Raw genomic sequence first — 56,696 nt, forward strand, 5'->3', positions numbered from 1 at the left:
TGACGACCGCCGATGCCTCGAAGAACAGATGCTCGCTCATGCCGCCGTGCGCGAGCATCTGCCAGACGGACAGGGCCCACGCCGCCGACGTGCCGAGCGCGACGAGCAGATCCATGTTGCCGGCGAACGCCCGCAGCGCGCGATAACCGCCTATATAGAAGCGCGCGCCGAAGCCGAATTGCACGACGCTCGCGAGCGCGAGTTGCAGCCACGGATTCAGCGCGAGATTGAACATCGGCGCGAGCAGCGGCACGGTAAAGAGCGCGGCCGCGAACACGGCCGCGAGCTCGGGATCGAACGTTTGCGGCGCGGCGGGGGCGGGCGGCGCTTCGGGAAGGATCGGCGCGGCTTCGTAGCCGGCCTTCGCGATGGCCGCGACGAGCTGATCGTCGGTGACGGCGGCGCTCGCGTGCACCGTCGCCTTCTCGGTCGCGAGATTGACCGCGACGCTCTCGACGCCCGGCACGCGCCCGAGCACTTTTTCGACGCGCGCCACGCAGGACGCGCACGTCATGCCGCTGACCGCGAGTTCCGCGGTGCGGGGATTTTCGGTTGATGCAGTGGACATATTGAAATGCTCCGGTCTGGCCGGGAGCACCCGGATCATTCGACATCGGGCGACTCCCTCACGAAGACCAGTATCGACCTTCCAGCGATGGGAAGGTCAAGAACGGATGCCGGCAATGGGCAAATACATCTGGAAGACGCTTTAAAGGTGGATACTCGCATCCTGAGGCGTCGATGGTACGTGAACTGCTGGCCACGCGTATCGCACGCGTTTGACGCATGCTCCTTGCCTATCGTCAGCGGATAAGTTAAAACCCGAATTTCGAAGATAATGCTCGCGGCGCGCCGCACGGGGCGTCAGGCGGCGATCATCCGCTTGCGAGCGGCCGATTCGCGCCTCGATATGGCTGTGCACTCTGTCGAAAGAAAAACCGGATTCCAATTCGAATGAAGAACACCCGACGCTGGACGTTCCCGCTCAACGCCACCTTCTGGATGAGCGCGAGCCTCGCCGGCATGGCGGTCCTGGCAGGCTGCGCGACCAAAACGCCCGACGAAGCGAAACCGGCCAGCACGGGCTGGGTGAAGAACCAGGTCGCCGACGCCTATACCTTCGGCTTTCCGCTCGTCGCGTCGGACATCGCGCGCGAGCGGGCCAGCGGCAACGCCGGCCAGCCGGGCCAGGCGCCGCTCAATGCGTTCCGCCATGCGAGCGCGCTGCCGCCGGTCGGCGCCGCGGGCTCGCCGAGCGTCGACACGCTCGAATCGACCGCCTGGCTCGATGTGTCCGCCGATCCCGTGATCGTGACGCTGCCCGCCGCGCCGCGCGGCCGCTATCTCGACGCCCGCGCCTTCGACGCGTGGACCAACGCGCTCTATTCCAGCGCCGACACGACGCCGTATCCGAAGATGCAACTGATCGTCTTCGTGCCCGCGGGCTGGACCGGCACGCCGCCGGCCGGCGCGACGCGCGTGGAGACGCGCACGCGTTACGTGTGGCTTTCGGTACGCGTGCGCGTGAACGGTCCGCGCGACGTGCGCGAGGCGCGCAAGCTGCAGACGGCGATGCGCATCGACACGCTGACGCCCGCGAAGGGTTCGGTCGCCGAAACGACGCCGGTCGTCGCCGGCGCGTGGGGCGCGAGCAGCGCGAAGCAGCCCGCGGTGCCGCCGCTGTCCACGGCGCTTTCGAGCGCGACGCCGGGCGCGCAGGCCGAGGCGCTCGACGCGAACGCGTTCTTCGCGCGTCTCGCCCGCTCGCTCGACGACAACCCCGCCGCCACCGACGACACCCACGCGATGAGCAATCTGGCCGACCTGGGCGTGAAGCCGGGCGAGCCGGTGCAGTTCAGGAAGACCGACGCGCCGCTGCTCGATTCGGGCCTGGCCGACGCGCGCGAGCGGCTTGCCACGGTGCCGTCGAACGCGCTCACGAAGAACGGCTGGATCTGGTTCGGCGACAGCGTCGGCATCTACGGCACGGATTACACGCTGCGCGCGTATCTGGCGCGCCGCCAGCAGGCGACCAGCACGAAGGACGGCGAGGTGAAGCCGGTCGCGCGCGTGGACAGCGAGGGTCACGCGCTCAATGGCGCGAACCAGTACGCGCTGCACTTCGCGGCGGATCAACTGCCGCCGGTGCGCGGTTTCTGGACCATCACCGCCTACACGAAGGACGGCGCGCTCGCGGACGAGAAACTGCCGCGCCTGTCGGTTTCGGATCGCGACCGCTTCAAGAAGAATCGCGATGGCTCGATCGACGTGATCGTGTCGGCGAAATCGCCGGGGCGCGCGCATGCGTCGAACTGGCTGCCCGCGCCGGAGGGGGAGTTTCAGCTCTCGATGCGTCTCTACGCGCCGAAACCGCAAGCGAGCGATGGCTCGTGGGCGCCGCCGCCCGTCGAACGGCAATGACGCGGATGCGCGCAGTCATGTGATCGAAATGCAAGGGCCGCGATTTTTTCGCGGCCTTATCGTTTATAAAGCGCGCTTTGGGGAACGTTTGCGCAGCGCGCCGTCGTATACTCGAAGCTCATCTTTCCGGGACGGCGAAGCTCGGGCGGCGCTCATACGGGCGGCTCGTCGCCGCGCATCGAATGTCAAGCATCACCAAGTCTTCTCTTGCCTCTGCCGGTCAGACGCTGCGCGGCGTCGTGCATGCGCGGCGCACGCGGCGCATCTTCATCGGCCTGCTGATCGCGATCATCGTCATCGGCGTACTCGGGTTCTTCGTCGCGCCGCCGGTCATCCGGCATATTGCCGAGCAGCAACTCGCGCAGCAGCTCGACCGGCCCGTCACCATTCGCCGGATTTCGCTCAATCCCTATACGCTCGATTTCGAAGCCGATGGCGTGCATATCGGCGAGTCGCCCGCGAATCTCGCGAAGGCGCCGGGCGCGGCGGCGGCGTCGGCCGATTTCGTCGATGTGTCGCGGCTCGTCGTGCGTACTTCGTGGTCTTCGGTGTTCAAGCTCGCGCCGGTGGTCAACGAACTGAAAATCGATTCGCCGCGCATCAACATCGTGCGCTTCGACGGCGAGCATTTCAATTTCTCCGACCTCATCGCGAAGTTTTCCAAGCCCGCGTCGCCGCCGTCGGAGAAGCCCGCGCGCTTTTCCGTATCGAACATTCGCGTGGAGAACGGCCAGATCACCTTCGATGACAGGCTCCTGAAGGCGAAGCACGTGGTCGACCGCTTCGCGCTCGGGATTCCGTTCATCGCCACGCTGCCTTCCGCGACGGATATTTTCGTGACGCCGCTGCTTCAGGCGCGCATCGACGGCTCGCCACTCATGGTGAAGGGCCGCACGAAGCCGTTCGCGCAGTCGCGCGAGTCCGAGATCGCGCTGACGCTCGACGGCCTCGACGTGCCGCAGATCGCGTCCTACGCGCCGGCTTCGGTGCCGGTCGCGGTGAAGAGCGGCAGGCTCTCGACCGACCTGAACGTCAGCTTCGCGATTTCGGGCGAGACGCCGACCATTCGCATCGAAGGCACGGCCGATCTCGCCGATCTCGCCGTCACCGACAAGCGCGACGCGCCGCTCGTCGCCGCGCGCGCCTTGCACGTGAAGATTGCGAATGCGGAGCCGTTGCGCGATGTCTATCACCTCGACGAAGTGACGCTGTCGAATCCTGACGTGCATCTCGTGCGCGATTCCGCCGGCATTTTGAACGTGCAGAAGCTCGCGGGCCCGCCGCCCACGGTGGAGCAGCAGAAGGCGCAGGAGCAGGCGAAGAAGGAAACGCCGCCGCTCGATCTGGCGATTCGCCATCTCGCCATCGACGGCGGCAGGATCTCACTCGACGACCAGTTGCTCAAGCAGCGCGTGCAGGGCGCACTGACCGGCCTCGCCGTGACGCTCGACGACTTCTCGACGCTCGCCAAGACGCCCGCGAAATACACGCTCAAGACCGCGTTCGATCATGGCGGCGCGCTCGATGCCTCCGGCCAGGTGACGCTTGCCGCCAAAAAGGCGGATGCGACGCTTGCGCTCAATGCCTTCGCGCTGCCGCCGTTGCAGCCGTATCTGGCGAACGTGGTGGCCGCGCGCGTGACGAGCGGCGCGCTCGGCGCGAACCTGCCGGTGTCGGTCGACTGGAGCAAGCCGGAAGGCGGCGTGCAGGTCGGCTCGGGCGAGGTGAAGCTCGACACGCTCACGCTCGTGCCCAACCAAAACGGCATGGCGCCGGTCAAGCTGGCGTCGGCGGTGGCGAAGATCGGCAAGGTCGACGTTTCCGCGCGCAACGCGTCGCTGGAAAGCGTGTCGCTCACCGGCCTCGCGCTCGATGCGACGCGCCGCAAGGACGGCAGCATCGATCTCGCCGCGCTCGCGGGGCCGCACGAAGCCGCGCCGGAGCAGACCGCCACGCACAAGATACAGAAAGCGCAGGCGGCGGGGCCGGCGTGGCGCTATCAGATCGGCCAGATTTCGGTGGACAACGCGGCGGCCAATATCACCGACGAGACGCCCGCGCGTCCCGTCAAGCTGCGCGTCGCGCCGCTCGCGCTCAACGTGAAGCAATTCACCGACGACCTCACGAAACCGCTCGCCGTCGACGGCAAGCTGACGCTGAACGGCCGCGGCACGCTCGCGATCGGCGGCAATGTCACGGCGAGTCCGCTCAAGCTGGCGCTGCATGTGAAGGGCGATCAGGTCGATGTCTCCGCGTTCGAGCCGTATTTCGGCGACAAGCTCAACGTCGACGTGCAGAGCGCCAATCTGAACGCGAACGGCGATGTCGCGATGTCGGGCAGCGGCAAGACGCTCGCGGCGACCTACAAGGGCGATGTGTCCCTCTCCGACGTGCGCATGATCGACAAGCTGACCAACGACCGCTTCGCGGGCTGGAAGCTGCTCGGCCTCTCTAACGTGAAGGTGAATTACGACGAGCGCGGCACCGATGTCGACGCCGCGCGCGTGACCTTCGCGAATTTTTACGGCCGCGTGCTGCTCGATTCGCAGGGCCGGCTGAACCTGAAGGGCGTGGTCGCAAACGACAGCGGCACGACCCAGCCCGTGACGAAGGAGAAGACGAAAACCGCCGCCGCGCCCGAGCCCGCTTCCGCTCCCGCGCAGCCCGCCGAAAAGTCCGGACCGCCCGTCAACATGCGCTTCGGGCAACTCGTGCTGCAGAACGGGCGCGTGACCTACACGGACAACTTCATCAGGCCGAACTACACGGCGAACCTCGTCGCGATCAACGGCACGATCGGCGCGTTCGGCACGCATTCGACGACGCCCGCGCCCGTCGACGTAACCGCGAAGCTCGCGGCGAACGGGCCGGTGTCGATCAAGGGCAGCGTCAATCCGCTGATCGACAAGCCCGCGCTGGATCTCACGGCGAGCGCGCACGGCGTCGAACTGACGAACCTCACGCCGTATTCGTCGAAGTACGCGGGCTATCCGATCACGAAGGGCAAGCTCAACGTCGATCTGCATTACATGCTCGCCGACAACAAGCTGACGGCGAACAATCACTTGTTCATCGATCAGTTGACGTTCGGCGATCATGTCGACAATTCGACGGCGACGAAGCTACCGGTGCGCCTCGCGGTATCGCTGCTGAAGAACTCGCGCGGCGAGATCGACGTGAACATTCCGATTTCCGGGTCGCTGGACAATCCGGAGTTTTCGATTGGCGGGCTCGTGTGGCAGGCCATTCTGAATCTGGTGCAGAAGGCGGTGACCGCGCCGTTTACGCTGCTCGCGCACGCGTTCGGCGGTGGCGGCGGCGAGGATCTCAATTACATCGAGTTCGATGCGGGCTCGGCCACGCTGAACGACGCCGCGCAGAAGAAGCTGGATACGATCGCGAAGGCGCTGGCGGACAAGCAGTCGGTGAAGGTGGACGTGACGGGCCGCGTCGATCCCAAGACCGACGAGCCGGCGTTGCGCGCCGCCTGGGTGGACAGCCAGGTGAAGCGCGCGAAGGTGCGCGACATGTCGAGCAACGGCGAGAACGTGGACTGGAACGCGATCAAGATATCGGATGCGGACTACGACAAGTACCTGACGAAGGTGTACAAGTCGTCGGACTTCAAGAAGCCGACCAATTTCATCGGCATGACGAAGTCGGTCCCCGACGACGACATGAAGGCAGCGCTGACGAAGAACGCGCCGGTCGATGAGGGAACGCTGCGCGATCTGGCGCAGCGCCGCGCGCAGGCGGTGCAGGAGTATTTCGACGGGAAAATCGACAGCAAGCGGATTTTCGTCGTCGCGCCGAAGATGAATGCGGACGACATCAAGGATAAGGGCGCGGGTTCGCGCGTCGAACTGGGATTGAAGTGAGCGGCGTTAGCCGTCTGGACGATCTGTATGAGCAAAGGAATGCAAACTAATATCGGCGATACCGGGAATCAGGAAGAGAACGGGAGTCAGCCGATGGGAACGCCGTATGAGAAGGACGTGGTGGCGTGGGCCAGGGAACAGGCCGCGCTATTGCGTGCAGGGAAGCTTGCGTCCATCGATATCGAGCATATCGCTGAGGAAATCGAGGACGTGGGCAAGAGTGAACAAAGGGAATTTGCGAGCAGGATGGCGGTATTGCTCGCGCATTTGCTGAAGTGGCGGTTTCAACCGGAGCGGCGAACCAATAGCTGGACGAACACCATTTTGACCCAGCGTGCGGCAATCGAGCGACGGCTCAGAAAAACGCCGAGTCTGAAGCCTATGCTCGTCGATGACGACTGGATCGACGATATGTGGGGCGATGCGCGCGAACAGGCGGCGAACGAAACGCGTATCGGTTTCGCCGATTTCCCGGAAACTTGTCCGTGGCCGATGCCGTCGGTGCTGGAGAAAGGTTTTTTACCCGAGTAGCGCTCAACGCACGAGCCGTCCGGTCCGCGCCCCTCAATGCGCCCCCGAAGCCGCTCCGCCACCGCCGCCCTTCGCCACCTTCGTGATCCAGATCAGCGGAATGATCAAAACGAAGATCACCGCCGAGATCAGGAAGATGTCGTTCAGACCCATCATCGCGGCCTGCGAATTGACGGTGAAATTGAACATGCCGCGCGCCTGCGCCTCGCTCACATCGAGCGTCGATTGCGACAGCCCGAGCGACTGCAAAAACGCGGGATTATAAAGATTCGCCTGTTCGGTGAGCCGCTCGTGATGCAGCGCGATGCGGTTATCCCACGCATTGCCCGCCAGCGACGTCCCCACCGCGCCGCAAAACACCCGCGCGAAATTCGACAGACCGGCGGCCGCCGGAATCTTCGACGGCGGCAGCCCGGACAGCACGATCGCGGTCAGCGGCACGAAGAACATCGCCATTGGGATGCCTTGCAGCAATGTCGGCAGCACGAGATGCCAGGTGTCGATTTCGATCACGTACTTCGAGCGCAGCCAGAACACGAACGCGAAGCCGACGAACGCCGCCGTCGCGATGATGCGCGCGTCGCTGCGCGGCAGCACCTTGCCCATGATCGGCGCGAGGATCACCGCGAAGATGCCGAGCGGCGCGGTGACGAGCCCGGCGTCGACGGAGCGGTAGTTCAGATACTGCTGCATCCATTGCGGCAGCAGCACGAGATTGCCGAAGAACACGCCATAGGCGACGGAAATCGCCACCGTGCCGCCGAAGAAGTTGCGCCCGGTGAAAAGTCGTAGATCGACGACCGGATTCGGATCTGTCAGCTCCCACACGACGAAAAACGCGAACGCGATCACGGCGACGATCGCCAGCGCGACGATCAGCGGCGAGGCGAACCAGTCGAGATCGCGGCCCTTGTCGAGCATGATCTGCAGCGACGCGACCCACGAGACGAGCAAAAGCAGGCCGATCACGTCGATGGGCGCCTTGCGCGTCGGCGACTCGCGGTCGCGGTAGATGATCCACGTCACGCCCGCCGCGAAAATGCCCACCGGAATGTTGATGTAGAAGATCCACGACCACGAATAGCTGTCGGTGATCCAGCCGCCGAGCGCTGGGCCGGCGATCGGGCCGACCGTCGCGGTCATCGCCCAGAGGGAGAGCGCCATCGACGACTTTTCTTTCGGATACGAGCCGAGCAGGATCGCCTGCGAGAGCGGAATCAGCGGCCCGGCGACCGCGCCCTGCAGCACGCGCGCGAACAGCAGCACCGGCAGATTCGGCGCGAGGCCGCAAAGCCATGACGACAGCACGAACATCAGGATCGCGCCGACGAACAGGCGCACCTGACCGAGCCGCTGCGTGAGCCAGCCGGTCAGCGGAATCGACACCGCATTCGACGCCGCGAACACGGTGATGACCCACGTGCCTTCGTTCACCGACACGCCGAGATTGCCGGAGATCGTCGGAATCGCGACATTCGCGATCGAAGAATCCAGCACGTTCATGAAGGTCGCGAGCGCGACTGCGAAGGTGGCGAGGACGAGCTTGCCGCCTTCGAGCGGCGGTGGCGGCGGTGGCGATGCGGCGGCGGGGCTGGACGTCGTCGGCGTGCTCATGCGGTTTCCGGGCTGGCGGCCGCCGAGGCGCAACTCGCGCGCAGCGGCCTGAGAAGGTCAAGCCGCTAGTGTGCCTGCGCTTAAAAAAGGCTGCTTGACCGGGCCGCGCGCCCCTTCACCGCACTCTCACTTCGACGAAATATCGATATTCCCCAGATATTTCTTCGCGTACTTGTCGATCGTTCCGTCCGCCTTGACCTTCTCGATCGCCGCGTTGAGCTTCGCCTTCAGCGCATCGTCGCCCTTGCGCACGCCATAGGCGATGCCGCTGCCGAGAATCTTGTCATCCCGCACCGGCGCGCCGACGAACGCGTATCCCTCGCCGTCCGGTTTCGACAGGAAGCCGCTTTGTCCGGCGGGAGCGAGCACGAGCGTGGCGTCGAGACGGCCCGACTTCAGATCCGTATAAACCTGGTTCTGGTCCTGATACGGCACGACCTTCACGCCTTCGTTTTCCCAGTGCGCCTTGGCGAAGGTCTCCTGAATCGAGCCCTGCAGCACGCCGACGCTCTTGCCCTTGAGCGACGCCGGCGTCGGCTCCAGACCGCTGCCCTTCTTCGCGATGAGCTGCGTCGGCACGCGATACACGACCGTTGTGAAATCGATCGCCTGACGACGCTGGTCGGTCGCGTTCATCGCCGAGTTGATCGCGTCGAACTTGCGGCCCTGCAACGCGGGGATCAGGCCGTCGAACGAGGTTTCGACCCATTTGCACTGCATCTTCGCGGCGGCGCACACCGCGTTGCCGACGTCGATATCGAGCCCTTGCAGCTCGCCCGTGGACGACTTCGATTCGAACGGCGGATACTGCGCCTCCAGACCGAAGCGCAGCGTGTCGGCGGCGAGCGCGGCGCCGCTCGCGAAGGTGCACGCGAAGAACAATGCGCCGGCAATATGTTTGAGTTTCATCGGGTTGGTCTCCAGAAAAGTCGTCAGATCGAGCAAAGGCGGCGCGCGCCTTCGATGAGCGTGTCGTCGTCCTTCGCGAACGAAAGACGGATCAGGCGGTTGTCGGTGCCGTCGGTGTAGAACGCCGACAGCGGAATCGTCGCGACGCGCGCCTCGCGAATCAGGCGCAGCACGAAATCGCTGTCGGATTCGCTCGAAATCGCGTCATAGCGCGCCAGCATGAAGAAGCTGCCCGCGCTCGGCAGCAATTCGAAGCGCGAGCCCTTCAGGGATTCGGCGAGCAGATCGCGCTTGTGCTGATAGAGCGGCCCGAGATTCAGGTAGCTCGATTCGTCCGCGAGCGCCTCGGCGAAGGCCATCTGCATCGGCGTGTCGGCGGAAAAGGTCATGAACTGGTGGATCTTGCGGATCTCGGCCGTCAGCGCGGCGGGCGCCAGACAGTAGCCGACGCGCCAGCCCGTCACATGAAACGATTTACCGAACGACGACACGATCACGCTGCGCTCCGCCAGTTCCGGATAGCGCGCCATGCCGTGATGCGGCGCCCCGTCGAAGACGACGTGCTCATAGACTTCGTCCGACAACACGATGATCTTCGTGTCGCGCGTGAGCGCCGTGAGCCGCGCGATATCTTCGTCCGTGAACGCGCTGCCGCTCGGATTGTGCGGCGAGTTGACGATGATCATGCGGGTTTTCGGCGTGACCGCCGCCGCCACTTCGTCCCAGTCGATACGGAAATCCACCGGCGATAGCTTGATCGCGACGGGTTTCGCGCCCTGAAGCTGCACGATCGGCGCGTAGCTGTCGAACGACGGCTCGAAGTAGATCACTTCGTCGCCGGGATGCACGAGCGCGCTGATGGTCGCGTAAAGACCTTCGCTCGCGCTCGCGACCACGGTGATTTCCGTGCCCGGATCGTATTGCGCGCCGTAGAGCTTGTGCGTCTTGACGGCGATCGCCTCGCGCAGCGCCAGCACGCCCGACATCGGCGAATACTGGTTATGTCCTGCCCGCATGGCTCGCTCGACGCCTTCGATCAGCTTCGGATCGCACGCGAAGTTCGGCGCGCCCTGCGAGAGATTCAGCGCGCGGTGTTCATCGGCGAGCTGGCCGATGACGGTGAAGATGGTCGTGCCGACGTTCGGCAGCTTGGACTCGGGAATGCAGGCGCTTTGCACGGCGGGTGTCTCCGGATGGCGGTTCGACGATGACTGCCGTCGATTCAACCGCAGCAATAAAGCGCGGACAATCGAAACTTTGTCATACTAGTCATGCTTGCAGATCATGGCTAGATGCCAAAAACCCGATGAAACCGCTTCCTTCCCTCGACGTGCTCAAGACCTTTCTGGTCGTCGCTCAAAAGCTGAACTTCACGCGCGCCGCCGAGGTGCTGAACGTGACGCAGGGCGCGGTCAGCCGCCAGATCGCGGGGCTCGAGGACCATCTCGGTTACGCGCTGTTCGTGCGGCAGGCGCGCGGACTTGCGCTGACGCACCACGGCGCAATCCTGGTTGCGCCCTTGCAGCAGGCTTTCGCCCACATCGACGATGCGCTTGCGAAAGGCGGCGCGCAATCCGGCATTTTGCGCGTGAAGTGTCCGACCTGCGCGATGCGCTGGGTGTTGCCGCGCGTCATCCGGCTGCAGAACGAGCGGCCTGAGCTGGTGGTGGAGGTGACGGCGTCGGTGTCGCATGGCGTCGAGTTCAACGCGGAGCAGTTCGATGCGGCCATCGTCTTCGAAAGCGCGCCGTCGCTGAAAGGCGTCACGGCGCATCATCTGTTCGACGAAGTCCTGACGCCGGTATGCGCGCCCGAATTGTGGAAGCCGAAGAAGAACGCCGCGCCGACCCCGGACGATCTCGCCGGCAAGACCTTGCTGCATCCCACGCGCGACCGCCGGGACTGGTTGCTGTGGCTCGGCGCTTACGGCTACGCGGGACTGCCGTCGACCAAGGCGCAGCATTTCGACACGCTCGATCTGGCGATTTCCTCGGCGATGCAAGGTCTGGGCGTGACCATCGGCGACGTCTCGCTGATCGAGGAAGACCTGCGCGCGAAGCGCGTGATCGCGCCGTTCCCGCTGTGCGTGCCGAGCGGCGCGGCGTACTACCTCGTCTATCCGGAGCGGCCCGCGCCGTCGCCCGCGCTGCAGCAGTTCGCGCAATGGCTCGGCGAGGAAGCCGCGAAAACGCGCGAAATGCTTCAGGCCCGCGCGGCGCACGCCGCGCAGGCCTGAACTTTCCTTACATGCCGTGCTTGGTGACGACGGATTCCCACTGCCCGTTCTTCACCTGATACAGCGTCGATGACGCGTTCTTCAGCGCGCCGTTGCTGTCGAACGCGATCGGTCCGGTGATGCCTTCGAACTTGTTCGTCTTCAGCACCGCGCGATACACGTTCGGATCGATGGAATTGGCCTTCTGCATCGCGTGGATGGCGGCCCACGCGGCGTCGTAGCCGAACGGCGCGTACGACAGGATCGCCACGCCGAAGCGCTTCTGGAACTTGTCGCTGAACGCGCGGCCTTCGGGCAGCTTGTCGAGCGGGCTGCCGTATTCCCACGCCTGCGCGCCGTCGGCGGCGTCGCCGGCGAGTTTCAGGAAGTCGGCGTCCATTACGCCGCCGCCGCCCACGAACTGCGCATTCATGCCGAGCTGCTTCATGCGTTTGACCACCGCCGCGGCCTGCCGGTCGAGCCCGCCGAAGAAGATCAGGTCGGCGTTGGTCGCCTTGATGCGCGTGAGCTGCGCGCTGAAATCGACGGTCTGGTTGTCGCTGTATTCGCGCGTGACGATCGTGCCGCCCTTCGCCTTCACGGCCTTCTCGAACTCGTCAGCTTCGCCCTGGCCGAAGGCCGTGCGGTCGTCGATGATCGCGATGCGCTTCGCCTTCGTCGTCGTCACCGCGTAGACGCCGGCGTTGCCCGCGTTCTGCGCGTCGCTCGAAATCACCGTGAACATGTTTTCGAGACCGCGCGTCGTGATGGTCGGATTGGTCGCCGCGGGGTCGATCGTCGGAATGCCGGCGTTGTTGTAGATCGGCGAGGCGGGCAGGGTCGTGCCCGAATTGAAGTGTCCGACGACGACCACGACGCCGTCGTCGACGAGCTTCTGCGCCGCCTGCACGCCGACGCGCGGATCGGCCTGATCGTCTTCCGCGCGAATCTCGAACTTCGCCGTCTTGCCGCCGATCGTGATCTTCTTCGCGTTGGCTTCGTCGAGCGCGAGCTGCACGCCGTTCTGGAGGTCCTTCCCGTAACCCGCGTTCGCGCCCGTGAGCGGCGCGGCGAAACCGACCTTGACCGGCAATTCGTCGGCGCTCGCTGCGTATGGCACGGCGCCCAGGGTAGCCGTGGCGCACGCCACGAGCCATGCCAACGGTTTGGTACGGATGTCCATGGATTCCTCTCCTTTTTGGTTTGGCGATCGGTTTTGGCGATCGAACGAAACGTAACCGGTTCAGTGCCGCAAGACGGGTTCGCCCTCAACGATCCGAACATTCGGACGATGAAGACCGCCGCTTCGCGCGCAGCGCGGCATGCACCGGATAAGCGCAAATTTAGGGAGCCAATTTCGACGCGTCTTGGTGTTTAGTCGCGCCCCGGATGCGGATTTCGGCATAGCCCCGACCGACTCCGAGCGCACGCCCGAAGCGGCTCCGCGCGTTTCGTCCGCACGCCGCGCGCGACGATTCCCGAGCATTCCCGCAGCGCGCCTATCGGATCGATTGAATTTGCCCGGCTTGACAAAGTGCATATGCACTCATATTCTGCGACCCATGAGCACAAACTCTTCTCCTCTCGACTGCAACTGTTTCGCGATCCGTCAGGCCGCGCGTTACGTGTCGCAGATGTATGAGCGTCACCTGAATGTCGTCGGCATCACGTCGGCGCAGTTCACGATCATCGCGGCGATCGGACGCAAGCCCGGTGTGCAGATGGCCGAACTCGCCGAATCGATGGTCATGGACCGCACCACGCTCGTGCGCGCGTTGAAGCCGCTGCAACGCGACGGCGTCGTCGAGGCGGCGCAGGAGTCGGCGAGTTCGCGCGCGGTCGGTTTGCGGCTCACGGCTGCCGGCCGCGACACGCTCGCCAGGGCGTCCGCTCAATGGAAGGCGGCGCAGGCCGAGTTCGAAGCGAAGTTCGGCGAAAAGCGCGCGAAGGCATTGCGCCAATCGCTGTTCGAACTGACGACGATGGAGTGAGTGGCGCATAGCAGGCCCGCGTCGTGAACCGACCTCGCGGGCTTTTTTTCGAAATTAAAAGTGCATATGCACTGTCATTGAAAATCGCTTTAGGAGCACATGATGCAGGTCAAAGGAAAAGTGGTACTCGTCACCGGCGCGAATCGCGGTCTGGGCAAGCAATTCGTCAAATCCCTGCTGGAAGCGGGCGCGTCGAAGGTGTACGCCGCCGCGCGCGACCCGAAGAGCGTCGATATCCCGGGCGCGCAAGCGATCCGGCTCGATGTGACCAACGCCGCCGATATCGCCGAAGCCGCCGTCGCGTATCCCGACGTGCAGGTGCTCGTCAACAACGCGGGCGCGACGACGCGCGGCCTGCTGACCGATCCGGAATCGACGCAGGGTATCCGCGATCTGCTCGAAATCAACACCTTCGGCCCGGTTGCGCTGACACAGGCGTTCGCGCCCGTGCTGAAGAAGAACGGCGGCGGCGCGGTGATCAACATCCTGTCCGTGCTCAGCTGGGTCTCGTTGCCGGCGGGCGGCGCGTACCACGTCTCGAAGGCGGCGGCGTGGGCGGCGACCAATGCGTTGCGCGAGGAACTGCGCGAGCAGGGCACGCTGGTCGTGGCGGCACATCCGGGCTATATCGACACCGACATGACCGCGCAGGTCACCGCGCCGAAATCGACGCCGGAGCATGTGGTGAACGAAGTGCTCGCCGCAGTGGAGAAAGGTCAGGAAGAAGTGCTCGTCGATGACACCGGTCGCGCCGTCAAGCAGTCGCTCTCCACGGAGGCGCCGATCTATCTGAGCGGCATTCCGCGCTAAAGCCCGGGTCTTGCGCATCGTCGGCCGCTCGTCTTCGGAACGGGCGGCCCTTCCGTGTTCTTTTCAAAAGGCGGACCGCGCCTTACTTCTTCGTCGCCTTCTGCATTTCATCGAATCCCGCCGCGGCCGCCTGCACGTCGGGCGGAAAGTCGTCCATCTCCTGCACCTGCCGCACTTCGATGACTTCATTGCCCGACGCCGGACAGCGCTTCGCCCATTCGATCGCTTCCTCGCGCGACTTCACCTGGATCATCCAGTAACCGCCGAGCACTTCCTTGGCTTCGGCGAACGGGCCGTCGGTGACGCGCGGCTTGCCGCCTTCGAAGCTGACGCGCGCGCCCATCGACGGCGGGTGCAGCCCGTCGAGCGCGAGCAGCACGCCCGCTTTCTGCAGTTCCTCGTTGTACTTCATCATCGCGGCGACGGCCTCGGCGCTCGGCATCGCGCCCGGTTCCGCGCTTTCGTAGCCGCGCGGGATCATCAGCATCATGAATCGCATGTGGATCGCTCCTTGAAATCGGTATAAGGTGTCGAGCGATATCGGCCCGCTCACACCTCACGACGAGCAACATCGCACGAGATCGACACATGCGCGCGAATTTCGCCCTTAGGCGTTTATCCCTAGTCAATTGCAGTTGCCTTCGCGGCTCGTACGATCAAATAATGTAATCCATTACATCTCGATCGCCCCGAGCGACGCCGCGCGATGTCAGATACGGTTCGTCCACGTGAGGAAGTATCGATTGCCGACGTCGCCGAGCGCGCGGGCGTGTCCGTGGCGACCGTGTCGCGCGTGCTCAACGGGCATACGAACGTTCGCGAAGTCACGCGCGAGAAGGTCCTTCAGGCGGTCGCATCGAGCGGCTATCGCATCAACGAGCTGGCGCGCAATCTGCGCACGGCGGAAAGCCGCCTGCTGCTCACCATGGTTCCCGACTTCGGCAATCCGTTCTACGCGGCGATCGTGCGCGGCATCGACACCGTTGCCCGACAGAACGGCTATTTCATGCTGTTGTGCGATACCGGCGCCGACCCGCTGCGTGAACGAAGCTATTTCGATCTGCTGCGCGGCCGTCGCGCGGACGGCGCGATCTGCCTCGATCCCGCCGCCGTGCAGAAGGCGCTCGCCGAAGAAGCATCGACGTTGCCGTGGGTCGCGTGCTGCGAGTTCGATCCGGCGGCGGGCGTGCCTTACGTCGGCATCGACAATCATCTCGCCGCGGGCGATGTCGTGCGTTATCTCGTCGCCAAAGGGCATCGACGAATCGCGCTGATCAATTCGGGGCAGGGCTATCTGTACGGACGCCAGCGGCTCGCGGGTTATCGCGATGCGTTGAGCGATGCCGGCCTTCATGCGAATCCTGCCTGGCAGATCGAGCTCGACAGTCTCGATTACGAAGCGGGCGCGCGCGCGACGGCGCAACTCATTGCACTGGGCGATGTACGGCCCAGCGCGATCTTCGCCGTCTCCGACACACTGGCGATCGGCGTGATGAACGGCGTTCGCAACGCGGGCTTGCGCGTGCCGGAGGATGTCGCCGTGGTCGGCTTCGACGATATCGCCGTGGCCGCGCACGTCGATCCGCCCTTGACCACCGTCTTGCAGCCGATGCAACGGCTCGGCGAAACCGCCGCCGAGTTGCTGCTGAAGCGCCTGCGCGATCCACGCGTTGAAGTGCCGGGCGTGCTGCTGCCGCATCGGCTTATCGAGCGAAGGAGCGCGTGACGATGAGCCTCGCCGTGCGCTTTCAGGGAATCGAAAAACAGTTCGGGCCGGTGCGTGTGCTGCACGGCGTCAGCTTCGATCTCGCGCCGGGGCGCATCTATGGACTGCTCGGCGAGAACGGCGCGGGCAAATCAACCTTGATGAAGATTCTCGCGGGCTACGAGCGCGCGAACGCGGGCGAGCTTTTCATCGACGAAAGGGAACGGACGTTTTCAAGCTCGCGCGATGCCGAGCATGCAGGCATCGTGCTGATACACCAGGAGCTGAATCTCGCGGATCATTTAAGCATCACGCAGAACATGTTCCTCGGGCACGAGATCAGGAAAGGCATGTTTCTCGACGAACCCGCGATGCGTGAGGCCGCGCGCGCGCGTCTGACCGAAGTCGGCCTGCACACGAATCCGGATACACGCGTGCGCGATCTGATCGTCGCGGAGAAGCAGCTCGTCGAGATCGCGAAGGCGATGTTGCGCGACGCGCGTCTGCTCATCATGGACGAGCCGACCGCGACGCTCACGCCATCGGAGACGCAGCGCCTCTTCGGTCTGATGGCGCGTCTGAAAGAGGCGGGCACGACTATCGTCTATATCTCGCACAAGCTCGACGAAGTGGAGCGCGTGACCGACGAAGTGATCGTGATGCGCGACGGCCGCTTTGTCGCGCGCGCGCCGACCGACGAAGTGACGCGCCAGCAGATGGCGAATCTGATGGTCGGCCGCGAAGTCTCCGACATGTTTCCCGACAAGCCACATCTGACCGACGACGCGCCGGTCGCGTTCAAGGTGGATGGCGCATCGGTGCCCGGCTGGGCCGAAGGCATCAGTTTCTCGGTGCGCAAAGGCGAAGTGTTCGGCTTCGCGGGACTTGTCGGCGCGGGGCGTACGGAGTTGTTCGAAGCGCTGGTCGGCTTGCGCGCGCTGAGCGCGGGGCGAATCGAAATCGAAGGCGGGCAGGTGCGGATGAAGAATCCGCGCGACGCGATGCGTCACGGCCTCACGTATTTGAGCGAAGACCGCAAGGGTCGCGGCTTGCATGTGGACATGGCGCTGAAGGACAACCTCACGATGATGACGCTGGAACGCTACGCGCATCCGCTCATCGACTTGCGCGCGGAACGCAGTGCGCTGAACGTCGCGGTGAAGGACTTCGGAATCCGCACGGGCAATCCGTCGATCCGCGCGCGCATGCTGTCGGGCGGAAATCAGCAGAAGCTCGCCTTAGCCAAGTTCCTGCATCCCGATCCGCGCGTGATCGTGCTCGACGAGCCCACGCGCGGCGTCGACGTGGGCGCGAAACGCGACATCTATTTTCTGATTCACCGTCTGGCCGCGGAAGGCCGCGCGGTGATCGTGATTTCCTCCGAACTGATCGAGCTGATCGGGCTGTGCCATCGCGTGGCGGTGATGCGCGCGGGCGAACTCGTCGCGACACTCGGCATGGATCATCTGACCGAAGAGAGGTTGATCGCGCATGCGACCGGCACACACTGAAGACATCGAAAACGAGAGCCGGCTTTCCACCGTCGCGCGCTTTCTGTTCGGCGTCGGGCCGCTGATCGGGTTGATCGCGCTGTGCATCGGCGGCACGCTTCTCAACGGCGATTTCGCCACCGTCGACAACGCGATGAACGTGCTCACGCGCACCTCGTTCATTGGCATCATCGCGGTGGGGATGACCTTCGTGATCATCTCGGGCGGCATCGATCTTTCGGTCGGCTCGATGGCGGCGCTCATCGCGGGCAGCATGATCTACATGATGAACCCGCTGCTGCAGGGCTTTCGTGGGCATGCGCTGCCGCCGCTTCTTATCATCGCGATGGGCATCGTGGTCGCGTTGCTGCTCGGCGCGCTGTTCGGCTTCGCGCATGGCGTGCTCGTGACGAAGGGCCGCATCGAGCCGTTCATCGTCACGCTGGGCACGCTCGGCATCTTTCGCGCACTGCTCACATGGCTCGCGGACGGCGGCGCGCTCACGCTCGACAACTCGCTCGCCGATCTCTACGGCCCCGTGTACTACGCGAGCGTGCTGCATGTGCCGGTGCCGATCTGGGTGTTTCTGATCGTCGCGGCGGGCGGTGCGCTGGTGCTCAATCGCACGGTGTATGGGCGGCACGTGCAGGCGATCGGCTCGAACGAACAGGTCGCGCGTTATGCGGGCATTCGCGTGGATCGCGTGAAGATCGTTACGTACGTGCTGCTCGGCTTGTGCGTCGCGGTCGCGACGATTCTGTATGTGCCGCGTTTAGGCTCGGCGACGCCGACCACCGGTCTTTTGTGGGAACTCGAAGCGATCGCGTCGGTCGTGGTCGGCGGCACGGCGTTGAAGGGCGGCGAAGGACGCGTGATCGGCACGGTCATCGGCGCGATTCTGCTTTCGGTCATCAACAACATTCTGAATCTCACGAGCATCATCAGCGTGTATCTGAACGCGGCGGTGCAGGGCGCCGTGATCATTCTCGTGGCGTTTTTGCAGCGCGGTCGTCGTTAGCCCAATCCCTCATAAGACTGGAGACATCGTCATGAAGAAAATGCTTCGCGCGCTCGGCGCGCTGACACTCGCGGCGAGCGCGTTCGCCGCCGCGTCGTCGTCCGCATCTGCCGCCGACAAGGTGATTCTCGGCGTCGCGATTCCGACCGCGGATCACGGCTTCACGGGCGGCATCGTGTGGTGGGCGAACGAGGCGAAGAAGGAACTGGAGAAGGCGCATCCCGATCTCAAGGTGATCGTGAAGACCGCGGGCAGCGCGCCCGAGCAGGCGAACCAGTTGCAGGATCTCGTGACCGTCAACAAGATCAACGCGCTCGTGATCTTCCCGCAGGAATCGGCGTCGCTCACGCAGCCGGTCGCGCAAGTGCACAAGAAGGGCGTGTATGTGACGGTGGTCGATCGCGGCCTGACCGACACCAGCGCGCAGGACGCCTACGTGGCCGGCGACAACACCGCGTTCGGCAAGATTCCCGCCGAATATCTCGCGAAGGCGTTGAACGGCAAGGGCGATATCGTCGCGCTGCGCGGCATTCCGACGACGCTCGACAACGAGCGCTGGACCGCGTTCGAAGGCGTGATGAAGCAGCATCCCGACATCAAGATTCTCGATGCGAAGTACGCCAACTGGAATCGCGACGACGCCTTCAAGGTGATGCAGGACTATCTGACGCGCTTCAAGCATATCGATGCAGTCTGGGCCGCCGACGACGACATGATGATCGGCGTGCTGAAGGCGATCGATCAGGCGAAGCGCACGGACATCAAGATCGTGTTCGGCGGCGCGGGCTCGAAGGAAGCGGTGAAGCGCATCATGGACAACGACCCGCGCGTGCCGGCGGATGTGTCGTACTCGCCGAAGTTCATCTACGACGCGATCAAGCTGACCGCCGAAGCGCGCCTGAAGGGCGACAAGCTGCCGCCGACGACGATCATCCCGTCGGTGCTCATCACCAAGGAAAACGCCAAGCAGTTCTATTTCCCGAACTCGCCGTTCTGAGTGCATGGCCGGTCAACGTGTTGACCGGCGCTTCCATAGAGGCGAAAGATGAAGACCATCAAGGGCCCGGCGATCTTTCTCGCGCAGTTCATGGGCGATGAGGCGCCGTTCGATTCATTGGAAAACCTCGCGACGTGGGCGGGTTCGCTGGGCTACAAGGGCATTCAGGTGCCCGCCGATCCGCGCCTGATCGATCTCGAGAAGGCCGCATCGAGCAATGCGTACTGCGATGACATCCGCCGCACCGTCGATGACGCGGGCGTCGCGATCACCGAGCTTTCGACGCATCTGCAGGGGCAACTGATCGCGGTGCATCCCGCATACGACACGCTGTTCGACGGCTTCGCCGCGCCGCATGTGCGCGGCAATCCGGAAGCGCGCACCGAATGGGCGATATCGCAGTTGAAACTCGCGGCGGCGGCATCGAAGAGACTGGGTCTGAACGCCCACGTGACGTTCTCGGGCGCGCTCGCGTGGCCGTATGTGTATCCGTGGCCGCAGCGTCCGGCGGGTCTGGTCGAAGTCGCGTTCGAGGAGCTCGCAGCGCGCTGGCGTTCGATTCTCGATGAGTTCGATCGCGCGGGCGTCGATGTCTGCTATGAGCTCCATCCGGGCGAGGACCTGCACGACGGCGTGACCTTCGAGCGCTTTCTCGCGGCGGTCGAGGACCATCCGCGCGCGAACATCCTGTTCGATCCGAGCCACTTCGTGTTGCAGCAACTCGATTACCTCGCGTTCATCGACATCTATCACGCGCGCATCAAGGCGTTTCATGTGAAGGACGCGGAGTTCCGGCCGAACGGCAGACAAGGCGTGTATGGCGGCTATGCAGGCTGGGCCGAGCGCGCGGGGCGCTTCCGTTCGCTCGGCGACGGCCAGATCGACTTCAAGGCGATCTTCTCGAAGATGGCGCAATACGATTTCGCGGGCTGGGCCGTGCTCGAATGGGAGTGCGCGTTGAAGCATCCGGAAGACGGCGCGCGCGAGGGCGCGGTGTTCATACGCGATCACATCATCCGCGTGGCGGAGCGTGCATTCGATGACTTCGCCGGCAGCGGCGCGAGCCGCGAACAAATGCGCGGCTTGCTCGGCATCGGAGGCAAGCGATGAATCGAGTGCGGCTAGGCATGGTCGGCGGGGGCGAGGGCGCGTTCATCGGCGCGGTGCATCGCATTGCGGCGCGGCTCGATGATCGATATGAGCTGGTGGCGGGCGCGTTGTCGTCGGATGCGCGGCGCGCGGCGTCGAGCGCGGCGGCGATCGGGCTTGCGCGCAGTTACGACGATTATCGCGAGATGGCGCGCATCGAAGCGGGGCGCTCGGATGGCATCGAGGCGGTCGCGATCGTCACGCCGAATCATCTGCATGCACCTATTGCAACGGCTTTCCTCGAAGCCGGTATTCACGTGATCTGCGACAAGCCGCTGGCCGTGTCACTCGATGAAGGCGAGGCGCTGGCGAGGCTCGCGCGCGAGAAGGATCGCGTGTTCGCGGTGACCTACACGTACACGGGATATCCGCTCGTGCGTCACGCGCGCGGAATGGTGCGGCGGGGTTTGCTCGGGGACATTCGCGTCGTGCAGGTGGAGTATGCGCAGGACTGGCTGTCGCTTCCTGTCGAAACTCAGTCCAACCGGCAGGCGGTGTGGCGCACCGATCCCGCGCTAGCGGGACCGGCCGGATGTCTCGGGGATATCGGCACGCACGCCTATCAGCTTGCTGAATATGTCACGGGCATGCGGCCTTCCGAGCTTGCCGCCGACGTGACCACGTTCGTGCCGAACCGCCGCGTGGACGATCACGTGCAGGCGATGTTCCGCTACGAGAACGGCGCGCGCGGCATGTTGTGGGCGAGTCAGGTCGCGGCGGGTGAGGAGAACGCGCTGCGGTTGCGCGTGTATGGGACGAAGGCGGGCTTGAGCTTCGATCAGCAGAACCCGAACGAGTTGTGGTTCACGCCGATCGGCGGTGTGTCGGAGCGGATTACGCGCGGGCGTGTGCAAAGTCCCGAAGCGCTGCATGCGACGCGCGTGCCGGCGGGGCATCCGGAAGGATATCTCGAAGCGTTCGCGCAGGTTTATACGGATGCGGCCGCGTGCATCGCGAGTGGGACGACGCAAGGGGATGAGTGGCTCACCACGGTCGAGGATGGCGTCGCGGGGTTGAGGTTTGTGGAGGCGGTGTTGCGGAGTGGTGATGCCAACGGGCAGTGGGTTGGGCTGACCTGAGAGCGCGAAGAAAAAGGGGCGGCCCGAAGGCCGCCCCGCTTACAACGGATTCAAAGGATGACAATCACGCCCAATTCGCGTGAAAGCTCCCTTCCTTGTCCGTGCGCTCGAACGTATGCGCGCCGAAGAAATCCCGCTGCGCCTGCACCAGATTCGCCGGCAGCCTTTCCGACCGATACGCATCGAAATAAGCAATCGCCGACGAGAACGCCGGCACCGGAATCCCCGCCTTCACCGCCGCGACGACCACATCGCGCAACGCGTCCTGATACTTCGCCGCGATATCGCTGAAATACGGATCGAGCAGCAGGTTCGCGAGATCGGGATTGGTCTTGTACGCATCGGTGATCTTCTGCAGGAAGCGCGCGCGGATGATGCAGCCCGCCCGGAAGATCTTCGCGATCTCGCCGTAATGCAGATCCCACTTGTACTCTTCCGATGCCGCGCGCAACTGCGCAAACCCTTGCGCATACGAAACGATCTTCGACAGATACAACGCACGCCGCACCGATTCGACGAACGCCGCGCGATCGCCGTCGAACTTGGGCGTCGGACCCGAAAGCACCTTCGCCGCCGCCACGCGCTGCGTCTTCAGCGACGACAGCACGCGCGCGAACACCGCTTCGGTAATCAAAGGCAACGGCGCGCCGAGGTCCAATGCATTCTGGCTCGTCCACTTGCCCGTGCCTTTTTGCGCGGCGCGGTCGAGAATGACATCGACGAGATCCTTGCCGGTTTCTTCATCCTTCTTCGAGAAGATCTTCGACGTGATCTCGATCAGGTAACTATCCAGTTCGCCCTGATTCCACTCGACATAGACCTTGCCCAGCTCTTCATTCGACAAACCGGCCACGCGCTTCAGCACGTCATAGCTTTCGGCGATCAGCTGCATGTCGCCGTACTCGATGCCGTTGTGCACCATCTTCACGAAATGGCCCGCGCCGTCCGGACCCATGTACGCGACGCACGGCTCGCCGTCCGGCGCCTTCGCGGCGATCTCGGTGAGAATCGGCGCGACGAGCTCGTACGCTTCCTTCTGTCCGCCCGGCATGATCGACGGGCCCTTCAGCGCGCCTTCCTCGCCGCCCGACACGCCCGTGCCGATGAAATGCAGGCCCGACTTCGCGAGATCCTGATTGCGGCGGATGGTGTCGGTGAAATGAGTGTTGCCGCCGTCGATGAGAATGTCGCCCTTGTCCAGCAGCGGGCGCAGTTGCGCGATGGTCTCGTCGGTGCCGGCGCCGGCCTTGACCATCATCAGGATGCGGCGGGGCTTTTCGAGCGAATCGACGAACTCTTCGAGCGTGTAGGTAGGCACGAGCTTCTTGTCGGAATGTTCGGCAATCAGTTCGTCGGTTTTGGCGCGGCTGCGGTTGTAGACCGAAACGGCGTGGCCGCGGCTCTCGATGTTCAAGGCCAGATTGCGGCCCATGACGGCGAGACCCACCACGCCGATTGCTTGCTTGCTCATGCTTGATCTCCGATTGACCGAAGCGGACGCGGCTCGTGGCGCGGCTTCGGGATAAAAACGTGTCGATGGAAGTGGCGCTCGCGTGAGAGATCGTCTCGGGTTCGATCGGCGGCTCGACGGGCCGGGCGGCAGTCCGGCAGTCCGATCGATTGCGCGAGCGCGGACCGCCCCGAATTTACCACTTTGAGCCGTATCCGGCAGGCATCGCGCCGCGCGGCCGAGCAGCGAACGCAGCGCCGTCTTAGAATGAACGCCCATTACGAGCACGCCGCGAGGCGCACCGCACCATGCCGTCAGCCCGGCGCGCGCGTCGCCATCATTACTCCGTCTATGTCGTCGAATTGTCCGGCACGGTCTGGAACGAGGCGCGTTTCAGGCGCGCCAATCCGGACTATGTGATCGGCATGCCGTTCGTGTATGTCGGCATGACGGGTGTCGATCCGGACGTGCGCTTCGACAAGCACAAGGCGGGCATCCAGTCCAACCGCTACGTGCGCGAGTTCGGGCTGCGGCTTCTGCCGCATCTCTACGAAATGTACAACCCGATGCCCTACGACGGCGCGCGCGACATGGAAGTGGAACTGGCCATAGGCTTGCGGGAAACGGGCTATGGCGTATGGCAGGCTTGATACAGGCAAAACCATTCAACCAACGAACGATACGGAGCGGGACATGCGGATTCTGGTAGTGGGCGCGGGGGCCATCGGCGGATATTTCGGTGCGCGGCTGGTCGAAGCGGGCCGGGACGTGACCTTTCTCGTGCGCGAGCGCCGCGCCGAACGGCTGCGTGAAACCGGGCTCAGGGTGAAGGCGTTCGAAGGCGAATTCGGCGTCGACGAACCGAAGCTCGTGCTGTCGAAGGACATCGCCGGGCCGTACGATCTCGTCATTCTGAGCTGCAAGGCCTACGACCTGCAGGGCGCGATCGATTCGTTCGCGCCCGCGGTCGGCCCCGATACCGCGATCGTTCCGCTGCTCAACGGCATGGCCCACCTCGACGCGCTCGACGCGCGCTTCAGCGCCGCGAACGTGCTCGGCGGACAGTGCTCGATTGCGGCGACCCTCGACGCGGAAGGCCGCATCGTGCAGATGACCGACATGCATTCGCTCGTGTTCGGCGAGCGCGCCGGCGGCCGCTCGCCGCGCGTCGAGACGATCGCCGCGCAACTGGACGGCGCGAAATTCAACCTGACGGTGAGCGAAGACGTCGTCCAGTCGATGTGGGACAAGTGGGTTTTCCTGGCGACGCTCGCCACCAGCACCTGTCTGATGCGCGCGCCGATCTGCGACATCCTCGCGGCGCCCGGCGGCGAAGCCGTGCTTCAGCGGCTTTTCACCGAGTGCGAAAGCGTCGCGGCCGACAACGATCATCCGCCGGGCGAGGCCGTGATCAAACGCGCGCGCTCGTTCTTCGGTGACCGCAATTCGACGATGACCGCCTCGATGCTGCGCGATCTCGAGAACGGCACGGCCATCGAGGCCGATCAAATCGTGGGCGATCTGATCGCGCGGCGCAGGACGAAGCTGGAAGGCGGATCGATGCTGGAAGTCGCCTACGCGCATCTGAAAGCGTACGAAGCGCGCCGGAGCCGGGCTTAGGCGATGTCGAAGGCAAACGGGCCGCGCCCGGGCGTCGCTGAAATCTTCATTGGCTTTCTCACGCTCGGGCTGACGGCGTTCGGCGGCGCGCTGCCGCTCGCGCGCCGCGAGATTGTCGAGCGCCGCAAATGGCTCGACCCAGACGAGTTCACCGATCTGCTCGGCCTTTGCCAGTTCCTTCCCGGCGGGAACGTGATCAATCTGTCGGTGGCCGTGGGCATGCGCTTTCGCGGCGTGCCGGGTGCGCTCGCGGGCCTGCTCGGGCTGCTCGTAGGTCCCTCGCTGATCGTGATCGGGCTCGGCGTGATCTATCAGCGCACGCATCAGGACCCGCGCATCGCGCATCTGTTCGCGGGGCTCGCGGCGGCCGCGGCGGGCCTGCTCGTCGCGATGGCGGTGAAGATCATGTGGCCGTTGCGGCGGAAGCCCGAAGCCGCCGTCGTCGCGCTGCTGATGTTCGCGTCGATCGCGCTCCTGCGCACGCCACTCCTGCCGACGATGCTCGTCTTCACGCCAGTCTCCGTGCTGATCGCGTGGAAGGTGCGCCGATGAAGCACGATCTGCTGTCGCTCGCCGCGATCTTCAGTCAGCTGTCGCTGCTCGCGTTCGGCGGCGGCAATTCGATCCTGCCGGAAATGCAGCGGCAGGTCGTGCAGGTGCACGAATGGATGTCGAAGGCCGACTTCTCCGCGCTCTTCGCGCTCGCGCAGGCCGCGCCCGGCCCGAACATGATGGTCGTCACGCTGATCGGCTGGCATGTGGCGGGATGGCCAGGCGTGCTGGTCACGTCGGTCGCGAAGTTCGGGCCTTCGTCGCTGGTGACGATCGGCGCGCTGCACGCGTGGGAGCGCTTCAGGGAACGTCCGTGGCGGCGCTTCATCCAGCTAGGCCTCGTGCCGATCACGGCGGGGCTGGTCGCGGCGAGCGCGTTGCTGATCGCGGAGGCGTCGGACCAGACCGTGCTGCTGGGCGCGATCACGGCGGTCGTCGCCGTGCTCTCGTACCGGACGAAGCTGCATCCGCTGTGGCTGCTCGCGGGCGGCGCGCTGATCGGGCTGACGGGCTTCGGGCAATAGCGCCGCGCAACGGTATCGGGCAAGCTTTCTGCTGAATTCATCGAAACGAAAGGATGCAAGGACGAGCGTCATGAGCATGAATATCGAATACGCGAAGACCGCGCCCGCGCGCGCCGAAGTCGACGCGCTGAACGGTCCGACGGTCGTCGAGTTCGGCACCGACTGGTGCGGCTATTGCCGTGGAGCGCAGCCGTTGATCGCGCAGGCGTTCCAGGGACACGGCGCCGTGAAGCACATGAAGATCGAGGACGGTCCCGGCCGCCCGCTCGGCCGTTCGTTTCGCGTGAAGCTCTGGCCGACGCTCGTCTTCATGCTCGGCGGCAAGGAAGTCGCGCGTCTCGTGCGCCCCGGCGACGTCTCCGAAATCCGCGACGCGCTCGCGCTCATCGACGAGCCGCTCGCGCAATAAGCCTTCTTCCAAGGGTTATCCCTTGGTCGATTGCGCCCTCGTTAACTTGTATGATGACCCGATGACTTTATGGGGCTAGTCGAGTCGCATGTTCGAGAAAATTCCGCCGCGCGCCCTGTCCGATACCGTCGCGCAGCAATTGCAGAAGCAGATCGAGAAGGGCAGCTTCGCCGGGACTGGCAAGTTGCCGACCGAAGCCGTGCTCGCGCAGGGCTTCGGCGTGAGCCGCACCGTGATCCGCGAGGCCATCTCGCGGCTGAAGAACGAAGGCATGGTCGAGCCGCGGCAGGGCAGCGGCGTGTTCATCGTCGAACGCGCGGGCATCCGGCCATTGCGGATCGATTACGCGCAGGCGGTCGAGCCGGGCGCGGTCGTGCAGATCCTCGCGCTGCGCCGCGCGATCGAAGCCGAAGTGGCGTCCGAAGCCGCGCTGCGCCGCACCGATGCGCATCTCGCCGCCATCGACGCCGCGCTCGCGCGCATCGACGCGGCGGTGGGTGAAGGCCGCGACGGCGTCGAGGAAGACGTGGCGTTTCATCGCGAGATCGCGAACGCGACGGGCAATCCGTACTTCCTGAAAACGCTCACCTTTCTGAACCAGTATCTAGAAGCCGGCACGATCGTCACGCGCGGCAACGAGGCGCGGCGCGTGGACTTCATGCGGCAGGTGCGCGAGGAGCACGCGGCAATCGTGGAAGCGATTCGCGCGGGCGACGCCGCCGCCGCGCGCGACGCTGCACAGACTCATCTCATCAACGCCGCGCGCCGTCTGGCGGAAGCGGGCATCTGTTAAGGACTTTGCAATGACAAAAAACGTCGGAGTGATCGGACTGGGCGCGATGGGTATGGGCGTCGCGCGTTCGCTGTTGCGCGCGGGCTTCGCCGTGCATGCGTGCGACGTGCGCCAGCCGGTGCTCGATGCGTTCGCGAAGGAAGGCGGCATTGCGTGCGCGTCGCCTGCGGAGTTGGGCGCTGCCTGCGATGTCGTGCTGACGGTCGTCGTCAACGCGGCGCAAACCGAAGCCGTGCTATTCGGCGATAACGGCGCGGCGGACGCGATGAAACCGGGCGGCGTCGTGCTCGCCTGCGCGACGGTCTCGCCGCAATTCGCAGAAGCACTGGGCAAGCGACTGGCGGAGAAGGGCTTGAAGATGCTCGACGCCCCCTTGTCCGGCGGCGCGGCGAAGGCCAATTCCGGCGAAATGACGATGATGACGTCCGGACCCGCCGATGCCTACGCGGCCTGCGAGGACGCGCTCAATGCGATCGCGGGCAAGGTCTACCGTCTGGGCGACGTGCACGGCGCGGGCTCGAAGGTGAAGATCATCAATCAGCTTCTGGCGGGCGTGCATATCGCGGCGGCGGCGGAAGCCATGGCGCTGGGCCTGCGCGAAGGCGTCGATCCGGACGCGCTCTACGACGTCATCACGCACAGCGCGGGCAATTCGTGGATGTTCGAGAATCGCGTGCCGCACATTCTGTCGGGCGATTACACGCCGCTCTCCGCCGTCGATATCTTCGTGAAGGATCTCGGGCTCGTGCTCGACACGGCGCGCACCTCGAAATTCCCGTTGCCGCTCTCGGCAGCGGCGCATCAGATGTTCATGATGGCGTCCACCGCCGGCCACGGCGGCGAGGACGACTCGGCGGTCATCAAGATTTTTCCGGGCATCGAAGTCCCGAAGGGAGCGAAGCAATGACGCAAGCGGCGCAGGCATTGCTCGGCTGCATCGCCGACGATTTCACCGGCGCGACCGATCTCGCCAATATGCTGGTGCGCGGCGGCATGCGCACGGTGCAGACCATCGGCGTGTCGGCTGCCGGTACGCGGATCGAAGCGGACGCGCTGGTCGTAGCGCTGAAGTCGCGCACGATTCCCGCCGATGACGCCGTGCGCCAGTCGCTGGATGCGCTCGAATGGCTGCGCGCTCAAGGCTGCCGCCAGTTCATCTTCAAGTACTGCTCCACCTTCGATTCCACCGACAAAGGCAACATCGGCCCGGTCGCGGATGCCTTGCTCGATGCGCTGAAAGACGACTTCACGATCGCGTGCCCGGCGTTCCCCGAGAACGGCCGCACGATTTTCCGCGGCAACCTGTTCGTCGGCGACGTGCTGCTGAACGAATCGGGCATGGAGAATCATCCGCTCACGCCGATGACCGATCCCAACCTCGTGCGCGTGCTGCAGCGTCAGACGAAATCGAAGGTCGGGCTGATCCGTTACGACACCATCGCGAAGGGCGCGGAAGCGATCCGCGCGCGCATCGATGAGCTGAAGAAGGATGGCGTGCGCCTCGCGATCGCCGATGCCGTATCGGACGCCGATCTCTACACGCTCGGCGACGCCTGCCGCGATCTCGCGCTGATCACCGGCGGCTCGGGCATCGCGCTCGGTCTGCCGCAGAACTTCCGCGCGGCGAATCTGCTCGCGCACGCGGAACACGCCGCCGATCTGCCGGAGATCGAAGGCAAATCCGTCGTGCTGGCGGGCAGCGCTTCGAAGGCGACGAACGCGCAGGTCGCGCTGTGGCGCGAATCGAAGCCAGGCTTCCGCATCGATCCGATGGCCTTGTCGCGCGGCGAGCCGGTGGTCGATCAGGCCGTCGAATTCGCGCGCGATCACTTCGGCAAGAACGAAACCGTGCTGATCTACGCGACCTCGTCGCCCGATGAAGTGAAGGCGGTTCAGAAGGAGTTGGGCGTCGAGCGCGCGGGACATCTCGTGGAGGACGCGCTCGCGTCGATCGCGCGCAAGTTGCGCGACGAAGGCGTCCGCAAGTTCGTGGTCGCGGGCGGCGAGACGTCGGGCGCGGTCGTGCAGGCGCTCGATGTGCGCAGTCTGCGCATCGGACCGCAGATCGATCCGGGCGTGCCGGCGACGCAGTCCATCGGCGCGGACGCGGGCGAAGCACTGGCGCTCGCGCTCAAGTCCGGCAACTTCGGCACGGCCGATTTCTTCGAGAAGGCGCTGAAGGCACTCTGATGGCATCGAACGAAAACTCCATACGCGAAGAGATTTGCGTGACCGGCAGGAGCCTGTACGAGCGCCGCTACACGGTCGGCAGCGCGGGCAACATCAGCGCGCGGCTCGAAGACGGCTGGCTCATCACGCCCACCGACGCGTGCCTGGGCCGGCTCGATCCGAACGACATCGCGAAGGTCGATAAAGAAGGTAATCACGTGTCGGGCGGACGGCCGTCGAAGACGCTGGCGCTGCATCGCCGTATCTATGAGAACAACACGGAGGCGCGCGGCGTCGTGCATACGCATTCGACGCATCTCGTCGCGCTGACGCTCGCGGGCGTGTGGAAGCACGACGACGTGCTGCCGCCGATCACGCCGTACTACGTGATGAAGGTCGGCCACGTGCCGCTGATCGCATATCGCCGCCCGGGCGATGCCGCGGTCGCCGAGGAAGTGGCGGCGCTGGCGTCGAAAGTGCGCGCGGTGCTGCTCGAGCGCCTCGGGCCGGTGGTGTGGGAAAAGACCGTCTCGCACGCGAGTTACGCGCTGGAGGAGCTGGAAGAGACGGCGCAGCTCTATCTCTCGACGATGCCGCGCCCCGAGCCCTTGCCGGACGCCGCCATCGAAGACTTGCGCAGGACATTCGGGGCGCGCTGGTAATTCCGTCGCGCGAAAAAGCACTTCAATCAGGAGACGAAACTCATGCCACGTTTTGCCGCCAATCTCACGATGATGTACACGGAACACGCGTTCCTCGACCGCTTCGCCGCCGCCGCGAAAGACGGCTTCAAGGCGGTCGAGTTCCTGTTCCCGTACGACTTCGCCGCGAACGAGATCGAACAGCGCCTGAAGGACAACGGCCTCGCGCAAGCGCTCTTCAACGCGCCGCCGGGCGACTGGTCGAAGGGCGAGCGCGGCATCGCCTCGTTGCCGGGACGCGAGGAAGAATTCCGGCAGAGCGTCGCGAAAGGCCTCGAATATGCGGCCGTGCTCGGCAACCAGAAGCTGCATGTGATGGCCGGCCTGATCGCGCCCGATCAGCCGCGCGACCAGCATCGCGCGGTGTATCTGAAGAACCTGGAGTACGCGGCGCAGGAAGCGCAGAAGGCGGGCATCGGCATCGTGATCGAGCCGATCAACACGCGCGATATCCCGGGCTTCTTCCTGAACCGTCAGGACGACGCGCAGGCCATCTGCGATGAAATCGGCGCGCCGAACCTGCAAGTGCAATTCGATATCTATCACTGCCAGATCGTGGAGGGCGATATCGCGGTGAAGCTCAAACGCGACATGAAGCGTCCGAAGGCGGGCATCGGTCACATTCAGATCGCGGGCGTGCCGGAGCGGCACGAACCGAGCATCGGCGAGCTCAACTACCCGTATCTGTTCGAGCTGATCGATTCGCTCGGCTACGCGGGCTGGATCGGCTGTGAATACAAGCCGAAGGCGGGCACGTCCGAAGGCCTCGGCTGGCTCAAATCCTATCTGTGAGCGAGGAAGCGACCTCATGAAAATTCTCATTACCGGCGGCGCGGGCTTCATCGGGCAGCGCCTCGCGAAAGCGTTGCTCGAACGCGGCGAGCTGAACGGCAAGCCGATCGATGAAATCGTGCTGCTCGACATCACGCTGCCCGGCGACGCGGCGCTGACGAATCACGCGCGCGTGCGCGCCGCGAAGGGCGACATCTCCGATCGCGCGGTGCTGGAAAGCTACATCGACGACAGGACCGAAGCCGTCTTTCATCTCGCGGCCATTGTGAGCGGCCAGGCGGAAGCGGATTTCGATCTCGGCATGAAGATCAATCTCGACGCCTCGCGGGCGCTGCTCGAAGTGTGTCATGCGAAGGGACACAAGCCGCGCGTCGTGTTCACCAGCTCGGTCGCGGTGTACGGCGGCACCTTGCCCGATGTCGTGCAGGACGACACCGCGCTCAATCCGCAATCGTCGTACGGAACGCAGAAAGCGATCGCCGAATTGCTGCTGTGCGACTACACGCGACGCGGTTACATCGACGGCCGCGTGCTGCGCCTGCCGACGATCAGCGTGCGGCCCGGCAAGCCCAACGCGGCGGCGTCGTCGTTTGCGAGCGGCATCATTCGCGAGCCGTTGAAGGGCGAGCGCTCGACCTGCCCGGTCGATGGCGCAACGCGCGTCTGGCTGCTGTCCCCGCGCGGCGCGGTCGAGGCGCTGATCGCGGGCTGCGAGATCGATCGCGCGAAGCTCGGCAACCGGCCAGTGCTCAATCTGCCGGGTCTCTCCGTGAGCGTGAACGAGATGATCGAGGCGTTGCGCGAAGTGGCGGGCGAGGACACGATGAAGCTGATCGACTTCCAGCGGGACGAGCGCATCGAGAAGATCGTGTCGACGTGGCCGGGCGCGTGGAACACGGCGCGTGCGGAGCAACTCGGCCTCACGGGCGACAAGAACTTCGCCGACGTGATCCGCGCCTTCATCGATGAGAACCGCTCCTGATCCCACACTCTGCGCATCGCAACCTTTCTGAACCGGGCGCCGCGCGCGCGATGTCCGCGTCCCGCGCGCGCGTCATGCTTACGTTCGCATTTCCGGGCTACACTTAGCCCTTAAATGTGACGAACGTCGGCCCGGCGCCGCGTGCACCGCTCGAATCACGAGCGCTTGCAGGCTCGAATTCTCTGTCGCTTTCGTGCTTTTTTGCGCCTTTCGCCGCGCCGTTCAGCGGCGCGCGTCCCGTCGTCGCGTGAAATCCCACCCTTCCCGCGCGGGAGATTCCCATGTTGTTGCATCAGCTAGTCGATCGATTCGGCCCGGCGATCGTTTTCGTCAACGTGATGGGCTCGGCGCTCGGGCTGCCCGTGCCCGCCATGCCGACGATGATCATCGTCGGCGCGTCCATCGATCTGATGGCGGTCCACGGCGGCGCGTTCTGGGCGCCGCTTCTGGGCGTGCTGTGCGTCGCGGTGGCGGGCGGCGTGCTGGGCGATCTCGTCTGGTTCCAGGGCGGACGGAGGTACGGCGACAAGACGCTCAAGACCATCTGCAAGCTCTCGCTTTCGCGCGATACCTGCGTGAAGAAGACCGAGCGCTTTTTCGGCCGCTGGGGCGTGCGCATTCTGCTCGTCGCGAAGTTCATTCCGGGGCTTTCGCTCGTCTCCGTGCCGCTCGCCGGCGCGATGGGCGTGAAGCTGCGCAGCTTCATCGCGCACGACGGCGGGGGCGTCGCCTTGTGGGGCGCGGTCGGCCTGACCGTCGGCGTGATTTTCGCGGCGCAACTGGAAATGGTGTTCGCGATGATCTCGCAACTCGGGCGGCAGGCGGTGGTGGTCATCGCGGTGCTGCTCGCGATCTACGTCGCGTACCGCTGGTGGCGCCGTCGCGCGCTCATGGCGACGCTGGAGAAGGCGCGCATCACCGTCGACCAGCTTTACGCGCTGATGAACGACGAGCCGCTGCCAGTGATCTTCGATATCCGTTCGCCGGAAAAACGCATGCTCGATCCGGAGGCGATTCCCGGCTCCCTGTTCGCCGACGAGCGCGATCTCGCGAAGATCATCGAGAGCTACGACAAGTCGCGCAAGGTCGTTATCTATTGCTCGTGCCCGAACGAGGTGTCGGCGGCGTGGATGGCGAAAACCATGCGCAACGCGGGCTTTCGCGACGTGCTGCCGCTCACGGGCGGACTGGACGCGTGGCGCCTGGCCGGCTTCCACGTCGCGACGCTGACCGAGTTCGGCGAACTGGCGGCATCCACGCCCGAGGAAGTCGCGGAAATGGCGGCGATGTGCCCCTGGCCGGTCAAATCGGCGGCGGCGAGCGCGGGCTCGGCATCCCTTCATGAAGCTGGTTTTCCACACGGAGATCGCGCATGAGCACCACCCCGTCCAACCATTCTGCTCAGACCATGCCGAATGTCGTCGCGTGGAGCCCGGACGAGCCGATCGAGAATCCGAATCCGAACGTGGTGCCGACGACCGCGGCCGCGCCCGTCACTTCCGACGACAACGCGCCGTTCTCGCCGCTGGAAACCCGCGTGCACCAGATGTTTCCGCGCCTGACCGACAACGAGATCGAGCGCATGAGCCGCTTCGGCACGGCCGCGCACTGGCGTGCAGGCGAGTGGATGTTCCGCATGGGCGAGACCGGGCGCGGCATGGTGGTCGTATTGAAGGGCTTGGTGCGCGTGACGCGCCGCAATGCGCTCGGGCAGGAACATCGCGTGGTCGATCACGGGCCGGGGCATTTTCTGGCGGAAGTCGCGCAACTCTCGGGCAAGCCGTGTCTCGTCGATGGCATGGCGGCCGAAGATGTGGATGGCATCGTGATTCCGCCCGAGCGTCTGCGCGCGCTGCTGGTCGCGGAGGCGGAGCTGGGCGAGCGCATCATGCGCGCGCTGATCCTGCGGCGCGTCGGGCTGATCGAAAAGGGGAGCGGGCCGGTGCTGCTCGGTCAGTCGGACGATGGCCGTCTCGTCTCGCTGCAAGGCTTTTTGCGGCGCAACGGCTATCCGCACACGGTGATCGACGCCTGCACCGATCCCGATGCGATCTCGCTGCTGGAGCGCATTTCGGCATCGACCTCGGACTTTCCGCTCGTGATCTGCCCGGACGGCACGGTGCTGCGCGCGCCCGACGAAAATCAGGTGGCCACGCAGCTCGGCTGGCTGCCCGAATTCGATCCGGCGCATATCTACGATGTCGCGATCGTCGGCGCCGGGCCGGCGGGTCTCGCGACGGCGGTATACGCGGCGTCCGAGGGTTTATCGGTGGCGGTGTTTGATTGCCGCGCGCCGGGCGGGCAGGCGGGCGCGAGCTCGCGCATCGAGAACTATCTCGGCTTTCCGACGGGTATCTCGGGTCAGGCGCTCGCGGGCCGCGCGTTCGTGCAGGCGCAGAAGTTCGGCGCGCATATCGCGATTCCAACCCGGATCAAGGCGCTGCATTGCGATTGCAATCCGATCCAGATCGAGCTGGAGAACGGCGCGCGCGTGACGACGCAGACCGTGGTGATCGCTTCGGGGGCGGCGTATCGCCGGCCGGAGATCGTCGGGCTCGAGCGCTACGAGGGGCATGGCACGTATTACTGGGCGTCGCCGGTGGAGGCGAAGCTGTGCAAGAACTCGGAAGTCGTGCTCGTGGGCGGTGGCAACTCCGCCGGCCAGGCGGTCGTCTATCTCGCAACCCACGCGAAGCACGTGCATGTGCTGATTCGCGGCGCGGGACTCTCGGCGAGCATGTCGCACTATCTGGTCGAGCGGATCGGTTCCCTGCCGAACGTGACGGTGCGCACGCATACGCAGATCACTTCGCTCGATGGCGACGGGCGCTCGCTCACCGCGGTCAATTGCAGGACACCGGATGGAGCGCTGACGATCGAGTCACGGCACCTGTTCCTGTTCACCGGCGCTGATCCGAATACGGACTGGCTGCGCAATTGCAACGTGAATGTCGATGGAAAAGGCTTCGTGTTGACCGGACCCGAGGCGCACGACGGGCGTACGGAAGGCGTGATGGCGCTGGAGACGAGCGTGCCGGGCGTGTTCGCCATCGGCGATGTGAGGTCGAATTCGACCAAGCGCGTCGCGGCGGCGGTTGGCGAGGGCGCGGCTGTCGTCTCGCAGATTCACGGGCTTTTGGCGAAGCGGGAGGCGTTGACTGCGCCGATGCGGTGAGGGTTGGCTGTCGACTCACCCGATATCAGTCGGAAAACACAGCGTGAATTCGATCCATCCATCTCGCGTGCAGGCAGCGGAAGCACTTCCTCCATGCAACCGCATGATCGCCTGCACGATGGAAAGCCCGAGCCCGCTCGATTCCGTGAACTCGCTGCGCGCCGCATCGCCGCGATAAAAGCGGTCGAACAGGCGCGCGAGTTCATCATCGGCGATCAGCGGCCCGCGATTGCGCACCACGATACTCGCGCCCTTGTCATCCACGTATCCGCTCAGCCGCACCACGGTGCCAGCCGTCGCATATCGCACCGCATTCACGACCACGTTGCCGATCGCCCTGCGGCACATGATTGCATTCGCAACCAGTGCACCCGATGCATCGATCTCGAACGTGATCTGCCGCTCCTCCGCGATGCCTTCGAAATATGAGCAGAGGCTTTCGAGCTCGTCGCGAATGTCGAGGCGCTCGCGTTCGATGCGCTGCTGCCCGTGATCCGCCTGCGCGAGAAACAGAATGTTCTGCGCGATCCGCGCAATGCGCTCCAGCTCTTCGAGATTCGACTCGAGCACATTGCGATATTCCACCACGCTGCGCTCGTGCCCGAGCGTCACCTGCGTTTCGCCGATCAACACGCCGATCGGCGTGCGCAACTCGTGCGCGAGATCGGCGGAGAACTGCAGCAGGCGCTCATAACCGTGCTCGAGCCGATCCAGCATCGCGTTGAACGATGCCGCGAGTCCCTGCAATTCAGCAGGAGCACGCGCCACATCGAGCCGCGTGGAAAGATTGTTCGGCGAGATATGCGCGGCCTTGTCGGCCATCGACCTCAAAGGCAACAGCCCGCGACTCGTGACCCAGTACGCGAGCAGCAGCGCGATCAGCGCCGCGCCGATCACATTGACCCACACGCGCCATAGATACGCGGACAGCACGCGCGCCTCCTGCGTCATCACGTGCGCGGCGATGATCTCCACCACTTCGCCGCTTTCCCCGATGCGCGCCTGCGCGCCCACCCAGCGCATGCGCACGCCATCGGCGCGCGTGCCTTCATAGAGCGAATCGAGGCCGACGGGTTGCGTGACCGGAACGATATCGAGCGGCGGCAGCGCCATGTGCTCGGGATTCACGTCGATGAACGGCTTCGCGCCCGCGCGCCGGAACATGATGACGTCCTGGCTGTCGCCGAGCATGGTTTCGAAGAGCTTTGGCCGCGCTTCGAGCTCGTTGATCGTATAGAGATCGTGCAGCAACGAGCGAAAGTGCTCCACACGGCCGATCAACTGATAGTCCGCGCGCGTGGACAAGGCGCGATTGGTCGCGTGATACAGCGAAGCGCCGACCATGCCGACCACCACGCACACGATTCCCGCGAACGACAGCGCGATGCGTACCGCGAGCGAGCGAGCCGGCCGCTTCAAGGATTCTCCCCGAACGAATAGCCGATGCTGCGTACCGTGTGAATCAGCTTCAGCTCGAACGGATTGTCGATCTTCGCGCGCAGACGCTTCACCGCGACATCGACCACGTTGGTGTCGCTGTCGAAATTCATGTCCCACACTTCCGATGCGATCAGCGTGCGCGACAAAGCTTCGCCCTGATGCTTGCAGAACAGATGCAGCAGTGCGAACTCCTTGTTCGTCAGCGCGATCTCGACGCCCTTGCGCGTCACCTTGCGGCGCAGGACATCCACGTGCAGGTCGGCGATCTGAAAGGTATCCGATTCGCGCATCACGCCGCGTCGGAGCAGCGTGCGGATGCGCAGCACCAGCTCCGTGAAGGAGAACGGCTTGACGAGGTAATCGTCGGCGCCGAGTTCGAGACCGTGGATGCGGTCCGTCACGTGATCGCGCGCAGTGAGAAAAATGACAGGCAGGTCACGTTTCGCGCGCAACGCCGCCATCACCTGCCAGCCGTCGATGCCGGGCAGCATCACGTCGAGCACGATCAGCTCGTAGGGATTCGCGAGCGCCTGATGCAGACCGTCCGTGCCGTTGCGCACGAGATCGACCTGATAGCCGGACTCGATGAGCCCCTTCTTCAGGTAGTCGCCGGTCTTGCGGTCGTCTTCGATAACGAGGATGGTCATGCTGGCGCTGCGTCGATGGATTGCCCACATTCTAGCCAGAGCGCATACATGTCCCGCCGAAAATGACAAAAAAGTCATCGAGAGGTCATCGATCGATCAGAGCGGCGTGGCTAACATGCCCAGCGAAAACTTCGAAATGCGAGGCTCGACGTGCAAGTACAACCGCTATGGCTGCGCATCACGCACTGGCTCAACGCGTTCGCCGTGTTGATCATGGTGACGAGCGGCTGGCAGATCTATAACGCCTCGCCGATCTTCAGATCGATCGTCTTCCCGCCCGCGATCACGCTGGGCGGCTGGCTCGGCGGTGCGCTGCAATGGCACTTTGCGGCGATGTGGCTGCTGCTCGCGAACTTCATCGTCTATCTGGCGATGAACGTCTTCACGGGCCGCCTGCGCCGGCGCATGTTTCCGTTGTCCGTCAAAGGCATTTTCACCGACGCTTTCGCCGCGCTGCGCGGCAAGCTCGGCCACGACGATCTCACGCATTACAACGCCGTGCAGAAATTCGCGTATCTCGCCGTGATCGTGGACATCGTGATCGTGATTCTCTCGGGACTCGCGGTATGGAAATCCGTGCAGTTTCCGATGCTGCGCACGCTGATGGGCGGCTACGACAACGCCCGCATCGTGCACTTTTTATGCATGAGCTTTCTCGTCGCGTTCTTCGTCGTCCACATCGCGATGGTGGCGCTCGTGCCGCGCTCGCTCGTTCTGATGATCCGAGGTCGCTGATTCATGTCGCTCAAGCTCTTCAAATCCAGACCCGACGCCGAACTCATCATCAAGGATGCGGCGAAGGAATTAAAGGCCCCGGCGCGCCGTTTATTCGGCAAGCGCATTCTCTCGCTCGGGGGCCTCGCGATGCTGTCCGGCTGCAATATCACGGATGACAAATCCGTCAACGCCATGCTGCGCCGCATCTCGTTCCTCAACGACGACGTGCAGGCGCTGCTCTTCGATCCGAACAAGCTCGCGCCGACCTATCCCGAGTCAATGATCACGCGGCCGTTTCCGTTCAACGCGTTCTACGATATCGACGAAGTGCCCGAAGTCGATGCCTCGGCTTACAAGCTGGAAGTGGGCGGTCTCGTGAAAGGCAAGCGCGTCTGGACGCTCGACGAGCTGCACGCGATGCCCCAGGAAAGCCAGGTCACGCGGCATATCTGCATAGAGGGCTGGAGCGCGATCGGCAAGTGGGGCGGCGTGCGCTTCGCGCGGTTCCTCGCACGAGCCGGCGCCGACACGAGCGCGAAATACGTGGCCTTCCATTGCGCCGACAACTACTCGACGAGCATCGACATGCCCACCGCGCTGCACGCGCAGACGCTGCTCACGCTCACCTACGACGGCCAGATCCTGCCGCCGAAATACGGCTTCCCGATGAAGCTGCGCATGCCGACCAAGCTCGGCTACAAGAACCCGAAGCACATCGTCGCGATCACCGTGACCAACGAATACCCCGGCGGCTATTGGGAGAACCAGGGCTACAACTGGTTCGGCGGGTCCTGAAGCCTTTGCTTTAAGCCATTGCTTTCCACACTCGAAGGAGATTGCATGTCGATTCGAATCAAACTCGGCGTCAGCATCGTGACGCTCGCGCTCGCCTCAGCGGCTTTCGCTCAGACGCCTGCGGCCAAGCCCGCGCGCATTCGCGGCGATATCGTTTCATTGTCGGGCGATACGCTCACCGTGCATCGCCGCAGCGGCGACACCGTAAAGATCGCCGTCAAGTCGGATACACCCGTGACGGCGCTCAAGAACATCAAGCTGCAGGACATCAAGCCGGGTTCGTTCGTCGGCACGGCGGCGACCACCGGCACCGACGGCAAGCTCACCGCGACCGAAGTGCTGGTGTTCCCCGAAGCCGCGCGCGGCACCGGCGAAGGTCACTATGCATGGGACTTGGGGCCGAAGAGCTCGATGACCAACGCGAACGTCGATCAGGTCGTGCAAGGTACGAGCGGCCGCGATCTGAAGCTTTCGTACAAGGGCGGCTCGAATTCGGTGACGGTGCCGGAGAACGTGCCTGTCGTGACCTTTGCGCCCGCGACGCATGACGATCTGAAGCCGGGCAAGAAGGTGTTCGTCGTCGCGAGCCCGGCGGGTTCGGATTTCGCGGCGCAACGCATCGTCGTGGAGAAGGACGGCGTCGCGCCGCCGATGTAAGCGTTTCGCCATGCAACGATCACACGCCCGCCGATGTCGCATCGGCGGGCGTTTTTCATTCCAGCGTCGTGCGGATGTGACGGACGCTCGATACGGTGTCCTCGAAACGCGCATTGCCGAGCTTGCGCTTCATGCGCCGCGTGATTTCCGCGCTCGCCGCGCCGATGCGCCTGATCAGCGCGTGCGCCGAATCGGTGGGATGAATTGCGGATTCGCGGCCATCGCGTCCGGTGGACCAGCGTTCGACGAGCCCGAGCCTTTGCAGGCCGTCGAGCGTGCGCGTGGCGGTCGGGCGCGAAATGGCGAGCTCCTCGGCGAGCGCGCCCTGCAACTGACCAGGACGCTCGACGATCGCGCGCAACATGAATGCCTGCGACGGCGTGAGCCCAAAAGGTTTGAACGCTTTCGACCACTCGCGCTCGAGCGTGCGCGCAAGTGCGGTGGTATTGAAATAGAGGCATCGGTCGAACATACGGTTCACCATAACGTCGTGTAATTCGCTTTGCAAATATCAATTGAATGCGTCGCGTATTGCAGATTTCACGCACGCATTCTGATATGACAGCTTGCGTCATGCGATCTTGCGAAATGCAAAGTCATTCGGGAATGTATGGTTGAGCAGGGCGCGTTCCCGGGGCGAAAGCGCACAGTTTCCGATAGAGCACAAAAGCCGCCTGTTTATGCAACATTCCGTCGATTCGATCGTGCATGCGCTGTTGCGACAATCGGACTCAGTTGCAAAAGAATGATCGGAGCCGCGCCAGCATTGACCATTCCGGCAGTGATGATTCCCGCCTCTGGAAAATCGCTTGCCTGCTTCCAATCATCCCATTGTCTTTCGATGATCAAAATCTATAATCCGTTGAAGTTCGGTGCATGCACTCATCAAATAACATTCAGGGTAACTAACCGTGAACATGTATCTATGGGATTCATCGACTGGATTTCATTTATTAAAACGGGAGCATCGTCATGGCGCAAAAGCAGTTTCGTGCTGAACCCTTCAATTTGGTTTTCGATCCGCTCAGCACCGCGCTCGTGATGATCGACATGCAGCGCGATTTCGTCGAGCCCGGTGGCTTCGGCGAAGCGCTCGGCAACGATGTCTCGCTCGTGCGCACCGCCATCGAGCCATGCCGGCGCGTGCTGGAGGCCGCGCGTCGTACCGGCATGCTCGTCATCCATACGCGGGAGGGGCATCGGCCGGATCTGACGGACTGCCCGCCCGCGAAGCTCACGCGCGGCGGCAAGACGTTCATCGGCACGGATGGTCCGATGGGGCGCATTCTGGTGCGCGGCGAGAACGGCCATGACCTGATTCCCGAGCTGTATCCGGTTGCGGGTGAACCGGTCATCGACAAGCCGGGCAAAGGCGCGTTCTATGAAACGGATCTTCATCTGATCCTCAAGAACCACGGCATCAAGACGCTGATCGTGTGCGGCGTGACCACCGAAGTGTGCGTCACGACGACCGTGCGCGAAGCGAACGACCGCGGTTTCGAATGCATCGTGCCGCAGGATTGCGTGGGCTCCTACTTCCCCGCGTTCCAGAAATCGGCGCTCGAAATGATCAAGGCGCAAGGCGCGATTTTCGGCTGGGTGAGCGATTCCGCCGCGGTGATCGAAGGCATCGCCGCCTGAGCATGCACGCCGCGCGCAGGTGCATCGACCGGCGCGGCGCGTTCTTCTCGTGCACGTGGCAGTGAACGGCCGGAGGTCGTCGCCGCGAATGGAACAGACCTGCAAGCAGAGCCCGCGGACCGGCGCATCGCGGCGCGGGCGCACAGATTCACATGGACGTTCGCCCAATGCGCGAAGGATCGCGCTCGCGGCGGCGCGTGCCCCGGCGTCGTGCGGTCGCGTCAAAAGAAATGGAGAGGCGCATGGCCACCAAAATCGAAACGTTCAGAAACATGTATCAGGACTCCGTCTCGCTGATGCAGATATCCGCGCAGATCAGCAAGCTGCCGGGTGTGGAGCAGGCATCGGTCGTGATGGGCACGCCCACCAATCTCACGCAGTTGCGGGACGCGGGTCTCGGCGACATCATCGAGGCCGGTCCCAACGATCTCGTCATCGCGGTGCGCGGCGAGTCGTCCGCGTGCGAAGAGGCGTTGCGCCTCGCGGCTGAACGTCTCAACTCACGCGCCGACACACCAACGAACCAGGCGAGCGAAGACGCCGCACCCGTGAGCCTCGCGATGGCGTGCGAGCGCGCGCCGGACGCGAATCTCGCGCTCATCTCCGTTCCGGGCGATTACGCCGCCGCCGAAGCGATCAAGGCGCTCGAACTCGGCATGAACGTGATGCTCTTCAGCGACAACGTCGGCCTGCAGGACGAAAAGCGCATCAAGACGCTTGCGCGCGAGAAACGGCTCATTGTGATGGGACCGGATTGCGGCACGGCGATCGTGAACGGCATGCCGCTCGGCTTCGCGAATGTCGTGCGGCGCGGCGCAATCGGTGTGGTGGGCGCATCGGGAACAGGGCTGCAGGAAGTGACCTGCCGCATCGAGCAACTGGGCGCCGGTGTCTCGCAGGCGCTCGGCACGGGCGGCCATGATCTGCACGAAGAGATCGGCGGCATTTCGATGCAGTTCGGCCTCGACGCGCTCGCCGAAGATCCCGCCACCGAAGTCATCGTGCTGATTTCGAAGCCGCCGGCGCGCGCAGTCGCGGAACGCATTCTGGAGCGTGCGCGCCGTGCGGGCAAACCGGTCGTCGTGAACTTTCTCGGCGCGCCCGAGGGGGACATGCGCGGCCCGGGCCTCACGCCCGCGCTGACGCTCGCGGACGCCGCGCAGTTCGCGGTCGCGCTGCTCAACAAGACGCCGCTGCCCGCATCGGTTGCACGGGTCGATGCGCGCGACGAGGCGATTCTCGTCCGCCATGCGCAAGCGCTCGGCGCGCCACGCCGCTTCATTCGCGGCGTGTTCGCGGGCGGCACGTTCTGCTACGAAAGCCAGTTGCTGTGCCAGCGCGAAGGTCTGACGGCGAGTTCGAACACGCCTGTCGCGGGCAACAGCAAGCTCGACGATATCTGGCAGAGCGTCGGCCACACGATCGTCGATCTCGGCGACGACGACTTTACGCGTGGGCGTCCTCATCCGATGATCGATCCGACCTTGCGCGACGAACGCATTCGCGACGAGTTGCGTGACAGCGAAACCGCCGTCGTCCTGTTCGATCTCGTGCTCGGATACGGCGCGGCCGAGGCGCCGGCGCAAGGTCTCATCGACATACTCGAACGCGCGCGCGCCGAAGCGCCTGGGGGCGATGCGCCGGTGCTGATCGCGCATGTTTGCGGCACCCAGGGCGATCCGCAAATCAGAAGCCGCCAGATCGATGCACTGAAAGCAGCCGGCGTGCTCGTCGCGGGCTGTAATGCCGAGGCCGCGTTGTGGGCGAGCCGCGTCGCGCGGCTGCAGGCCGATAAGGAGTAACAGCATGACTCAATTGTTTGACCAGCCGCTGAAAGTGGTGAACGCCGGCCTCGCGAGCTTCGCCGACAACCTGCGTCTCGCGGGCGGCGAAGTGATTCATCTCGCGTGGCAGCCGCCCGCGCTCGGCGACATCGAAGCCGGTCTCGATCTCGCGCGGCTCTTGCGTCATCCGCTCGTCGAGCGCGCGAACGAGACGGCCTTCGCGCGCTATCTGGAAGCGCAGCCCGTGCTCGTGGATATCGTCACCGCTTCGGATGCGATCGGCGCGATGCGGGAGGGAAAACGCATCCTCCATTCCGGCCCGCCGATCGCGTGGGAGGCGATGTGCGGACCCGTACAGGGCGCGGTGATCGGCGCGATCCTGCTCGAAGGCTGGGCGGCGGATCACGACGCGGCGGCGCGCCTCGCGGCGAGCGGCGACGTGGCGCTCGAGCCTTGTCACCACTATCAGGCGGTCGGGCCGATGGCGGGCATCATCAGCCCTTCGATGCCGTTGTTCGTGGTCGAGAATCGTGCGAACGGGCAGCGCACCTATAGCAACTTCAACGAAGGTCTGGGCAAGGTCCTGCGTTTCGGCGCGAACAGCGAGGAAGTGCTGCAACGGCTGCGCTGGATGAAGGCGACGCTCGCGCCCGCATTGAAGGCGGCGCTGCGCGTCTCGGGCGAGATCGAATTGAAGCCGCTCATGGCGCAGGCGCTGCACATGGGCGACGAAGTCCACAACCGCAACAGCGCGGCGACCGGCCTCTTCATCAAGCGCATCGTGCCGGCGCTGCTTGGCACGGATCTGCCTCTGTCGCAGATCAGGGAGGTCTGCGCGGCGATCGTCGGCAACGATCACTTCTTCCTGAATCTTTCGATGGCCGCGTGCAAGGCCATGATGGACGCCGCCGCCAACGTGCCGTTCAGCTCGATGGTGACCGTCATGGCGCGCAACGGCGTGAACTTCGGCATCCGGCTGTCCGGCACGGGCGAGCAGTGGTTCCAGGCGAAGGCCAATCCGGTCGAAGGCCTGTTCTTTCCCGGCTACGGCGTGGACGACGCCGCCGCCGATCTCGGCGACAGCGCGATCACGGAAACGGCGGGCGTGGGCGGCTTCGCAATGGCCTCGTCGCCCGCGATCGTGAAGTTCGTCGGCGGCACGCCCGCCGACGCCACTGCGAACAGCCGCCGCATGCAGTCGATCACGCTCGGCGGCAATCCGGCCTTCACGCTGCCCGCGCTCAACTTCGCGCCGACCGCCGCGGGCATCGATGCGCGCAAGGTGGTCGATCGCGGCATCCTGCCGGTCATCAACACCGGTATCGCGCACAAGAAAGCGGGCGTCGGGCAGATCGGCGCCGGCATCACCAGCGCGCCGATGGAATGCTTTGTCGCCGCCATTCGCGCACTCGCCGAAACCGTGCAACGACAGGACGGAACCGCATCATGAACAGACAGGCACCTCTGGCTATCGTCGCCGTGGGCGGCAACGCGCTGATCCGCGATGACCATCACCTGAGCATTCCGGATCAATACGAGGCGGTGATCGAGAGCGCGGCGAACATCGTCGACATGATCGCAGCGGGATGGAAGGTCGTGCTCACGCACGGCAACGGCCCGCAAGTGGGCTTCATCCTGCGGCGCTCCGAGATCGCCGCGCAGGAAGTGGCGCCCGTGCCGCTCGATTACGCGGTCGGCGACACGCAGGGCGCGATCGGCTACATGTTCCAGAAGGCGCTTTCGAACGAGCTGCTTCGGCGCGGCATCGAGCGGCGCGCGGTCGCGGTGGTGACGCAGACGCTCGTCTCCGCCGATGATCCGGCGTTCGCGAAGCCGACCAAACCGGTCGGCGCATTCCTGGACCAGGCCACCGCGCGCCGGCGTCAGGAAGAGCTCGGCTGGACGCTCATGGAAGACGCGGGACGCGGCTGGCGTCGCACGGTGCCGTCGCCAGAGCCGCTGGAGATCATCGAGCGCGACGTGATCGGGACGCTGCTGCAGCAAGGCTGCGTGGTGATCGCTTGCGGCGGCGGCGGCATTCCGGTTGTGCGCGATGAAAAGGGCATGCTCTCCGGCGTCGAAGCTGTGATCGACAAGGATCTTGCCTCTGCGCTGCTCGCGCAGCAACTGAATGCGGACCTGCTGCTGATTCCGACCGGCGTCGAGCAGGTCGCGGTCAATTTCGGCACGCCCGAGCAGCGCTGGCTGAGCAGCATGAGCATCGGCGAGGCGCGGGAGTTCATCGCGCAGGGACAGTTCGGCGCGGGCAGCATGCTGCCGAAGGTCGAGGCGATTCTGCGCTTCGTCTCGAAAGCCGGACCGCAAGGGCGCGGCGGCGAAGGGCTGATCACGAGCCCGGCGGCGATCCACCGTGCGCTGGCCCGTCAAACGGGCACATGGATCACGCGCTGAACACGGCGCAAAAACACATCGACGGAGAAACGGCTAAATGACCGACAAGACGCTTCTGGCAGTCAACGGCACGCTGATGCGCGGCCTGGAACTGAATCACAACATGATCGCGGCGCAAGGCGAGTTCGTGCGCGAGGAACGCACCGGCGCGTGCTATCGCATCTGGAGCATCGGCGACCGCCATCCCGGCATGCTGCGCGTGAAGCAGGGCGGCGTGCAGGTTTCGCTCGAAGTCTGGGCGCTGCCGATGGCGATGCTCGGCCAGCTTCTGCTGAGCGAGCCGGCGGGACTGTGCATCGGCAAAGTGCTGCTCGCCGATGGCAGCGAGGTGCTCGGCGTGCTCGCCGAACCGTGGCTCGTCGAAGGGCAGAAGGAAATCACCGAAAAGGGCGGCTGGCGTGAATACACGGGCAAGTTCCATTCGGAATGAGGCCGCATCGCATAGAAAGGAATCGCCATGAGCAATTCGAATGAAAGTCGCGGCGACGCGAACCTGAGCACCGCGCCGGGGCATCGCATCGCGATGATCCTGCTCGGCATCGCCGTTACGCCCGTGCTGTTGTCGTCGTCGAGTCTCGGCAATCAGCTCAATAACGCCGATCTCATCAAGGTGCTCTGCATCGGCAGCGTGATTCTTGGGGTGCTCGCGTCGATCACGATTTCCGTCGGCGAGAAGGCGCGCCTGCCGACATACGGCATCGTGAAATATCCGTTCGGCGAGAAGGGCGCGATCGCCATCAACGTGCTGCTGGCGATCAGCCTGTTCGGCTGGATCGCCGTGACCGCGAACATGTTCGGGCACTCTGTAGCCGATCTGCTCGCGCAGCACGGCCTCGCGGTGCCGGTGCCGGTGGTCGTCGCCATCGGCTGCGTGATCTTCGTCGCGTCGACGGCGTTCGGCTTCGACGTGCTTGGCCGCGTCGCGCAGTTCGCGGTGCCGGTGATCGCGCTGATGCTGATCTATATCGTGCACGTCGCGACGAAAGGGCAATCGCCGGTCGTGTCCAGCCTCTCCAGCATGCCGATGGGCGTCGCGGTGTCGTCGGTGGTCGGCACGATCATCGTGCTGGTCGCGACGCTGCCCGATTTCGGCAGCTTCACGCACGACCGCAAGCACGCGGTGGGCGGCGCGCTCCTCGCGTTCCTGATCGCCTATCCGCTGCTCTACTGGGCGGGCGCGACGCCGAGCGTGCTGACCGGCAAGAGCTCGCTGCTCGCCGCGATGGCCATCTTCGGCGCGACGCTGCCGGCGGCGCTGCTCATCATCTTCGCAACCGTCACGGCGAACGCGGGCAACATGTTCCAGGGCACGCTCGTCACCTCGACGCTCATCACGCGGGTGCCGAAGTGGCAGATCACGATCGCGCTGGGCGTGCTGGCCGTCATCGTCGGCAGCATGAACATCATGTCGTGGTTCATCCCGTTCCTGCTGTTTCTCGGGATCGCGACGCCGCCCGTCGCCGGCATCTATATCGCGGATTTCGCGATGTATCGCCGTCACGGCTACGACGCCGCCGTGCTCGCGCGCGAGCCGCAGGTGAAGTACATGACCTTCGTCGCGTGGATCATCGGTTCGCTGACGGGTTTCGCGACGGTGCGCGGCATGTTCACGCTTACATCGATTCCGTCGCTCGATTCGATTCTTGTCGCGTGCATCGGCTATATGGTGCTGAGCCGGCTCGGCGCATCGCGCGGCACGATGAAATCGGCAGGGCATTGAAACGCGCCTGAAAGCGGGGCGCATTTCACGAATGTAACCGTGGTAACGCGCGGAAAAATTCGCGTAGTCGAATTGCCAGCTTGAGTCTCTACGATGCATTGACGCACGAGTTCTCTGCTCGTCCGATGCACGGAGATTCGCATGCTGAGCCCTCATGAAATCGCCACGCTCCTGCTCGTGGAGCGCGCGCCGCATCAAGTCGAACCTTACGGACAACCTGCCGCGCGCTTGCGGCAGGAAGCGCTCGTCGAGATCGAACGATTGCCGACCGGTGTACCCGTGCCACTGCTCACGCCGAAAGGACGCGACATGCTGCAGCGGCTCGATGCACGCTGGAAGCTGCATTCCGCCGCCGACGAAGCCAGCGAATAGCGCCCGAGCGTCGCGCTCTGCGCGAGCGTATTCTGTGTGTCGTTACCGCACACACGGAGCTCGCAAGTGACCCAATCGAAGCAAACGACCGTCGCGCTCATCGGCGCGGGCAGCATGGGATCGGCTATCGGCCGCGTGTTGACGCAAGGCGGCGCGCGTGTGCTGACATCGCTCGAAGGACGCAGCGCGGCGAGCGTCGCGCGTGCACGCGAAGCCGGCATGGAAGACGCGAGCCTCGAAGCATTGTCGATGTGCGACTTCATCATGTCGATCGTGCCGCCGGCGGTCGCGATCGAGACGGCTGAACGAATGGCGTTCGTGATCGCGAACTCGAACGCGAAGCCGGTCTATATCGACTGCAACGCGATCAGTCCCGATACCGTCGCGAAGATCGCGCGCGTGATCGAGTCTGCGGGCACGCCGTTCGTCGATGGCGCGATCATCGGCGCGCCCAGTTCGCCGAAGTTCTACATGTCCGGGCCGCATGCGGCGCGCACGCAGGCGCTCGCCGATGCCGGGCTCGTCGTGCGGGCGCTGGATGGACCGAATGGCGCTGCGTCCGCGCTCAAGATGTCGTACGCGGGCATCACCAAAGGCCTGACCGCGCTCGGTTCGGCCATGTCGCTGGCCGCCATGCGCAACGGCGCGGGCGATGCATTGTTCGCCGAGCTCGCGGAAAGTCAGCCCGCGCTCGCCAAATGGCTCGCGGGCAATGTGCCGCGCATGCCGCCGAAGGCGTATCGCTGGGTCGCGGAAATGGAAGAGATCGCGCAGTTCATCGGCGCTGATTTCGCGGAACATCGCATCTACGAAGGCGCGGCGGGACTCTACGCTCGGCTTGCGAAGGACAAGGACGCAACGGACGCGCTCGAACGCTTCTTCGACGAGGCGCGCAAGTGACGAGGCTTACGCGCGCGCGGCCGCCGACTCCGTCATCGCCTCGAAGAAGCGCGTCGCGCGCCGGTCGCCCGCGTAGGCCGAATTGATGCGCACCCACGGACACGTTTCGCCGTTCGGCCGATAGTAGCTTCCCGGCGCGAGCGTGACGCCGAACTTCAGCGCTTCGTCGACGAGCAGCGCAGAATCGTCGATGCCCGGCACTTTCGCCCACACGAAGTTGCCGCCGCTCGGTTCGTCGAACACGTCCCAGCCGTGGCTTTCGAGCGTCTGCACCGCGCCCGACAGCGAATCGCGCACGCGCTTGCGCAAACGCTCCAGATACTTGCGATAGGTGCCGCGTTCGAGCAGGCTCGCCGCCACGGCTTCCGCGAAGCGTGTGCCGCCGAGACTCGTCAGCACCTTCACGTCGACGAGATTCTTCACGAGCTCGCGGTTCGCCGCGAGATAGCCGACGCGCAGCGACGACGACAAAGTCTTCGACAGGCCGCCCACGTAAATCACTCGATCGAGCTGGTCGAGCGTCGCGAGGCGTTGTGTGGGCACGGCCTGAAAGTCGGCGTAGATATCGTCTTCGACGATCGTGAAGCCGTGCTGCGTGGCGAGCTGCAGCAGCCTGAACGCGACCTGCGGCGCGATATTCGTCGCGGTCGGATTCTGGAACACGGTGTTGACGAAGAACAGCTTCGGCTTGTGCTGCCTGAGCAGTTCCTCGGCGACATCGGCATCGGGTCCGTTCGCGAGCCGTGGCACGCCGACGAGCCGCACGCCTTGCAGCTTCAGCAGGCCGAACAGGTTGTAATAGCCGGGATCTTCGACGAACACCGTATCGCCCGGCTTCAGCATGGTGCGCACGATGAGATCGAGCGCCTGACTCGCGCCGTTCGTGAGCATGAGGTTCGGCAGGTCGGCGTCGATGCCGAGCGCGTTCAGGCGCAGCACGATCTGCTGGCGCAGGTTGGTGTCGCCGTGCGGAATCGCGTAATCGATCACGCTGGACACGTCCATGCGCGACGCGGAGCGGATGGCCTGCGTGAGGCCTTCGACGTCGCGCCACGCTTCGGGAACGAAGCCGCTCGACAGCTTAAGCGTCTCGCCGGGGTAGTTGAACTGCTGGAGGATCTGGTTCGATTCCTCTTCCGCGAGGCGCGGATTGCAGTTGCCCGCGAGGCCGCCGCTTTCCTCGATGTGATCGGCCACGTAGAAGCCGGAGCCGTGCTTCGGCTGAATGAGCCCGCGCGACGCCAGACGGTCGTATGCCTCGATCACCGGAAAGCGGCTGATGCGCTGCTCGGCGGCCAGTTGGCGAATCGACGGCAGCTTCGCGCCCGCGAGCACGCGACGGGCGCGGATCATCGCCTCGATCTGGGTGACGATCTGCTCGGTCAGCGGCACGCCCGTGCCGCCGTCGATGTGGAGCGGAAGTGCGTTCATGGTCGTTCCAACTGTTCAGTGGTTTCCGGTGAACAGTTTGAGTTCGCTGTTCGCCAGTGTCGATACTGCATTCGAACGCATCCGAAAAGCTCCGTCAAGACTGGCCGAACGGCTGATCCAAATGTTCTTGAGTGTCGGATGATGCCGAACTGTTCATAAATTTTAGCTGAACAGTTCCGGCTTAACTGTTCGTAAGTGTGCATTCAAACTGTTCGCGAACGAGCAAATAATTCACTCAACGGCTGCTTCTTCTTTTTGCGGGACGCGGCCACCGAGCCAAGCGATCAAAGGAGCAGCATCATGCGTGAAATCCGGACTTTCGAACTCGACGGGCGCGACGCGCCCACGCGCTGGGTGATCGACCGGCCGCAAACGCTGCGCGTCAAGCGTGGACAGATCTGGCTGACCATAGAGGGCGACCCCGACGACCACTGGCTGGACACGGGCGCGTCCGTCGAATTGAAGCCTTACACGACGATCTGGGTCAGCGGCACGCAGGATGCAAGCTGGTTTTCGCTGGCGTCCGACTCGACGCGGGGTGGCGCGCGGAGCCTGGGCGAAGTCGCGCGCGCATGGTTTGCGCGCCGCGCGATGCCGGCGAAGGTCGTTACCATCAGAGCGTAGAGTCGACAAAAAGAGGTTCTTCGCGGATTCCCGTGGGGGATGGGCGGTATCGGTCGGTGACAGGCCGGAATGGATGATCACAGGACTGAAGGCCTTGCAGTCCTTGAGCCGGAAACAAGACGCGACGTGCATGGCGGGGCATGCGGCATTCCGCGCTGGAATGTTCCATGCCCCGATTTCGTTTGCGCCTCAGTCGGCTTTGACGCATTGTCTCGCCATGACAGGTGAGAGACAGCTATGCATAAGATCGAGAAATTCCCCCAGATAGATGGCGAACTTGGCTGGCTCGAGACCGCGCCAGATTCAGATGTTCAACTCGGCCGTCGAGTGAAAGGTGCGCAAACCTTCGACTTCGCGGTGATCGGGGCCGGGTTCACTGGCCTTTCGACGGCGACGCGGCTGGCGGAACTCCATCCATCCGCGCGCATCGCCGTTGTCGATGCACTCCGGGTCGGCCAGGGCTCATCCGGACGCAACGCAGGCTTTCTGATCGATCTGCCTCATAACGTCGACTACAACGAAACCGGGGTTGAGTACGCTCGCTCGCAGTATCGCCTCAATACATTCGCCATCGACAGACTGCGCGCATTCAAGGACAGATACCGCATTCCGTTCTGGATCGACGCCGGCAAATATATGGCCGGCCACGAATCGGAGAACCTGAAGAATCTGGAGAACTTCGCGGCCATGCTCGAGCAGGCGGGCTTCGAGCACGAAGTCGTGTCCGGCAAGGATTTGGCGAGGCGCCTCGGAACCGACTATTACCAGTCGGCGGTGTACACGCCGGGTAACGTTCTGGTCAACCCGGCGGCTCTTGTACGGGGCCTCGTCAGAGCGTTGCCGTCGAATGTGTCGTTGTTCGAGAACAGCCCGGTACAGGCGGTCGAATACGGGCCGCCTCATCAACTCCGGTTCCTTGGCGGAACGATCACGGCGCGAACGCTCATTCAGGCGACGAACTCGTTCTCGGAGCAGTTCGGAAAGCTGTCGAACCGGATTGCCCCGATCTTCACGTACGCGAGCCTCACGCATCCGTTGAGTGAAGATCAGATGCGTCACTTCAAGGACGTCAAGTCGTGGGGACTGACGTCCGCGCATCCGGCAGGCTCGACCGTTCGCTTCACCTATGACCGGCGCATTTTCATGCGCAACACCTACGACTTTCTCGGCGACCTTCGGGCAACACGCGATGAACTCGATTCTGCGTGGCGCCAGCATCGCCGCTCATTCGAAGCGCGGTTTCCTTTTCTGAAGGATATGACGTTCGAATATACGTGGGGTGGCGTCTTTGGAGTGACCTTGAACCACGAGTCCGCGTTTACGAAAGCAGGTGACGGCGTATTCGTCATGGGCGGATGCAACGGCGTGGGCGTGGTCAAGGGAACCTATCTCGGGTACTACATGGCGGACTACGTGTCCGGCGTAAAAAGCGATAATCTGGATTTCGTGCTTCAAAACTCGAAGCCTTCCTGGATTCCGCCGGATCCGTTTCGTGGAATCGGCGCGAAGATGCGGCTGAACCGGGAGGTCAGCAGCGCCAAAGGCGAGGTTTGAGGCGCATTCATCTTCATGGCCAAGGACTTCGTTCATCATCGAAGTCCGGTCGCGAAAAAGACAAGGTTATCTATGACAAGCCAGGACATTCAATTCATTCCGGACGCCGATCCGGAATCCATCTCTTCTGATGTTGCTTCGTTTGGCGGCGTTCTCGTTACGACTCAGGTGCCGATTCGCCCGGACGGAAGTCTGGAGCTGGGCGATATCGAAACGCAAAGCGAATGTACGCTGCGGGCGCTGAAGGCCGCACTCGAAGGAGCGGGCAGCTCGATGGATCGTGTCATGCATCTGACGATCTATCTGACCGACATGGCGGACAGAGCCGTTTTCAACGGAGTCTATAAGCGCTTCTTCTCGAGACCGTGGCCCGTGCGTGCTGCGGTGGGCGTCGCTGCCCTCGCGGTCGAGGGAATGCGCGTCGAAGTGACTGCGATGGCGGCGAGTTCCAGGTAACGACGGCGAATCAGCGAGTGCGACGTGTCATCTCTCCGCGCATCGGAGACGGATGCCGCGTGCACCGTATCTAAATCGATGCAATGAGCCAGTCACGAAAGCTGGCGGCTTGTTCGGTAAGCGGGCGATGCTTCGCATACACGAGGTGATCGCCTCTTCCCGTGACGAATTGAAACTCGCCGACCCGTTTCAACTTTCCCGCTTCCATCGCGGGTCGCGCCATCGATTCCCAGGCAAGGCTGATGCCGAGTCCTTCGATTGCGGCGTTCAGCGTCAATGTTAACTGGTTGAAGGTGATTGCGTTTTGCGGAATCTTATAGCGCACACCGAAATGATCGAACCAGTCCTGCCAGTCAAGACAATCCCATTGACTCGAATCCAGTTGTATCAGGTGTAGATCGCAAAGCTCCGCAGGCGTAGCGGGAGTGGGCACTTGCAATTCCATGCTGCACACTGGAAACACGACTTCCGGAATGATTTGCTCGCTCTCCAGTGTGGTCCACTGGCCATCGCCATAAAGAATGCCGAGATCGTTCTCGCTGCAGGTTTGTTCGTTCATCGAGTTGGCGGAAACCACGCTGACGGTGATATCCGGGTATTTCTGATTGAACCTGACGATTCTCGGGAACAGCCAATAGTGCGCGACCCCCAGCGTGCACGCGACGGACACGGCTTTTGCTGCCTGATCGTCTCTGGCCTTCATGACCGCACGCTGAAGTCTATAGAGCAGCGGCTCCAGTTCGTCCAGAAAGCTCGCACCCACTCTGCTTAGATTGATTCCCCTCGCATGACGGTCGAATAACGCACAGCCTAAAGATTCTTCCAGGGACTTTATCTGCTTGCTAACTGCGCTCTGCGTAATCGATAACTCCTTTGCGGCGCCCGTGAAGGTGCCGCAGCGTGCAACTGCCTCGAAGCAAACCAGGGTTTCGATCGGGGGTAAAGAACTCAAGACTCGCAGTACATTTGCCATTTGTTCACCGCTGAATGCATGTGGGAAAGGTGAATAACTTCGTCTGTTATTGTAGAGCAATTAGGTGCGCCAGACATTCCTGATCGGCATGGTGTGTGACGAGACTTCATGTCGATGCCGTAGAGTCGCCAAGCCTGAAGAATGAATGGAAAAGGCGCTTAATTTTCGTTCTGCGCCGCATCGGTGCTGCCGCGTACTCCGCGCGCAAACCGCAGGCGTCTCTGAAAAGCCCGCCCGATAAGGCAGAGCCGATTTGTTCGCCGAAACGACAAAGCGAGAGCGGAAGCTTAAAACAATCAGCATTAAGCCATTCTCCATCGGAATACCTAATTCCAGGAAGGAATTTTCGGGTTAACGACAGCGCGATAAAGGCTTGTTTTCCTTTGACCGCATCTGGAGGTGCAATATACTCCGCAGTACGGACCGGATTGAAGAAGCGGCTGAACCGCAAACAGCAAGATAAATCCGGCCGCTTTAATCAGGCAATAGTTCGAAGCTTCAAAGTCAAGAGTGCTAATAGAGACGCGAGTTCAGGGCGATCGCGTTGGAAGATTGAAGAAACACTTCTATTTCTTCCAACCGTTCAAACGCTGGCGATAACTTCGCTCGTGCGCGCGAAACTCTTGCGGCTAAAAGAGTAAATCGTATTTATCCCGGCATCGTAATGGACATCTTCATACAGCAGATTCTCAACGGACTGGTGCTTGGCAGCGTCTACGCCATCATCGCTCTGGGATACACCATGGTGTACGGAATTCTCGGCATCATCAATTTCGCGCACGGCGATGTATTGATGGTTGGCGCGATGGTTGCGCTCTCCGCTATTGGCGTCATGCAGAACCACATGCCCTGGCTGGGCAATGTTCCGATGCTGTGCATTGCTCTCGTGATTGCCGCGGTTGTCTGCGCGGTCATCGGTTATACGATCGAGCGCGTTGCGTACCGTCCGTTGCGCAAGGCGCCGCGTCTTGCACCGCTCATTACCGCGATCGGCGTGTCGATTCTGCTGCAGACGCTCGCAATGATGATCTGGTCGCGCAACCCTCTCGCCTTTCCGCAGCTTCTTCCGACTGATCCGCTCAACGTCATCGCACCGACGGCCACGACTCCCGGCGCGGTTATCTCGATGACCGAGATTGTCATCATCGTGGTCGCGTTCCTGGTCATGGGCGGGTTGCTTCTTCTCGTACACAGGACGAAGCTCGGCCGTGCAATGCGGGCCATTGCGGAGAATCCGGCCAATGCCGCTCTGATGGGCGTCAACCCGAACTTCGTAATCTCCGCCACGTTCATGATCGGTTCGGCACTCGCGGCACTGGCCGGCGTGATGATCGCTTCGGAATACGGCAACGCTCACTTCTACATGGGCTTCATTCCGGGCCTGAAGGCGTTCACCGCGGCAGTTCTGGGAGGCATCGGAAATCTGGGCGGCGCGATGGTTGGCGGCGTGATTCTGGGGCTCATCGAACAACTCGGCGCTGGCTATATCGGCAACTTCACCGGCGGCGTCTTCGGCAGCAACTATCAGGACGTGTTCGCCTTCATTGTTCTCATCATCGTGCTGGTGTTCCGTCCGTCAGGTCTGCTTGGCGAACGTGTCGCGGATCGCGCTTGATAAAAGGGAAACACCGGACCATGACTTCGATTCAACAAGCAGAGCATTCGACCACGCTCATTCCCGGGCGCAATCTCGCGAAGACGGTGACCGTGGGTATCGTGACCGCGCTGTTCGTGATCGCAGCACCGATGATCATCGGCGCCGCCGGCGGCAATTACTGGGTGCGCGTGCTCGACTTCGCCATGCTGTATGTGATGCTCGCACTGGGCCTGAACGTGGTGGTCGGTTTCGCCGGGTTGCTGGACCTCGGTTACATCGCGTTCTATGCAGTGGGTGCATATACCGCTGCACTGCTTTCCTCGCCGCATCTGGTCACGCAGTTCGAATGGCTCGCGCGCATCGCGCCCGATGGTCTGCACGTGCCATTCCTCATCATCGTGCCGTGCGCGATGGCCGTTGCGGCGCTGTTCGGCGTGCTGCTCGGGGCGCCGACCTTGCGGCTGCGAGGCGACTATCTCGCGATCGTGACGCTCGGCTTCGGGGAGATCGTCCGCATCTTCATGAACAACCTCGACCGTCCCGTGAACATCACCAACGGCCCGAAAGGAATCACCGGAATCGATCCCGTGCATATCGGCGATTTCAGCCTTGCACAGACGCACCCGTTGTTCGGCTTGAAGTTCCCTTCGGTGTACGCGTACTACTACCTCTTCGTTCTGGCTGCGCTCGTCGTCATCTGGATCTGCACGCGCCTGCAGCACTGCCGCATCGGCCGCGCATGGGCCGCGATTCGCGAGGACGAGATTGCGGCCAAGGCAATGGGCATCAATACACGTAACGTAAAACTTCTCGCCTTTGCGATGGGTGCTTCGTTTGGTGGTCTCTCCGGTGCGATGTTCGGCGCGTTTCAAGGCTTCGTGTCGCCAGAGTCCTTTACGCTGCCCGAGTCGATCGTCGTGCTGGCTTGCGTGGTTCTCGGCGGCATGGGACATATTCCCGGCGTGATTCTCGGAGCTGTATTGCTCGCGGTGCTTCCGGAGTTCCTTCGCACGACCATGGGCCCGCTGCAGCACGTGCTGTTTGGTCATGAGATTGTCGATACGGAGGTGATCCGTCAGCTCGTCTACGCATTGGCGATGGTCCTGATCATGCTCTATCGCTCGGAAGGATTGTGGCCGGCGCCCAAGCATGAAGACAAGCTCGCGAAGATCGCACGGCGCAACGGCAAGAAGCCCGTTCGCGCCTGAAGGAGAGGAATCGGACATGAATGGCAATAAGCAGATTCGCCTTGCGGTGCAGGGCGTCAACAAACGGTTCGGCGGATTGCAGGCGCTGTCCGACGTCGGGCTCGATATTCACGAAGGGACAATCTACGGATTGATCGGGCCGAACGGCGCAGGGAAGACGACCTTCTTCAACGTCATCACGGGTCTCTATACACCCGACTCCGGCGACTTCAGGCTAGACGGGGAATCTTACACGCCGACGGCGGTGTATCAGGTGGCGAAAGCCGGAATCGCGCGGACGTTTCAAAACATCCGCCTGTTCGGCGGAATGACTGCGCTGGAGAACGTGATGGTCGGCCGGCACGTGAGGACGAAGCACGGTCTTCTCGGCGCGGTGTTTCAAACGCCGGCCGAGCGCCGCGAAGAGCGCGAAATCAAGGAGCGGGCGCTCGAGTTGCTCGATTACGTAGGCATTCTGCAGTACGCCGATTACACGTCGCGCAACCTGTCTTACGGACATCAACGACGGCTCGAAATTGCGCGCGCGCTCGCGACGGACCCCAAGCTGCTCGCCCTGGACGAACCCGCCGCGGGCATGAATGCAACCGAGAAGGTCGAGTTGACCAAGCTATTGGACAAGATTCGATCGGATGGCAAGACCATCCTGCTTATCGAGCATGACGTAAAGCTGGTCATGGGCCTGTGCAATCAGATGACAGTGCTCGATTACGGGAAGGTTATCGCTCAAGGTCTTCCGCAGGACGTGCAGAAAGATCCAAAGGTTATCGAAGCGTATCTGGGCGCGGGAGTTCACT

Annotated in this window: 55 protein-coding genes (1 of these 55 running past the window's edge); 43 read left to right on the forward strand and 12 right to left on the reverse strand. The window is 63.6% G+C overall.

Translation table 11 applies throughout. The annotated features are described in order from the left end of the window. On the reverse strand, positions 1–568 hold a 568-nt coding region (locus tag AWB79_RS32945), incomplete at its 3' end, for a cation transporter (RefSeq protein WP_232471095.1). Positions 569–954: 386 nt separating this feature from the next. On the opposite strand from AWB79_RS32945, the gene AWB79_RS32950 reads away from it, so the two are divergent. The 3 genes from AWB79_RS32950 (at position 955) to AWB79_RS32960 (ending at position 6,830) form a co-directional block, all read left to right on the forward strand. Then, complete coding sequence (locus tag AWB79_RS32950; protein WP_061171645.1) at positions 955–2,421, forward strand: DUF1254 domain-containing protein; 1,467 nt, start codon at positions 955–957, stop codon at positions 2,419–2,421. A gap of 182 nt (positions 2,422–2,603) precedes the next feature. After that, positions 2,604–6,299, forward strand: coding sequence for a DUF748 domain-containing protein (locus AWB79_RS32955; RefSeq protein ID WP_061171646.1), 3,696 nt, complete (start codon positions 2,604–2,606; stop codon positions 6,297–6,299). 93 nt (positions 6,300–6,392) lie between these two features. Then, complete coding sequence (locus AWB79_RS32960) at positions 6,393–6,830, forward strand: DUF29 domain-containing protein (protein ID WP_061171698.1); 438 nt, start codon at positions 6,393–6,395, stop codon at positions 6,828–6,830. Between the two features lie 33 nt (positions 6,831–6,863). Here AWB79_RS32960 and AWB79_RS32965 read toward each other — a convergent pair whose 3' ends face one another. The 3 genes from AWB79_RS32965 to AWB79_RS32975 all read right to left on the reverse strand — a co-directional run bounded on the left by AWB79_RS32965 (position 6,864) and on the right by AWB79_RS32975 (position 10,531). Next, entirely contained in the window at positions 6,864–8,444 is a 1,581-nt protein-coding gene (locus AWB79_RS32965) for a DHA2 family efflux MFS transporter permease subunit (protein WP_061171699.1), read from the reverse strand. Between the two features lie 126 nt (positions 8,445–8,570). Further along, on the reverse strand, positions 8,571–9,353 hold the full coding sequence (locus AWB79_RS32970; protein WP_061171700.1) for an ABC transporter substrate-binding protein: 783 nt from the start codon (positions 9,351–9,353) through the stop codon (positions 8,571–8,573). 23 nt (positions 9,354–9,376) lie between these two features. Next, on the reverse strand, positions 9,377–10,531 hold the full coding sequence (locus AWB79_RS32975) for a methionine aminotransferase (protein WP_061171701.1): 1,155 nt from the start codon (positions 10,529–10,531) through the stop codon (positions 9,377–9,379). Between the two features lie 128 nt (positions 10,532–10,659). On the opposite strand from AWB79_RS32975, the gene AWB79_RS32980 reads away from it, so the two are divergent. Next, on the forward strand, positions 10,660–11,589 hold the full coding sequence (locus tag AWB79_RS32980) for a LysR substrate-binding domain-containing protein (RefSeq protein WP_061171647.1): 930 nt from the start codon (positions 10,660–10,662) through the stop codon (positions 11,587–11,589). Between the two features lie 7 nt (positions 11,590–11,596). On the opposite strand, the gene AWB79_RS32985 is transcribed toward AWB79_RS32980, so the two are convergent. Next, the gene (locus AWB79_RS32985) at positions 11,597–12,751 is read right to left on the reverse strand and encodes a branched-chain amino acid ABC transporter substrate-binding protein (protein WP_061171648.1); all 1,155 of its coding nucleotides are present in this window, start codon (positions 12,749–12,751) and stop codon (positions 11,597–11,599) included. 379 nt (positions 12,752–13,130) lie between these two features. Between AWB79_RS32985 and AWB79_RS32990 the strand changes: the two genes are divergently transcribed. Both AWB79_RS32990 and AWB79_RS32995 read left to right on the forward strand, forming a co-directional pair. Further along, entirely contained in the window at positions 13,131–13,559 is a 429-nt protein-coding gene (locus AWB79_RS32990) for a MarR family winged helix-turn-helix transcriptional regulator (RefSeq protein ID WP_061171649.1), read from the forward strand. A 102-nt stretch (positions 13,560–13,661) separates the two neighbouring features. Then, entirely contained in the window at positions 13,662–14,369 is a 708-nt protein-coding gene (locus AWB79_RS32995; protein WP_061171702.1) for an SDR family oxidoreductase, read from the forward strand. Positions 14,370–14,451: 82 nt separating this feature from the next. Here AWB79_RS32995 and AWB79_RS33000 read toward each other — a convergent pair whose 3' ends face one another. After that, positions 14,452–14,868 carry a YciI family protein gene (locus tag AWB79_RS33000; protein ID WP_061171650.1) on the reverse strand — a complete coding sequence of 139 codons (417 nt, stop codon included), beginning with the start codon at positions 14,866–14,868 and terminating at the stop codon, positions 14,452–14,454. A 207-nt stretch (positions 14,869–15,075) separates the two neighbouring features. On the opposite strand from AWB79_RS33000, the gene AWB79_RS33005 reads away from it, so the two are divergent. Genes AWB79_RS33005 through AWB79_RS33030 form a run of 6 tightly spaced genes read left to right on the forward strand, consistent with a single transcriptional unit; the run spans position 15,076 to position 21,807 of the window. After that, positions 15,076–16,095 (forward strand): LacI family DNA-binding transcriptional regulator, encoded by a 1,020-nt coding sequence (locus tag AWB79_RS33005; protein ID WP_061171651.1) that lies wholly within the window; start codon positions 15,076–15,078, stop codon positions 16,093–16,095. Positions 16,096–16,097: 2 nt separating this feature from the next. Then, positions 16,098–17,585: a sugar ABC transporter ATP-binding protein gene (locus AWB79_RS33010; protein WP_061171652.1), complete on the forward strand. Its 1,488-nt coding sequence runs from the start codon at positions 16,098–16,100 to the stop codon at positions 17,583–17,585. Then, complete coding sequence (locus tag AWB79_RS33015) at positions 17,566–18,582, forward strand: ABC transporter permease (protein ID WP_061171653.1); 1,017 nt, start codon at positions 17,566–17,568, stop codon at positions 18,580–18,582. The genes AWB79_RS33010 and AWB79_RS33015 overlap by 20 nt, the downstream gene beginning before the upstream one ends. Positions 18,583–18,613: 31 nt before the next feature. Next, the gene (locus AWB79_RS33020; protein WP_061171654.1) at positions 18,614–19,579 is read left to right on the forward strand and encodes a substrate-binding domain-containing protein; all 966 of its coding nucleotides are present in this window, start codon (positions 18,614–18,616) and stop codon (positions 19,577–19,579) included. 48 nt (positions 19,580–19,627) lie between these two features. Beyond that, positions 19,628–20,689, forward strand: coding sequence for a sugar phosphate isomerase/epimerase family protein (locus AWB79_RS33025; RefSeq protein WP_061171655.1), 1,062 nt, complete (start codon positions 19,628–19,630; stop codon positions 20,687–20,689). Continuing rightward, complete coding sequence (locus AWB79_RS33030) at positions 20,686–21,807, forward strand: Gfo/Idh/MocA family protein (protein ID WP_061171656.1); 1,122 nt, start codon at positions 20,686–20,688, stop codon at positions 21,805–21,807. The genes AWB79_RS33025 and AWB79_RS33030 overlap by 4 nt, the downstream gene beginning before the upstream one ends. A 64-nt stretch (positions 21,808–21,871) precedes the next feature. Here the strand turns inward: AWB79_RS33030 and gnd are convergent, their stop codons facing one another. Beyond that, entirely contained in the window at positions 21,872–23,278 is a 1,407-nt protein-coding gene (gene gnd / locus AWB79_RS33035) for an NADP-dependent phosphogluconate dehydrogenase (protein WP_061171657.1), read from the reverse strand. A gap of 287 nt (positions 23,279–23,565) precedes the next feature. Between gnd and AWB79_RS33040 the strand changes: the two genes are divergently transcribed. The 13 genes from AWB79_RS33040 (at position 23,566) to AWB79_RS33100 (ending at position 34,974) form a co-directional block, all read left to right on the forward strand. Further along, positions 23,566–23,907, forward strand: coding sequence for a hypothetical protein (locus tag AWB79_RS33040; protein WP_061171658.1), 342 nt, complete (start codon positions 23,566–23,568; stop codon positions 23,905–23,907). Between the two features lie 43 nt (positions 23,908–23,950). Further along, positions 23,951–24,877 (forward strand): 2-dehydropantoate 2-reductase, encoded by a 927-nt coding sequence (gene panE, locus AWB79_RS33045; RefSeq protein ID WP_061171659.1) that lies wholly within the window; start codon positions 23,951–23,953, stop codon positions 24,875–24,877. A 3-nt stretch (positions 24,878–24,880) separates the two neighbouring features. Next, positions 24,881–25,429, forward strand: coding sequence for a chromate transporter (locus tag AWB79_RS33050; protein ID WP_061171660.1), 549 nt, complete (start codon positions 24,881–24,883; stop codon positions 25,427–25,429). Next, on the forward strand, positions 25,426–25,953 hold the full coding sequence (locus AWB79_RS33055) for a chromate transporter (protein WP_061171703.1): 528 nt from the start codon (positions 25,426–25,428) through the stop codon (positions 25,951–25,953). Before AWB79_RS33050 ends, AWB79_RS33055 begins: the two co-directional genes overlap by 4 nt. Before the next feature lie 70 nt (positions 25,954–26,023). Then, a complete protein-coding gene (locus AWB79_RS33060) occupies positions 26,024–26,362 on the forward strand; it encodes a thioredoxin family protein (protein ID WP_061171661.1) in 339 nt (112 codons plus the stop codon). Between the two features lie 88 nt (positions 26,363–26,450). Further along, the gene (locus tag AWB79_RS33065) at positions 26,451–27,155 is read left to right on the forward strand and encodes a FadR/GntR family transcriptional regulator (protein WP_061171662.1); all 705 of its coding nucleotides are present in this window, start codon (positions 26,451–26,453) and stop codon (positions 27,153–27,155) included. A 10-nt stretch (positions 27,156–27,165) separates the two neighbouring features. After that, the gene (ltnD, locus tag AWB79_RS33070) at positions 27,166–28,062 is read left to right on the forward strand and encodes an L-threonate dehydrogenase (protein ID WP_061171663.1); all 897 of its coding nucleotides are present in this window, start codon (positions 27,166–27,168) and stop codon (positions 28,060–28,062) included. Beyond that, complete coding sequence (otnK, locus tag AWB79_RS33075) at positions 28,059–29,345, forward strand: 3-oxo-tetronate kinase (RefSeq protein ID WP_061171664.1); 1,287 nt, start codon at positions 28,059–28,061, stop codon at positions 29,343–29,345. The genes ltnD and otnK overlap by 4 nt, the downstream gene beginning before the upstream one ends. Beyond that, positions 29,345–29,986 (forward strand): 3-oxo-tetronate 4-phosphate decarboxylase, encoded by a 642-nt coding sequence (gene otnC / locus AWB79_RS33080; protein ID WP_061171665.1) that lies wholly within the window; start codon positions 29,345–29,347, stop codon positions 29,984–29,986. The genes otnK and otnC overlap by 1 nt, the downstream gene beginning before the upstream one ends. A 42-nt stretch (positions 29,987–30,028) precedes the next feature. Next, entirely contained in the window at positions 30,029–30,817 is a 789-nt protein-coding gene (otnI, locus tag AWB79_RS33085) for a 2-oxo-tetronate isomerase (RefSeq protein WP_061171666.1), read from the forward strand. 16 nt (positions 30,818–30,833) lie between these two features. Continuing rightward, positions 30,834–31,799, forward strand: coding sequence for a D-erythronate dehydrogenase (gene denD / locus AWB79_RS33090; protein WP_061171667.1), 966 nt, complete (start codon positions 30,834–30,836; stop codon positions 31,797–31,799). Positions 31,800–32,083: 284 nt separating this feature from the next. After that, positions 32,084–33,175 (forward strand): DedA family protein/thiosulfate sulfurtransferase GlpE, encoded by a 1,092-nt coding sequence (locus tag AWB79_RS33095; protein ID WP_374728581.1) that lies wholly within the window; start codon positions 32,084–32,086, stop codon positions 33,173–33,175. Beyond that, a complete protein-coding gene (locus tag AWB79_RS33100; RefSeq protein WP_061171669.1) occupies positions 33,172–34,974 on the forward strand; it encodes an FAD-dependent oxidoreductase in 1,803 nt (600 codons plus the stop codon). The genes AWB79_RS33095 and AWB79_RS33100 overlap by 4 nt, the downstream gene beginning before the upstream one ends. 15 nt (positions 34,975–34,989) lie before the next feature. On the opposite strand, the gene AWB79_RS33105 is transcribed toward AWB79_RS33100, so the two are convergent. Continuing rightward, the gene (locus AWB79_RS33105; RefSeq protein ID WP_061171670.1) at positions 34,990–36,393 is read right to left on the reverse strand and encodes a heavy metal sensor histidine kinase; all 1,404 of its coding nucleotides are present in this window, start codon (positions 36,391–36,393) and stop codon (positions 34,990–34,992) included. Beyond that, positions 36,390–37,061 carry a heavy metal response regulator transcription factor gene (locus tag AWB79_RS33110; RefSeq protein WP_061171671.1) on the reverse strand — a complete coding sequence of 224 codons (672 nt, stop codon included), beginning with the start codon at positions 37,059–37,061 and terminating at the stop codon, positions 36,390–36,392. Before AWB79_RS33110 ends, AWB79_RS33105 begins: the two co-directional genes overlap by 4 nt. A 150-nt stretch (positions 37,062–37,211) precedes the next feature. Between AWB79_RS33110 and AWB79_RS33115 the strand changes: the two genes are divergently transcribed. Genes AWB79_RS33115 through AWB79_RS33125 form a run of 3 tightly spaced genes read left to right on the forward strand, consistent with a single transcriptional unit; the run spans position 37,212 to position 39,230 of the window. Further along, positions 37,212–37,796 (forward strand): cytochrome b/b6 domain-containing protein, encoded by a 585-nt coding sequence (locus tag AWB79_RS33115; protein WP_061171672.1) that lies wholly within the window; start codon positions 37,212–37,214, stop codon positions 37,794–37,796. 3 nt (positions 37,797–37,799) lie between these two features. Continuing rightward, positions 37,800–38,573, forward strand: a complete 774-nt coding sequence (locus AWB79_RS33120; protein WP_061171673.1) for a molybdopterin-dependent oxidoreductase — start codon at positions 37,800–37,802, stop codon at positions 38,571–38,573. Between the two features lie 45 nt (positions 38,574–38,618). After that, a complete protein-coding gene (locus AWB79_RS33125; RefSeq protein WP_061171674.1) occupies positions 38,619–39,230 on the forward strand; it encodes a hypothetical protein in 612 nt (203 codons plus the stop codon). A 55-nt stretch (positions 39,231–39,285) separates the two neighbouring features. On the opposite strand, the gene AWB79_RS33130 is transcribed toward AWB79_RS33125, so the two are convergent. Then, positions 39,286–39,702, reverse strand: a complete 417-nt coding sequence (locus AWB79_RS33130; RefSeq protein ID WP_061171704.1) for a MarR family winged helix-turn-helix transcriptional regulator — start codon at positions 39,700–39,702, stop codon at positions 39,286–39,288. 500 nt (positions 39,703–40,202) lie between these two features. On the opposite strand from AWB79_RS33130, the gene AWB79_RS33135 reads away from it, so the two are divergent. From AWB79_RS33135 to AWB79_RS33170, 8 genes are all read left to right on the forward strand, one after another. Continuing rightward, entirely contained in the window at positions 40,203–40,871 is a 669-nt protein-coding gene (locus AWB79_RS33135; RefSeq protein WP_061171675.1) for a cysteine hydrolase family protein, read from the forward strand. 242 nt (positions 40,872–41,113) lie between these two features. Beyond that, a complete protein-coding gene (gene fdrA, locus AWB79_RS33140) occupies positions 41,114–42,673 on the forward strand; it encodes an acyl-CoA synthetase FdrA (RefSeq protein WP_061171705.1) in 1,560 nt (519 codons plus the stop codon). A gap of 4 nt (positions 42,674–42,677) precedes the next feature. Next, complete coding sequence (locus AWB79_RS33145) at positions 42,678–44,105, forward strand: YlbE family protein (protein ID WP_061171676.1); 1,428 nt, start codon at positions 42,678–42,680, stop codon at positions 44,103–44,105. After that, positions 44,102–45,067 (forward strand): carbamate kinase, encoded by a 966-nt coding sequence (gene arcC, locus AWB79_RS33150; protein WP_061171677.1) that lies wholly within the window; start codon positions 44,102–44,104, stop codon positions 45,065–45,067. Before AWB79_RS33145 ends, arcC begins: the two co-directional genes overlap by 4 nt. A gap of 37 nt (positions 45,068–45,104) precedes the next feature. Then, complete coding sequence (locus AWB79_RS33155) at positions 45,105–45,497, forward strand: allophanate hydrolase-related protein (RefSeq protein ID WP_061171678.1); 393 nt, start codon at positions 45,105–45,107, stop codon at positions 45,495–45,497. Between the two features lie 27 nt (positions 45,498–45,524). Beyond that, positions 45,525–46,787, forward strand: coding sequence for a cytosine permease (locus AWB79_RS33160; protein WP_061171679.1), 1,263 nt, complete (start codon positions 45,525–45,527; stop codon positions 46,785–46,787). Between the two features lie 141 nt (positions 46,788–46,928). Then, a complete protein-coding gene (locus AWB79_RS33165; RefSeq protein ID WP_061171680.1) occupies positions 46,929–47,159 on the forward strand; it encodes a hypothetical protein in 231 nt (76 codons plus the stop codon). A gap of 66 nt (positions 47,160–47,225) precedes the next feature. Then, on the forward strand, positions 47,226–48,059 hold the full coding sequence (locus AWB79_RS33170; RefSeq protein WP_061171681.1) for an NAD(P)-dependent oxidoreductase: 834 nt from the start codon (positions 47,226–47,228) through the stop codon (positions 48,057–48,059). Between the two features lie 6 nt (positions 48,060–48,065). Here the strand turns inward: AWB79_RS33170 and AWB79_RS33175 are convergent, their stop codons facing one another. Further along, a complete protein-coding gene (locus tag AWB79_RS33175; protein WP_061171682.1) occupies positions 48,066–49,490 on the reverse strand; it encodes an aminotransferase-like domain-containing protein in 1,425 nt (474 codons plus the stop codon). Positions 49,491–49,790: 300 nt separating this feature from the next. On the opposite strand from AWB79_RS33175, the gene AWB79_RS33180 reads away from it, so the two are divergent. The 3 genes from AWB79_RS33180 to AWB79_RS33190 all read left to right on the forward strand — a co-directional run bounded on the left by AWB79_RS33180 (position 49,791) and on the right by AWB79_RS33190 (position 52,124). Continuing rightward, positions 49,791–50,114, forward strand: a complete 324-nt coding sequence (locus AWB79_RS33180; protein WP_061171683.1) for a DUF2917 domain-containing protein — start codon at positions 49,791–49,793, stop codon at positions 50,112–50,114. Positions 50,115–50,351: 237 nt separating this feature from the next. After that, complete coding sequence (locus AWB79_RS33185; RefSeq protein ID WP_061171684.1) at positions 50,352–51,668, forward strand: NAD(P)/FAD-dependent oxidoreductase; 1,317 nt, start codon at positions 50,352–50,354, stop codon at positions 51,666–51,668. A gap of 15 nt (positions 51,669–51,683) precedes the next feature. Further along, positions 51,684–52,124: a RidA family protein gene (locus tag AWB79_RS33190; RefSeq protein ID WP_332459678.1), complete on the forward strand. Its 441-nt coding sequence runs from the start codon at positions 51,684–51,686 to the stop codon at positions 52,122–52,124. Between the two features lie 70 nt (positions 52,125–52,194). Here AWB79_RS33190 and AWB79_RS33195 read toward each other — a convergent pair whose 3' ends face one another. Further along, entirely contained in the window at positions 52,195–53,097 is a 903-nt protein-coding gene (locus AWB79_RS33195; RefSeq protein WP_061171686.1) for a LysR substrate-binding domain-containing protein, read from the reverse strand. Positions 53,098–53,192: 95 nt separating this feature from the next. On the opposite strand from AWB79_RS33195, the gene AWB79_RS39825 reads away from it, so the two are divergent. The 4 genes in view from AWB79_RS39825 to AWB79_RS33210 are tightly spaced (at most 23 nt apart) and all read left to right on the forward strand, a layout consistent with a single transcriptional unit that may run on beyond the window. Then, positions 53,193–53,738, forward strand: a complete 546-nt coding sequence (locus tag AWB79_RS39825; RefSeq protein ID WP_157695900.1) for a hypothetical protein — start codon at positions 53,193–53,195, stop codon at positions 53,736–53,738. 23 nt (positions 53,739–53,761) lie between these two features. Next, the gene (locus AWB79_RS33200; RefSeq protein ID WP_061171687.1) at positions 53,762–54,712 is read left to right on the forward strand and encodes a branched-chain amino acid ABC transporter permease; all 951 of its coding nucleotides are present in this window, start codon (positions 53,762–53,764) and stop codon (positions 54,710–54,712) included. A 20-nt stretch (positions 54,713–54,732) separates the two neighbouring features. Further along, the gene (locus AWB79_RS33205) at positions 54,733–55,902 is read left to right on the forward strand and encodes an ABC transporter permease subunit (protein WP_061171688.1); all 1,170 of its coding nucleotides are present in this window, start codon (positions 54,733–54,735) and stop codon (positions 55,900–55,902) included. A gap of 16 nt (positions 55,903–55,918) precedes the next feature. After that, positions 55,919–56,696, forward strand: partial view of an ABC transporter ATP-binding protein gene (locus tag AWB79_RS33210; protein ID WP_061171689.1) — the 5' portion only. The gene runs 2 nt beyond the window's last position; 778 of the gene's 780 nt are visible here — the first part of the coding sequence; it begins with the start codon at positions 55,919–55,921; the stop codon is cut by the window's right edge — 1 of its three bases falls inside, at position 56,696.

The organism is Caballeronia hypogeia (genome assembly GCF_001544875.2).
GTDB classification, from domain to species: domain Bacteria; phylum Pseudomonadota; class Gammaproteobacteria; order Burkholderiales; family Burkholderiaceae; genus Caballeronia; species Caballeronia hypogeia.

Coding starts and splice junctions, on each gene's coding strand:
- ltnD (WP_061171663.1), top strand. CDS start 27,166: ATGACAAAAAACGTCGGAGTGATCGGACTGGGCGCGATGGGTATGGGC.
- AWB79_RS32955 (WP_061171646.1), top strand. CDS start 2,604: ATGTCAAGCATCACCAAGTCTTCTCTTGCCTCTGCCGGTCAGACGCTG.
- AWB79_RS33055 (WP_061171703.1), top strand. CDS start 25,426: ATGAAGCACGATCTGCTGTCGCTCGCCGCGATCTTCAGTCAGCTGTCG.
- AWB79_RS33205 (WP_061171688.1), top strand. CDS start 54,733: ATGACTTCGATTCAACAAGCAGAGCATTCGACCACGCTCATTCCCGGG.
- AWB79_RS33030 (WP_061171656.1), top strand. CDS start 20,686: ATGAATCGAGTGCGGCTAGGCATGGTCGGCGGGGGCGAGGGCGCGTTC.
- AWB79_RS33065 (WP_061171662.1), top strand. CDS start 26,451: ATGTTCGAGAAAATTCCGCCGCGCGCCCTGTCCGATACCGTCGCGCAG.
- arcC (WP_061171677.1), top strand. CDS start 44,102: ATGAACAGACAGGCACCTCTGGCTATCGTCGCCGTGGGCGGCAACGCG.
- AWB79_RS32980 (WP_061171647.1), top strand. CDS start 10,660: ATGAAACCGCTTCCTTCCCTCGACGTGCTCAAGACCTTTCTGGTCGTC.
- AWB79_RS33135 (WP_061171675.1), top strand. CDS start 40,203: ATGGCGCAAAAGCAGTTTCGTGCTGAACCCTTCAATTTGGTTTTCGAT.
- AWB79_RS33190 (WP_332459678.1), top strand. CDS start 51,684: ATGGCCAAGGACTTCGTTCATCATCGAAGTCCGGTCGCGAAAAAGACA.
- AWB79_RS33195 (WP_061171686.1), bottom strand. CDS start 53,097: ATGGCAAATGTACTGCGAGTCTTGAGTTCTTTACCCCCGATCGAAACC.
- AWB79_RS32990 (WP_061171649.1), top strand. CDS start 13,131: ATGAGCACAAACTCTTCTCCTCTCGACTGCAACTGTTTCGCGATCCGT.
- AWB79_RS33050 (WP_061171660.1), top strand. CDS start 24,881: ATGTCGAAGGCAAACGGGCCGCGCCCGGGCGTCGCTGAAATCTTCATT.
- AWB79_RS33160 (WP_061171679.1), top strand. CDS start 45,525: ATGAGCAATTCGAATGAAAGTCGCGGCGACGCGAACCTGAGCACCGCG.
- AWB79_RS33200 (WP_061171687.1), top strand. CDS start 53,762: ATGGACATCTTCATACAGCAGATTCTCAACGGACTGGTGCTTGGCAGC.
- AWB79_RS32970 (WP_061171700.1), bottom strand. CDS start 9,353: ATGAAACTCAAACATATTGCCGGCGCATTGTTCTTCGCGTGCACCTTC.
- AWB79_RS33040 (WP_061171658.1), top strand. CDS start 23,566: ATGCCGTCAGCCCGGCGCGCGCGTCGCCATCATTACTCCGTCTATGTC.
- otnC (WP_061171665.1), top strand. CDS start 29,345: ATGGCATCGAACGAAAACTCCATACGCGAAGAGATTTGCGTGACCGGC.
- AWB79_RS33175 (WP_061171682.1), bottom strand. CDS start 49,490: ATGAACGCACTTCCGCTCCACATCGACGGCGGCACGGGCGTGCCGCTG.
- AWB79_RS33100 (WP_061171669.1), top strand. CDS start 33,172: ATGAGCACCACCCCGTCCAACCATTCTGCTCAGACCATGCCGAATGTC.
- denD (WP_061171667.1), top strand. CDS start 30,834: ATGAAAATTCTCATTACCGGCGGCGCGGGCTTCATCGGGCAGCGCCTC.
- AWB79_RS33155 (WP_061171678.1), top strand. CDS start 45,105: ATGACCGACAAGACGCTTCTGGCAGTCAACGGCACGCTGATGCGCGGC.
- AWB79_RS33025 (WP_061171655.1), top strand. CDS start 19,628: ATGAAGACCATCAAGGGCCCGGCGATCTTTCTCGCGCAGTTCATGGGC.
- gnd (WP_061171657.1), bottom strand. CDS start 23,278: ATGAGCAAGCAAGCAATCGGCGTGGTGGGTCTCGCCGTCATGGGCCGC.
- AWB79_RS33120 (WP_061171673.1), top strand. CDS start 37,800: ATGTCGCTCAAGCTCTTCAAATCCAGACCCGACGCCGAACTCATCATC.
- AWB79_RS32985 (WP_061171648.1), bottom strand. CDS start 12,751: ATGGACATCCGTACCAAACCGTTGGCATGGCTCGTGGCGTGCGCCACG.
- AWB79_RS33185 (WP_061171684.1), top strand. CDS start 50,352: ATGCATAAGATCGAGAAATTCCCCCAGATAGATGGCGAACTTGGCTGG.
- AWB79_RS33020 (WP_061171654.1), top strand. CDS start 18,614: ATGAAGAAAATGCTTCGCGCGCTCGGCGCGCTGACACTCGCGGCGAGC.
- AWB79_RS33000 (WP_061171650.1), bottom strand. CDS start 14,868: ATGCGATTCATGATGCTGATGATCCCGCGCGGCTACGAAAGCGCGGAA.
- fdrA (WP_061171705.1), top strand. CDS start 41,114: ATGGCCACCAAAATCGAAACGTTCAGAAACATGTATCAGGACTCCGTC.
- AWB79_RS32950 (WP_061171645.1), top strand. CDS start 955: ATGAAGAACACCCGACGCTGGACGTTCCCGCTCAACGCCACCTTCTGG.
- AWB79_RS33125 (WP_061171674.1), top strand. CDS start 38,619: ATGTCGATTCGAATCAAACTCGGCGTCAGCATCGTGACGCTCGCGCTC.
- AWB79_RS33180 (WP_061171683.1), top strand. CDS start 49,791: ATGCGTGAAATCCGGACTTTCGAACTCGACGGGCGCGACGCGCCCACG.
- AWB79_RS32995 (WP_061171702.1), top strand. CDS start 13,662: ATGCAGGTCAAAGGAAAAGTGGTACTCGTCACCGGCGCGAATCGCGGT.
- otnI (WP_061171666.1), top strand. CDS start 30,029: ATGCCACGTTTTGCCGCCAATCTCACGATGATGTACACGGAACACGCG.
- AWB79_RS33145 (WP_061171676.1), top strand. CDS start 42,678: ATGACTCAATTGTTTGACCAGCCGCTGAAAGTGGTGAACGCCGGCCTC.
- AWB79_RS33010 (WP_061171652.1), top strand. CDS start 16,098: ATGAGCCTCGCCGTGCGCTTTCAGGGAATCGAAAAACAGTTCGGGCCG.
- AWB79_RS32965 (WP_061171699.1), bottom strand. CDS start 8,444: ATGAGCACGCCGACGACGTCCAGCCCCGCCGCCGCATCGCCACCGCCG.
- otnK (WP_061171664.1), top strand. CDS start 28,059: ATGACGCAAGCGGCGCAGGCATTGCTCGGCTGCATCGCCGACGATTTC.
- AWB79_RS32960 (WP_061171698.1), top strand. CDS start 6,393: ATGGGAACGCCGTATGAGAAGGACGTGGTGGCGTGGGCCAGGGAACAG.
- AWB79_RS33165 (WP_061171680.1), top strand. CDS start 46,929: ATGCTGAGCCCTCATGAAATCGCCACGCTCCTGCTCGTGGAGCGCGCG.
- panE (WP_061171659.1), top strand. CDS start 23,951: ATGCGGATTCTGGTAGTGGGCGCGGGGGCCATCGGCGGATATTTCGGT.
- AWB79_RS33110 (WP_061171671.1), bottom strand. CDS start 37,061: ATGACCATCCTCGTTATCGAAGACGACCGCAAGACCGGCGACTACCTG.
- AWB79_RS33060 (WP_061171661.1), top strand. CDS start 26,024: ATGAGCATGAATATCGAATACGCGAAGACCGCGCCCGCGCGCGCCGAA.
- AWB79_RS33130 (WP_061171704.1), bottom strand. CDS start 39,702: ATGTTCGACCGATGCCTCTATTTCAATACCACCGCACTTGCGCGCACG.
- AWB79_RS33005 (WP_061171651.1), top strand. CDS start 15,076: ATGTCAGATACGGTTCGTCCACGTGAGGAAGTATCGATTGCCGACGTC.
- AWB79_RS33015 (WP_061171653.1), top strand. CDS start 17,566: ATGCGACCGGCACACACTGAAGACATCGAAAACGAGAGCCGGCTTTCC.